Origin of the sequence: Synechococcus sp. ROS8604 (genome assembly GCF_014279655.1) — a bacterium.
Lineage (GTDB): Bacteria > Cyanobacteriota > Cyanobacteriia > PCC-6307 > Cyanobiaceae > Synechococcus_C.
Map to the genome: position 1 here is coordinate 1 of NZ_CP047946.1, position 55,074 is coordinate 55,074.

General features: G+C 57.0%; 59 protein-coding genes and 1 tRNA gene (1 of these 60 only partly in view). 33 read left to right on the forward strand and 27 right to left on the reverse strand.

The annotated features are described in order from the left end of the window. The first annotated feature begins 173 nt into the window (after nt 1-173). The 4 genes from dnaN to purF are packed head-to-tail and all read left to right on the forward strand — an operon-like array spanning nt 174 to nt 6,026. Complete coding sequence (gene dnaN, locus SynROS8604_RS00005) at nt 174-1,334, forward strand: DNA polymerase III subunit beta (RefSeq protein WP_186544653.1); 1,161 nt, start codon at nt 174-176, stop codon at nt 1,332-1,334. Between the two features lie 16 nt (nt 1,335-1,350). Further along, nucleotides 1,351-2,151: an RNA methyltransferase gene (locus tag SynROS8604_RS00010; RefSeq protein ID WP_186544654.1), complete on the forward strand. Its 801-nt coding sequence runs from the start codon at nt 1,351-1,353 to the stop codon at nt 2,149-2,151. Nucleotides 2,152-2,187: 36 nt separating this feature from the next. Further along, a complete protein-coding gene (gene purL / locus SynROS8604_RS00015) occupies nt 2,188-4,521 on the forward strand; it encodes a phosphoribosylformylglycinamidine synthase subunit PurL (protein ID WP_186544655.1) in 2,334 nt (777 codons plus the stop codon). Continuing rightward, entirely contained in the window at nt 4,521-6,026 is a 1,506-nt protein-coding gene (gene purF, locus SynROS8604_RS00020) for an amidophosphoribosyltransferase (RefSeq protein WP_186544656.1), read from the forward strand. The genes purL and purF overlap by 1 nt, the downstream gene beginning before the upstream one ends. A 12-nt stretch (nt 6,027-6,038) precedes the next feature. Here the strand turns inward: purF and SynROS8604_RS00025 are convergent, their stop codons facing one another. The 3 genes from SynROS8604_RS00025 to queG all read right to left on the reverse strand — a co-directional run bounded on the left by SynROS8604_RS00025 (nt 6,039) and on the right by queG (nt 10,447). Next, nucleotides 6,039-8,501, reverse strand: coding sequence for a DNA topoisomerase (ATP-hydrolyzing) subunit A (locus SynROS8604_RS00025; protein WP_186544657.1), 2,463 nt, complete (start codon nt 8,499-8,501; stop codon nt 6,039-6,041). A 69-nt stretch (nt 8,502-8,570) separates the two neighbouring features. Next, on the reverse strand, nt 8,571-9,470 hold the full coding sequence (locus SynROS8604_RS00030; RefSeq protein WP_186544658.1) for a tetratricopeptide repeat protein: 900 nt from the start codon (nt 9,468-9,470) through the stop codon (nt 8,571-8,573). Beyond that, nucleotides 9,470-10,447 (reverse strand): tRNA epoxyqueuosine(34) reductase QueG, encoded by a 978-nt coding sequence (gene queG / locus SynROS8604_RS00035; RefSeq protein ID WP_186544659.1) that lies wholly within the window; start codon nt 10,445-10,447, stop codon nt 9,470-9,472. The genes SynROS8604_RS00030 and queG overlap by 1 nt, the downstream gene beginning before the upstream one ends. A gap of 41 nt (nt 10,448-10,488) precedes the next feature. Between queG and SynROS8604_RS00040 the strand changes: the two genes are divergently transcribed. The 7 genes from SynROS8604_RS00040 to SynROS8604_RS00070 all read left to right on the forward strand — a co-directional run bounded on the left by SynROS8604_RS00040 (nt 10,489) and on the right by SynROS8604_RS00070 (nt 17,805). Continuing rightward, nucleotides 10,489-11,151: an HpsJ family protein gene (locus SynROS8604_RS00040; protein ID WP_186544660.1), complete on the forward strand. Its 663-nt coding sequence runs from the start codon at nt 10,489-10,491 to the stop codon at nt 11,149-11,151. Nucleotides 11,152-11,206: 55 nt separating this feature from the next. Beyond that, entirely contained in the window at nt 11,207-11,956 is a 750-nt protein-coding gene (locus tag SynROS8604_RS00045; RefSeq protein ID WP_038014953.1) for a DUF502 domain-containing protein, read from the forward strand. A gap of 21 nt (nt 11,957-11,977) precedes the next feature. Continuing rightward, complete coding sequence (gene nusB / locus SynROS8604_RS00050) at nt 11,978-12,610, forward strand: transcription antitermination factor NusB (protein ID WP_186545721.1); 633 nt, start codon at nt 11,978-11,980, stop codon at nt 12,608-12,610. Nucleotides 12,611-12,614: 4 nt separating this feature from the next. After that, on the forward strand, nt 12,615-14,300 hold the full coding sequence (gene ftsY, locus SynROS8604_RS00055) for a signal recognition particle-docking protein FtsY (RefSeq protein WP_186544661.1): 1,686 nt from the start codon (nt 12,615-12,617) through the stop codon (nt 14,298-14,300). Between the two features lie 67 nt (nt 14,301-14,367). Continuing rightward, a complete protein-coding gene (locus SynROS8604_RS00060; protein WP_186544662.1) occupies nt 14,368-15,777 on the forward strand; it encodes a PP2C family protein-serine/threonine phosphatase in 1,410 nt (469 codons plus the stop codon). 31 nt (nt 15,778-15,808) lie between these two features. Then, entirely contained in the window at nt 15,809-17,218 is a 1,410-nt protein-coding gene (argH, locus tag SynROS8604_RS00065) for an argininosuccinate lyase (RefSeq protein ID WP_186544663.1), read from the forward strand. A gap of 134 nt (nt 17,219-17,352) precedes the next feature. Next, nucleotides 17,353-17,805 (forward strand): RNA-binding protein, encoded by a 453-nt coding sequence (locus SynROS8604_RS00070; protein ID WP_186544664.1) that lies wholly within the window; start codon nt 17,353-17,355, stop codon nt 17,803-17,805. Nucleotides 17,806-17,823: 18 nt separating this feature from the next. On the opposite strand, the gene dusA is transcribed toward SynROS8604_RS00070, so the two are convergent. After that, nucleotides 17,824-18,828 (reverse strand): tRNA dihydrouridine(20/20a) synthase DusA, encoded by a 1,005-nt coding sequence (gene dusA / locus SynROS8604_RS00075; protein WP_186544665.1) that lies wholly within the window; start codon nt 18,826-18,828, stop codon nt 17,824-17,826. A 68-nt stretch (nt 18,829-18,896) separates the two neighbouring features. On the opposite strand from dusA, the gene msrB reads away from it, so the two are divergent. Then, nucleotides 18,897-19,409, forward strand: a complete 513-nt coding sequence (gene msrB / locus SynROS8604_RS00080; RefSeq protein WP_186544666.1) for a peptide-methionine (R)-S-oxide reductase MsrB — start codon at nt 18,897-18,899, stop codon at nt 19,407-19,409. 34 nt (nt 19,410-19,443) lie between these two features. Then, nucleotides 19,444-20,652 carry an NAD(P)/FAD-dependent oxidoreductase gene (locus SynROS8604_RS00085; protein ID WP_370586594.1) on the forward strand — a complete coding sequence of 403 codons (1,209 nt, stop codon included), beginning with the start codon at nt 19,444-19,446 and terminating at the stop codon, nt 20,650-20,652. Here SynROS8604_RS00085 and SynROS8604_RS00090 read toward each other — a convergent pair. The 3 genes from SynROS8604_RS00090 to SynROS8604_RS00100 form a co-directional block, all read right to left on the reverse strand. Continuing rightward, the gene (locus tag SynROS8604_RS00090; protein WP_186545722.1) at nt 20,627-21,901 is read right to left on the reverse strand and encodes a type II secretion system F family protein; all 1,275 of its coding nucleotides are present in this window, start codon (nt 21,899-21,901) and stop codon (nt 20,627-20,629) included. The genes SynROS8604_RS00085 and SynROS8604_RS00090 overlap by 26 nt on opposite strands. A 195-nt stretch (nt 21,902-22,096) precedes the next feature. Further along, nucleotides 22,097-23,170: a type IV pilus twitching motility protein PilT gene (locus tag SynROS8604_RS00095; protein WP_186544668.1), complete on the reverse strand. Its 1,074-nt coding sequence runs from the start codon at nt 23,168-23,170 to the stop codon at nt 22,097-22,099. 11 nt (nt 23,171-23,181) lie between these two features. Next, on the reverse strand, nt 23,182-24,954 hold the full coding sequence (locus SynROS8604_RS00100) for a GspE/PulE family protein (RefSeq protein ID WP_370586531.1): 1,773 nt from the start codon (nt 24,952-24,954) through the stop codon (nt 23,182-23,184). A gap of 79 nt (nt 24,955-25,033) precedes the next feature. Between SynROS8604_RS00100 and grpE the strand changes: the two genes are divergently transcribed. Genes grpE through rsgA form a run of 4 tightly spaced genes read left to right on the forward strand, consistent with a single transcriptional unit; the run spans nt 25,034 to nt 28,079 of the window. Beyond that, a complete protein-coding gene (gene grpE / locus SynROS8604_RS00105) occupies nt 25,034-25,759 on the forward strand; it encodes a nucleotide exchange factor GrpE (RefSeq protein ID WP_255445108.1) in 726 nt (241 codons plus the stop codon). 42 nt (nt 25,760-25,801) lie between these two features. Next, complete coding sequence (gene dnaJ, locus SynROS8604_RS00110) at nt 25,802-26,932, forward strand: molecular chaperone DnaJ (RefSeq protein ID WP_186544671.1); 1,131 nt, start codon at nt 25,802-25,804, stop codon at nt 26,930-26,932. A 3-nt stretch (nt 26,933-26,935) separates the two neighbouring features. Continuing rightward, entirely contained in the window at nt 26,936-27,178 is a 243-nt protein-coding gene (locus tag SynROS8604_RS00115) for a sulfurtransferase TusA family protein (RefSeq protein WP_186544672.1), read from the forward strand. Then, nucleotides 27,165-28,079 carry a ribosome small subunit-dependent GTPase A gene (rsgA, locus tag SynROS8604_RS00120; RefSeq protein WP_370586532.1) on the forward strand — a complete coding sequence of 305 codons (915 nt, stop codon included), beginning with the start codon at nt 27,165-27,167 and terminating at the stop codon, nt 28,077-28,079. The genes SynROS8604_RS00115 and rsgA overlap by 14 nt, the downstream gene beginning before the upstream one ends. Here the strand turns inward: rsgA and SynROS8604_RS00125 are convergent. From SynROS8604_RS00125 to murC, 3 genes are read right to left on the reverse strand one after another with little or no spacing between them, the layout of a single operon-like run. Continuing rightward, complete coding sequence (locus tag SynROS8604_RS00125; protein ID WP_006854981.1) at nt 28,054-28,395, reverse strand: YbaB/EbfC family nucleoid-associated protein; 342 nt, start codon at nt 28,393-28,395, stop codon at nt 28,054-28,056. The genes rsgA and SynROS8604_RS00125 overlap by 26 nt on opposite strands. 24 nt (nt 28,396-28,419) lie before the next feature. Beyond that, nucleotides 28,420-29,358, reverse strand: coding sequence for a UDP-N-acetylmuramate dehydrogenase (gene murB, locus SynROS8604_RS00130; RefSeq protein ID WP_186544673.1), 939 nt, complete (start codon nt 29,356-29,358; stop codon nt 28,420-28,422). Further along, nucleotides 29,334-30,785 carry a UDP-N-acetylmuramate--L-alanine ligase gene (gene murC, locus SynROS8604_RS00135; protein ID WP_186544674.1) on the reverse strand — a complete coding sequence of 484 codons (1,452 nt, stop codon included), beginning with the start codon at nt 30,783-30,785 and terminating at the stop codon, nt 29,334-29,336. The genes murB and murC overlap by 25 nt, the downstream gene beginning before the upstream one ends. A gap of 167 nt (nt 30,786-30,952) precedes the next feature. Here murC and gap point away from each other — a divergent pair, with 167 nt between their 5' ends. Then, a complete protein-coding gene (gap, locus tag SynROS8604_RS00140; protein WP_006854984.1) occupies nt 30,953-31,978 on the forward strand; it encodes a type I glyceraldehyde-3-phosphate dehydrogenase in 1,026 nt (341 codons plus the stop codon). A gap of 65 nt (nt 31,979-32,043) precedes the next feature. Here the strand turns inward: gap and thiL are convergent, their stop codons facing one another. Together thiL and SynROS8604_RS00150 are read right to left on the reverse strand one after the other, a co-directional pair. Further along, the gene (thiL, locus tag SynROS8604_RS00145; protein WP_186544675.1) at nt 32,044-33,024 is read right to left on the reverse strand and encodes a thiamine-phosphate kinase; all 981 of its coding nucleotides are present in this window, start codon (nt 33,022-33,024) and stop codon (nt 32,044-32,046) included. Nucleotides 33,025-33,031: 7 nt separating this feature from the next. Further along, the gene (locus SynROS8604_RS00150) at nt 33,032-34,105 is read right to left on the reverse strand and encodes a peptidylprolyl isomerase (RefSeq protein ID WP_186544676.1); all 1,074 of its coding nucleotides are present in this window, start codon (nt 34,103-34,105) and stop codon (nt 33,032-33,034) included. A 65-nt stretch (nt 34,106-34,170) separates the two neighbouring features. On the opposite strand from SynROS8604_RS00150, the gene efp reads away from it, so the two are divergent. Both efp and accB read left to right on the forward strand, forming a co-directional pair. Then, on the forward strand, nt 34,171-34,734 hold the full coding sequence (efp, locus tag SynROS8604_RS00155; protein WP_006854987.1) for an elongation factor P: 564 nt from the start codon (nt 34,171-34,173) through the stop codon (nt 34,732-34,734). A 2-nt stretch (nt 34,735-34,736) separates the two neighbouring features. Then, nucleotides 34,737-35,216: an acetyl-CoA carboxylase biotin carboxyl carrier protein gene (gene accB, locus SynROS8604_RS00160; protein ID WP_115071138.1), complete on the forward strand. Its 480-nt coding sequence runs from the start codon at nt 34,737-34,739 to the stop codon at nt 35,214-35,216. Here accB and pdxA read toward each other — a convergent pair. Continuing rightward, complete coding sequence (pdxA, locus tag SynROS8604_RS00165; protein ID WP_186544677.1) at nt 35,203-36,231, reverse strand: 4-hydroxythreonine-4-phosphate dehydrogenase PdxA; 1,029 nt, start codon at nt 36,229-36,231, stop codon at nt 35,203-35,205. The genes accB and pdxA overlap by 14 nt on opposite strands. Between pdxA and SynROS8604_RS00170 the strand changes: the two genes are divergently transcribed. Beyond that, the gene (locus tag SynROS8604_RS00170) at nt 36,230-36,424 is read left to right on the forward strand and encodes a hypothetical protein (RefSeq protein WP_038014960.1); all 195 of its coding nucleotides are present in this window, start codon (nt 36,230-36,232) and stop codon (nt 36,422-36,424) included. The two genes, pdxA and SynROS8604_RS00170, sit on opposite strands and share 2 nt — an antisense overlap. Here SynROS8604_RS00170 and SynROS8604_RS00175 read toward each other — a convergent pair. Continuing rightward, on the reverse strand, nt 36,387-37,316 hold the full coding sequence (locus tag SynROS8604_RS00175) for an SDR family oxidoreductase (protein ID WP_186544678.1): 930 nt from the start codon (nt 37,314-37,316) through the stop codon (nt 36,387-36,389). The two genes, SynROS8604_RS00170 and SynROS8604_RS00175, sit on opposite strands and share 38 nt — an antisense overlap. 72 nt (nt 37,317-37,388) lie before the next feature. On the opposite strand from SynROS8604_RS00175, the gene SynROS8604_RS00180 reads away from it, so the two are divergent. Then, complete coding sequence (locus SynROS8604_RS00180; RefSeq protein WP_186544679.1) at nt 37,389-37,580, forward strand: serine protease inhibitor; 192 nt, start codon at nt 37,389-37,391, stop codon at nt 37,578-37,580. Here the strand turns inward: SynROS8604_RS00180 and SynROS8604_RS00185 are convergent, their stop codons facing one another. After that, nucleotides 37,581-38,012 (reverse strand): HNH endonuclease, encoded by a 432-nt coding sequence (locus tag SynROS8604_RS00185; RefSeq protein WP_186544680.1) that lies wholly within the window; start codon nt 38,010-38,012, stop codon nt 37,581-37,583. Between the two features lie 281 nt (nt 38,013-38,293). Between SynROS8604_RS00185 and SynROS8604_RS00190 the strand changes: the two genes are divergently transcribed. Continuing rightward, the gene (locus SynROS8604_RS00190; protein ID WP_186545724.1) at nt 38,294-39,802 is read left to right on the forward strand and encodes a DEAD/DEAH box helicase; all 1,509 of its coding nucleotides are present in this window, start codon (nt 38,294-38,296) and stop codon (nt 39,800-39,802) included. On the opposite strand, the gene SynROS8604_RS00195 is transcribed toward SynROS8604_RS00190, so the two are convergent. From SynROS8604_RS00195 to SynROS8604_RS00205, 3 genes are all read right to left on the reverse strand, one after another. Next, nucleotides 39,757-40,143, reverse strand: a complete 387-nt coding sequence (locus tag SynROS8604_RS00195) for a hypothetical protein (protein ID WP_186545725.1) — start codon at nt 40,141-40,143, stop codon at nt 39,757-39,759. The two genes, SynROS8604_RS00190 and SynROS8604_RS00195, sit on opposite strands and share 46 nt — an antisense overlap. An 11-nt stretch (nt 40,144-40,154) precedes the next feature. Beyond that, entirely contained in the window at nt 40,155-40,598 is a 444-nt protein-coding gene (locus tag SynROS8604_RS00200; protein WP_186544681.1) for a DUF6554 family protein, read from the reverse strand. A 62-nt stretch (nt 40,599-40,660) separates the two neighbouring features. After that, nucleotides 40,661-41,176, reverse strand: coding sequence for an AbrB family transcriptional regulator (locus tag SynROS8604_RS00205; RefSeq protein ID WP_006854995.1), 516 nt, complete (start codon nt 41,174-41,176; stop codon nt 40,661-40,663). An 84-nt stretch (nt 41,177-41,260) separates the two neighbouring features. Here SynROS8604_RS00205 and SynROS8604_RS00210 point away from each other — a divergent pair, with 84 nt between their 5' ends. The 3 genes from SynROS8604_RS00210 (at nt 41,261) to SynROS8604_RS00220 (ending at nt 42,074) form a co-directional block, all read left to right on the forward strand. Continuing rightward, on the forward strand, nt 41,261-41,551 hold the full coding sequence (locus SynROS8604_RS00210) for a chemotaxis protein (RefSeq protein WP_186544682.1): 291 nt from the start codon (nt 41,261-41,263) through the stop codon (nt 41,549-41,551). Nucleotides 41,552-41,589: 38 nt separating this feature from the next. Further along, nucleotides 41,590-41,793 carry a hypothetical protein gene (locus tag SynROS8604_RS00215; RefSeq protein ID WP_186544683.1) on the forward strand — a complete coding sequence of 68 codons (204 nt, stop codon included), beginning with the start codon at nt 41,590-41,592 and terminating at the stop codon, nt 41,791-41,793. Between the two features lie 86 nt (nt 41,794-41,879). Then, nucleotides 41,880-42,074, forward strand: a complete 195-nt coding sequence (locus SynROS8604_RS00220) for a hypothetical protein (protein ID WP_186544684.1) — start codon at nt 41,880-41,882, stop codon at nt 42,072-42,074. A 3-nt stretch (nt 42,075-42,077) separates the two neighbouring features. Here SynROS8604_RS00220 and SynROS8604_RS00225 read toward each other — a convergent pair. Both SynROS8604_RS00225 and SynROS8604_RS00230 read right to left on the reverse strand, forming a co-directional pair. Continuing rightward, nucleotides 42,078-42,149 (reverse strand) — tRNA-Gly (locus SynROS8604_RS00225). A gap of 51 nt (nt 42,150-42,200) precedes the next feature. Then, nucleotides 42,201-43,355: an alanine--glyoxylate aminotransferase family protein gene (locus SynROS8604_RS00230; protein WP_186544685.1), complete on the reverse strand. Its 1,155-nt coding sequence runs from the start codon at nt 43,353-43,355 to the stop codon at nt 42,201-42,203. A gap of 54 nt (nt 43,356-43,409) precedes the next feature. On the opposite strand from SynROS8604_RS00230, the gene cbiD reads away from it, so the two are divergent. The 5 genes from cbiD to mrdA all read left to right on the forward strand — a co-directional run bounded on the left by cbiD (nt 43,410) and on the right by mrdA (nt 49,132). Then, nucleotides 43,410-44,600, forward strand: coding sequence for a cobalt-precorrin-5B (C(1))-methyltransferase CbiD (gene cbiD / locus SynROS8604_RS00235; protein ID WP_186545726.1), 1,191 nt, complete (start codon nt 43,410-43,412; stop codon nt 44,598-44,600). A gap of 48 nt (nt 44,601-44,648) precedes the next feature. Next, complete coding sequence (guaA, locus tag SynROS8604_RS00240) at nt 44,649-46,235, forward strand: glutamine-hydrolyzing GMP synthase (protein ID WP_186544686.1); 1,587 nt, start codon at nt 44,649-44,651, stop codon at nt 46,233-46,235. 64 nt (nt 46,236-46,299) lie between these two features. Beyond that, nucleotides 46,300-46,911 carry a hypothetical protein gene (locus tag SynROS8604_RS00245; protein ID WP_186544687.1) on the forward strand — a complete coding sequence of 204 codons (612 nt, stop codon included), beginning with the start codon at nt 46,300-46,302 and terminating at the stop codon, nt 46,909-46,911. Nucleotides 46,912-46,925: 14 nt separating this feature from the next. Next, nucleotides 46,926-47,321, forward strand: a complete 396-nt coding sequence (locus tag SynROS8604_RS00250; RefSeq protein WP_186544688.1) for a hypothetical protein — start codon at nt 46,926-46,928, stop codon at nt 47,319-47,321. A gap of 5 nt (nt 47,322-47,326) precedes the next feature. Continuing rightward, complete coding sequence (mrdA, locus tag SynROS8604_RS00255) at nt 47,327-49,132, forward strand: penicillin-binding protein 2 (protein ID WP_186544689.1); 1,806 nt, start codon at nt 47,327-47,329, stop codon at nt 49,130-49,132. 1 nt (nt 49,133) lies between these two features. On the opposite strand, the gene SynROS8604_RS00260 is transcribed toward mrdA, so the two are convergent. The 4 genes from SynROS8604_RS00260 to SynROS8604_RS00275 all read right to left on the reverse strand — a co-directional run bounded on the left by SynROS8604_RS00260 (nt 49,134) and on the right by SynROS8604_RS00275 (nt 52,685). Further along, the gene (locus tag SynROS8604_RS00260; protein ID WP_186544690.1) at nt 49,134-50,279 is read right to left on the reverse strand and encodes a glycosyltransferase family 1 protein; all 1,146 of its coding nucleotides are present in this window, start codon (nt 50,277-50,279) and stop codon (nt 49,134-49,136) included. A gap of 13 nt (nt 50,280-50,292) precedes the next feature. After that, a complete protein-coding gene (locus tag SynROS8604_RS00265; RefSeq protein ID WP_006855006.1) occupies nt 50,293-51,489 on the reverse strand; it encodes an NAD-dependent epimerase/dehydratase family protein in 1,197 nt (398 codons plus the stop codon). Nucleotides 51,490-51,547: 58 nt separating this feature from the next. Beyond that, nucleotides 51,548-51,715: a photosystem II assembly protein Psb34 gene (gene psb34 / locus SynROS8604_RS00270; RefSeq protein ID WP_006855007.1), complete on the reverse strand. Its 168-nt coding sequence runs from the start codon at nt 51,713-51,715 to the stop codon at nt 51,548-51,550. A 157-nt stretch (nt 51,716-51,872) separates the two neighbouring features. Then, nucleotides 51,873-52,685, reverse strand: a complete 813-nt coding sequence (locus SynROS8604_RS00275) for a thiazole synthase (RefSeq protein WP_186544691.1) — start codon at nt 52,683-52,685, stop codon at nt 51,873-51,875. A 93-nt stretch (nt 52,686-52,778) separates the two neighbouring features. Between SynROS8604_RS00275 and SynROS8604_RS00280 the strand changes: the two genes are divergently transcribed. Next, nucleotides 52,779-53,300 (forward strand): hypothetical protein, encoded by a 522-nt coding sequence (locus tag SynROS8604_RS00280; protein ID WP_186544692.1) that lies wholly within the window; start codon nt 52,779-52,781, stop codon nt 53,298-53,300. Here the strand turns inward: SynROS8604_RS00280 and SynROS8604_RS00285 are convergent. The 3 genes from SynROS8604_RS00285 to rpmI all read right to left on the reverse strand — a co-directional run bounded on the left by SynROS8604_RS00285 (nt 53,268) and on the right by rpmI (nt 54,497). Then, nucleotides 53,268-53,843, reverse strand: coding sequence for a hypothetical protein (locus tag SynROS8604_RS00285; RefSeq protein ID WP_186544693.1), 576 nt, complete (start codon nt 53,841-53,843; stop codon nt 53,268-53,270). The two genes, SynROS8604_RS00280 and SynROS8604_RS00285, sit on opposite strands and share 33 nt — an antisense overlap. Nucleotides 53,844-53,879: 36 nt before the next feature. Further along, on the reverse strand, nt 53,880-54,227 hold the full coding sequence (gene rplT / locus SynROS8604_RS00290; RefSeq protein WP_006855011.1) for a 50S ribosomal protein L20: 348 nt from the start codon (nt 54,225-54,227) through the stop codon (nt 53,880-53,882). 72 nt (nt 54,228-54,299) lie between these two features. Beyond that, nucleotides 54,300-54,497 (reverse strand): 50S ribosomal protein L35, encoded by a 198-nt coding sequence (gene rpmI, locus SynROS8604_RS00295; protein ID WP_006855012.1) that lies wholly within the window; start codon nt 54,495-54,497, stop codon nt 54,300-54,302. Nucleotides 54,498-54,596: 99 nt separating this feature from the next. Between rpmI and SynROS8604_RS00300 the strand changes: the two genes are divergently transcribed. Next, on the forward strand, nt 54,597-55,074 hold the 5' end (the start) of the coding sequence (locus SynROS8604_RS00300; protein ID WP_255445109.1) for a SpoIID/LytB domain-containing protein. It continues 1,112 nt past the right edge of the window; only the first 478 of its 1,590 coding nucleotides appear in the window; its start codon is at nt 54,597-54,599; its stop codon lies off the right edge, out of view.

Genomic DNA, 55,074 nt, shown 5'->3' on the forward strand with positions numbered 1-55,074 from the left:
GGACTTATTTCCCTTGTTTCCACAAGACCTACTACGGCTGTTTTAGTAGTTCTTTTAAGAGAATAAAAACAGTCCTAAAGCCGGGGAACACGAAAAAACGTGAAAGCATTGCGCTTCTCCCCACCGTGTGAAATCGTGAGGTGAGATTTGTTCACGCCGTTGACTCGGACCTCATGAAACTGGTCTGTTCCCAGGCAGAACTCAACGCAGCCCTTCAGTTGGTCAGTCGAGCTGTCGCCTCGCGTCCAACCCATCCGGTGTTGGCCAATGTTTTGCTCACCGCTGATGCCGGCACCGATCGGCTCAGCCTCACTGGATTCGATCTGAATTTGGGAATTCAGACGTCAGTCCCCGCTTCTGTCGAAAGCAGTGGTGCCGTGACGTTGCCCGCCCGCTTGCTAGGCGAAATTGTTTCCAAGTTATCCAGCGATTCGCCGGTGTCGTTGTCCTGTGATGCCGGCGCTGAACAGGTGGAGCTCACCAGCTCGAGCGGCAGCTATCAGATGCGAGGAATGCCTGCGGATGATTTTCCCGAGCTTCCTCTTGTGGAGAACGGCACCGCCTTACGGGTGGATCCCTCATCTCTGCTGAAAGCCTTGCGTGCAACCTTGTTTGCCAGTAGCGCTGATGAAGCGAAACAGCTCCTCACTGGAGTTCATCTGCGCTTCAATCAAAAGCGTTTGGAGGCCGCATCCACCGACGGTCATCGGCTTGCGATGTTGACGGTTGAGGATGCCTTGCAGGCTGAAATCAGTGTCGACGAGTCTGAGCCTGATGAATTAGCCGTCACGCTTCCGGCACGTTCCCTGCGTGAGGTGGAGCGATTAATGGCGAGCTGGAAAGGAAACGATCCGGTCAGCCTGTTTTGTGAGCGAGGCCAGGTTGTGGTGCTCGCGGCCGATCAGATGGTGACGAGTCGCACCTTGGAAGGGACTTATCCCAATTACCGCCAGCTGATTCCCGATAGTTTTAGCCGCACGATTGATCTGGATCGGCGGGCTTTTATCTCCGCTTTGGAACGCATTGCTGTCTTGGCCGACCAACACAACAATGTGGTCAGGATCGCTACGGAGCCAGCCACGGGACTGGTTCAGATCAGTGCGGATGCCCAGGACGTGGGCAGTGGTTCTGAGTCTTTAGCGGCAGAGATCAACGGTGATGCCGTCCAAATTGCCTTCAACGTGCGCTATGTGCTGGATGGTCTCAAGGCCATGGATTGTGATCGGGTCCGATTGTCTTGCAACGCCCCCACGACGCCCGCGATCCTGACCCCCGCTAATGATGATCATCCAGGCCTCACCTATCTGGTGATGCCTGTTCAGATTCGTTCCTGACACCGTTCACGACGCCTTGACTGTTCCGGACCAGCTCCTCTTGAGCGATCTGTTGCACCATCGGGTGCGCTGTGATCAGGGCCTTGACCATGGACCAGGGGTCATGGCTTGGATGCACCCACCAGTGCACCGTCTGCTCGGTTGGGTGAGTCGCCCATCTGCGTTGCGTACCAGCCGAGACGTTTGGCGTCTTGATCAATGTCGGGGATTCGACGATCAGCAGGTGTTTGTGAAAGGGGCTCCTGCCGAAGCCGATCAGATCACCTTGGATCGCTTGCCAACCCTGCTGGATGCCGATCTTCTCAACGTGGATGGAGAGAGGATAGGGATCATCGCTGATTTGGCCTTTTTGCCTGCGAGCGGGCAGATCAGTCATTACCTCGTGGCACGCAGTGACCCTCGGCTGCCTGGAACTAGTCGCTGGCGCTTGTTGCCGGATCGAATCGTTGACCAACAACCCGGCTTGGTCTCCACGGCGATCCATGAACTTGATGATTTACCTCTGGCTCGGGCCAGTGTTCGTCAGGATTTTCTTCAGCGCTCAAGACACTGGAGAGAACAGCTGCAGCAGTTTGGAGATCGCGCTGGTGAGCGTTTAGAGGGTTGGTTAGAAGAACCCCCATGGGACGAGCCTCTTGGGGCCTCTGTCCTGGAGTCTTCCTATCCGACGGAAGCATCGCCTTCCGTGGACCCAATCGATGACTGGGATGATGCTGATTGGCCCGATGATCCTCCGGTTGAGCGTGGCCGTTCCGTTCGAAATGATTCGAGGGCTCGAAATGATTGGCCCGATCATGAGGAAGATCCTTGGGTCTGACCGTCGGCAACACTGGGTACAGATGACTCATCGGTTGTGACCCAGTCCTCTCATGCGGTTGCGGCATTTGATCTTGGGGCAGCTCTGCGCCAGGAAGGGCTCACCGAAACGGATTACAGCGAAATTCAGCGGCGTCTTGGACGGGATCCCAACCGTGCTGAGTTGGGCATGTTTGGTGTGATGTGGTCGGAGCATTGCTGTTACCGCAATTCCAGACCCCTGTTGAGTGGCTTCCCCACAGAAGGACCACGCATCCTTGTCGGTCCTGGAGAAAACGCCGGCGTGGTGGACCTGGGTGAAGGTCATCGTTTGGCGTTCAAGGTGGAAAGCCACAACCACCCATCCGCTGTGGAGCCTTTTCAAGGTGCGGCCACTGGCGTTGGCGGCATCTTGCGTGACATTTTTACGATGGGCGCCAGGCCGATCGCGTTGCTGAACGCCTTGCGCTTTGGCCCGCTGGAGGAACCCGCCACCCGTGGATTGGTGGAAGGGGTTGTGGCTGGCATTGCTCACTATGGCAACTGCGTTGGCGTGCCAACCGTGGGTGGAGAGGTGGCATTCGATCCGTCGTATCAGGGCAATCCCTTGGTGAACGCCATGGCCCTGGGCCTGATGGAAACGGATGACATCGTTCGCTCGGGAGCCGCGGGGGTTGGCAATCCCGTGGTGTACGTGGGCAGCACCACGGGCCGGGATGGCATGGGAGGCGCCAGTTTTGCGAGCGCTGAGCTAAGTGCCGATTCACTGGATGATCGCCCGGCTGTGCAGGTGGGAGATCCCTTTCTGGAGAAGGGCTTGATTGAGGCTTGTCTTGAAGCCTTTCAAAGCGGGGATGTGGTTGCTGCTCAGGATATGGGTGCTGCGGGGCTCACCTGTAGTTGTTCGGAGATGGCGGCGAAGGGGGATGTGGGTGTCGAGTTGGATCTCGATCGGGTGCCCGCAAGAGAACACGGCATGACCGCCTATGAATTCCTGCTTTCGGAATCTCAAGAGCGCATGTTGTTCGTGGTGCGTTCGGGTCGGGAGGAGCAGCTGATGCAACGTTTCCGCCGTTGGGGACTCCAGGCAGCGGTGGTTGGTCGCGTTTTGGAGGAGCCGGTGGTGAGGGTGCTGCAGCACGGTGCCGTGGCGGCAGAAGTTCCGGCCCGGGCCTTGGCGGAAGACACCCCGATCAACAAGCACAAGCTGCTGTCCGAGCCCCCAGAGGACATCCAGACGCACTGGACCTGGCGTGAATCAGATCTTCCAAGTCCTGCCATCGATCGCGATTGGAATGCCGATCTGTTGCGTTTGCTCGATGACCCCACGATTGCCAGCAAGCGCTGGATCTATCGCCAATATGACCAGCAGGTGTTGGCCAATACGGTGATTCGAGCCGGTGGTGCGGATGCTGCTGTGGTGCGACTGCGTCCTCAACAGGGTGAGGCGTCACTGCAAACGTCTCAGTGTGGCGTTGCGGCCACGCTGGATTGTCCCAATCGCTGGGTGGCCCTTGATCCAGAGCGAGGAGCGATTGCAGCGGTCGCAGAGGCTGCTCGCAATCTCAGTTGTGTGGGAGCCCAGCCGATCGCGGTGACCGACAACCTGAACTTCCCATCTCCAGAAACCCCCAGGGGGTATTGGCAGTTGGCGATGGCATGCCGCGGCCTATCCCATGCCTGTCGCACCTTGGGCACCCCTATCACCGGCGGCAACGTTTCTCTCTACAACGAAACCAGGGCCGATGACGGCAGTCTTCAGCCCATTCATCCCACGCCTGTGGTGGGCATGGTGGGACTGGTGGAAGATCTCGACTGCTCCGGAGGTTTGGCTTGGCGCCAACCTGGCGATCTGGTGGTGCTGCTTGGTGTCTCCACCGATGAGGAGGGAAATGAAGGCCTTGGTTTGGCGGGCAGCAGCTATCAGGGAGTTGTTCATGGGTTGCTGACAGGCCGTCCACCAAGCGTGGATCTGGAGTTGGAGGGGCAGGTTCAGGCCTTAGTGCGTCAGGCGTTTGCTCAGGGCGTGTTGGCCTCAGCCCATGACAGCAGCGATGGTGGGTTAGCCGTAGCGCTTGCGGAAAGTGCCCTGGCCTCGGGACTTGGCGTTGATCTCAACCTGCCACGGGGGTCTGCTCGGCTGGATCGTGTTTTGTTTGCTGAGGGTGGAGCACGCATCGTCGTGTCGGTGCGCGCCGAACAGCGTCCGGCTTGGCAAGCCTTAGTGGCTTCTCAAGAGCATCAACATGTTCCTGTGACCAAGATCGGAACCGTTGCCGACCATGGTTGTTTCCGCTTGTCGGTCGGACAACATCCAGTGATTGACCTGGCTGTTGAGTCGCTCCGAGAGCAATACGAACAAGCCATTCCCCGTCGCCTTGGTGCGGTTTGATGCAGAATCTGAACACCCATCCGAAGTCGAGGCGGCCGGTGCATCAGCTCGAGATAGAGCGTCCCGATCGCATGGAAGAAGCCTGCGGTGTTTTCGCTGTTCAGGCCCTCGATCAACCAGTCGCCAACCTGGTGTATTTCGGTCTTTACGCCCTGCAGCATCGCGGCCAGGAATCTGCTGGCATTGCTGTTTTCAACGAAGGCAAGGTCAGGCTCCACAAGGACATGGGCCTGGTGAGCCAGGTGTTTGATCAGGAGGTGCTCGAGCGCATGCCTGGTGGTTTAGCCGTTGGCCATAACCGTTATTCCACCACTGGGAGCAGCAAGGTTTGCAATGCCCAGCCCGTAGTCCTGATGACCCGTCTCGGCCCCTTCGCGCTGGCCCATAACGGCAATCTTGTGAATGCAGCAGAGCTGCGAGCTCGGGTGGATGACGGTGAGGTGGAGTTCACCTCCACCACGGATTCGGAGTTGATCGCTTACGCGGTTCAGCAAGCTGTGGATGGGGGCTTGGATTGGACAGAGGGGATTAAGGCGGCCGCATCCCAGTGCCAGGGGGCTTTCAGCTTGGTGATTGGAACGTCAGATTCCCTGTACGGCCTGCGGGATGGTTATGGGATTCGACCGCTGGTGTATGGCTATCTCGGTGATCCAGATCTTGGACACTGGGTTCTCAGTAGTGAAACCTGTGGGCTCGACATCATTGGCTCTCCGTTCGTTGCCGATGTGGAACCTGGCGAATTAGTGGTGTTCCGTTGTGGGGACCCCACTCCAGAACGGCATCGCTGGATTCAACCCACCACCCGCATGTGTGTGTTTGAAATGATCTATTTCGCGCGCCCTGATAGTCGTTTCTTTGGTGAATCGCTTTACAGCTATCGACAGCGCATCGGCCAGATTCTGGCCCGTGAATCTGCGGTCGAGGCGGATCTCGTGATTGGGGTTCCTGATTCCGGAATTCCAGCTGCGATCGGGTATTCCCAGACCAGTGGTATTCCCTATGCCGATGGACTGATCAAAAACCGCTATGTCGGCAGAACCTTCATCCAGCCCACTCAGGCGATGCGTGAGGCCGGGATTCGCGTGAAGCTCAATCCACTCCCAGATGTTTTAACTGGCAAAAGGGTTTTGGTGATTGATGACTCGATTGTTCGTGGCACCACCAGTAAAAAATTGGTTCAGGCGCTCCGTGATGCAGGCGCCACTGAGGTGCACATGCGGATTAGTTCCCCACCCGTGACCCATCCCTGTTTTTACGGCATCGATACCGATACGCAGGATCAGTTGATCGCCGCTCGACTCACGCTCAAAGAGATCGAAGAGCATCTCAAGGTTGATTCGCTCGCTTATCTCAGCAAGGAGGGGATGGTGGAAGCTGCCCATGCTCAGTCGGAACATTTCTGTACGGCTTGCTTCGACGGGGATTACCCGGTTCCGATGGACGCCTCGATCAAGGCGAGCAAATTGATGCTGGAACCAGCAGGGGTGGCGGCAACCAATCTCTAATCACTGTTCTAGTCAGCTGATTAGGGGTACCAATCGCAGGATGGATTCGTTGTCTTTCAGCGTGAGCTGATCTTGCTCGTGCACCTTCAGGCGTCCGTGGCGACCGTTGGATGTCACCACACCAATCAGGGAATCGGCGAGGCAAGCTGCTGCAATGCGCTCGCCCCCGTTGTTGGACTCGCAATTCAGTTCCCAGCCAATTTCACCGAGATCGCCCCGTTTGCAGGGGCGGATGGTCGTGAGGTCCAACCAGTGGAGACGCCCTGTTTGACTCGCCAGAAGGATGGTTGTTGGTCGTTCAGCATGCCCCGCGATTGCGGTGACCAGCTGTTCGCCAGGGAGCAAACGCATGGTGATCGGTCCTTGGGCCAACTTGCCCATCAACGGCAGATTGGCTTCCCCTGCTTGCAGACGAAGAATCCTGCCGATATCGCTGATGACGGCGACATCAGCGCCGTCTTGACAGATCAAGGCCGCTTTCAGGCTCACCCCTTCTTTCAGTTTTAAAACGGTCGCGGCTCGACCCGACAATTCCTGGATGTCCTTGAGCGGAAGCCGTTTGAACCGGCCATCACTGGTTAATAACCCAAGCGATTTCGTCTCATTGGCACTGAGATCCTCTGGATTGGGTAAGGGCAGTAGGGACACCACCACATCACCTTCAAGGGCTGTAGGGAGGAATCGCTCAAGGGTTCCTTGTTGCTGTCCTGCAAATTCCCAGCGCACAAGCGCTACACGACCGCTCACCGTCACAGCCAAAAGTCGTGGCGGAGGCTGGATGGGCAGGCTGATGAGAGCTGGAGAGGGTTCATCCCCCATCGGAGCTGGATCGTTGAGATGCAGGCGTCCCAGCAGCTGTGGACTGATGATTTTCACTTGACCGTCGTCTTGAATCAGCAACCTGGATTCGCTCGGAAGGGCATCCAGGGCTTGGCGCCTCTGTAGTTCGGCATTGGGCCGTTGACTGGCGGCCCGCTCGGCAAGCAGATGGTCACCACCCTCCACCAGCCGGGTGCGCCTTGGCGTTGCAAAGCGTTTTTTGAGCTGGCGCAGTTCCTGGATCAGAGCATCCAGCAATTGGTCACGATTTTCCAGCAGCAGGGTGAGTCGCTGTCTTTCTTGGCGCAGATCATCCGCTTCCTTGCGCAGGCTTTCCTGTTCCAAGCCTGTGAGCCTGCGCAAGGGCATGGCCAGCACGGCATCAGCCTGCCGTTCGCTCAGATCGAAATGCACCATCAAGCTGGCCCGAGCTTTGGCCGCATCTCTGGCTTCTTGGATCATCGCAATCACTTCTTGCAGTGAGGCGAGGGCCGTGGTCAGGCCCTCCACCACTTCCAGCCGATCTTCCGTTTTACGGAGCGCATGGGTGGTACGCCGAATGATCGTGAGCTCTCGGTAATCCAGGAAGGTTTGGAGAAGCTGCCGGAGCGTCAGTTGCTGCGGTCGGCCATCGACGAGGGCGAGCAGGATCGCGCCAAAGTTGCTTTGCAGTGACGTGCGCCTTTGCAAGTCAGTCAGCACGGTTTCTGGATCGGCATCACGGCGGAGTTCCACCACCACGCGCATCCCTTCCCGGTCGCTTTCATCACGGATATCGGCAATGCCACCAATCTTTCCGTCGTTGACGTGTTCAGCTAGTTTTTCGATCCAGCCGGCCTTGCTGAGTTGATAAGGGAGCTCGGTCACGACCACAGCGTTCCGCCGATGCTTTCCTTTGCCGGGATGCACTTCCTCGATATGGGCCACGCCGCGCATGGGAATGCTGCCCCGGCCTCTTAAGTAGGTTTCGCGGACGCCGCTTCCAAGAAGCACTTCTCCGCCTGTGGGGAAATCGGGCCCAGGGATCAGCTTAAAGACATCGTCTTCGCTTAGATCGGGGTTTTTAACGAGGGCAATGAGACCGTCCACCACCTCGCCGAGGTTGTGGGGGGGAATGCTGGTGGCCATGCCAACAGCGATGCCCGAGCAGCCATTGAGCAGTAAAAACGGAAGCTGGGCAGGGAGAACTGTGGGCTCCTGTTGGGATCCATCAAAATTGGAGGCAAAATCGACGGTGTCGTCGCCGATTTCATCCAATAACCCTTCGTGGGAGATCCGCGCTAGCCGGGTTTCTGTATAGCGCATGGCTGCTGGTGGATCGTCATCCACCGAGCCAAAGTTTCCGTGACCATCAAGCAATGGATGACGGCTGGAAAAGGTTTGGACCAAGCGCACAAGGGCGTCATAAACGGCTTGATCCCCATGCGGGTGGTACTTACCAAGCACGTCCCCGACGACACGGGCACATTTGCGATAGGGACGATCGGGGGTGAGCCCCAATTCATGCATCGCAAACAGAATTCTGCGTTGGACGGGTTTCAGTCCATCACGCACATCCGGGAGGGCTCTGCCCACGATCACGCTCATCGCGTATTCGAGGTATGAGCGCTGCATCTCGTGATACAGGGCGATCGATTGAACGCGCTCCTCGGCCATCCTGCAGGGAAATAAGAGGGCAGTCGAGTCTCAGCCTACAGATCTACTTCTGCTTGACCAGGGTTTTGGTTAGTTGGCGCTTTTGGGATCTGCATTCGCCTCGGCCCGTTCGACGGCGTTTTGAAGGCTGGGATTGTTGAAAAGTTCAGCCGTGGCTCGGCGTAATTTCAGGCCCCATAGTTGTTTTTTTTGGTGGCCTGGTAAAACGTAATTCGGAGATTCGGCAAGAGCTCTTTGAGCGAGCTTCAAGGATTCCTCATCTCCAGGCCTCACTTTGTTTAATGCGGCAGCCAAGGCCAACATGGGCTCTGGGTTGGCATTGATCTTTAAAACGGAACGCCAGCGTCGAATCGCTTCCTTGGTGTTTCCCATTTCAAACAACACCAGACTTTGGTTGTTTAAGGCTTCCCAGAAACTGGGTTTAATCGACGTGGCGCGCTCAAAAGCCTTCAGGGCCCGCTTTTGATCGGATTGCATCACCCTGGCGTTGCCAAGATCGAAGTAGGCCGTTGCGTTTTTTGGATCCAGACTGAGACCGCGATCCAACAGGGGGATCGCGTCGTCCGGACGGTTGTCTCGCAGCGCTAAGGATGCTTCTGCGAACCAAAGTCCCGCGTTGGTTGGGTTGAGTGATTTCGCCCGTGCCAGGGATCCAGCTGCGTCGTCGAGTTGTTCGCTCCGCAGTTGCGCTTCTGCCAGAACAGACCAAAGCCGTTCGTCGTTGGGCTGTAAACGCACCGCTAAGGCGGCTAAGCGGGCGGCTTCTTTGGGTTGTCCCAGCCTTAGCAACTGCGCTGCAGTGCGACCGATGCCGATCCCAGCCCCTTCTAACTCTTGGGTGCTGGGCGTGAACACATAGGGGATGAGGGCTTTCGCGGGTTCAGCGCTGCACAGACCGATCGTGCTCATCAGGGCGGCTAACACCCACGCTTTGTTGAACGATTGGCTTGAACGCCGATGGGATCCCATCACCGAATCTCAGATGAAGACACAGTAGGTGGATCTAATGACTTTGCTGAGGCGGCATTGCGGCGCCACATCCAAGGTTTGATGCGCCTAAGTGCGGACCCGCGCAGCTTCTGGTCCCAGGTCGCAGGATCCCACTGCTTCACCTGGGCAGCGCTCAGATCCAACACCCAGGGACGCGGCTGCACCTCGGGATCCTGATTCGTTGGGAGCTCCGTTTGGTTAAACGGACAGACGTCCTGGCAAATATCACAGCCAGCCACCCATGGACCCATCCCAGCCTTAATCAAGTCGGGAAGCTGTTCGTCTCGGTTTTCGATTGTGTGATATGCGATGCAGCGCCGTGAATCGACCACGAACGGTTCCCGGATGGCGTCGGTGGGGCACGCGTCCATGCACGCTCTGCAACGGCCGCAGCGAGGCTCTGCCGGTTGATCCGCCACTAAATCTTCGGTGCTGAGGAGGTGGCCGATCACCATCCAAGACCCCCGTTGTGGATGAATCACGTTGCTGTGTTTGCCAATCCATCCCAAACCAGCCTCTTCTGCCCAGGCCTTATCCAAGAGGGGTTCGGCATCCACGCAAACCCGCCAGCGCGATTCGGGTCTTTGTGATTCAAGCCAGCGACCAATGCGGCGCAGCCTTTGGTTGACGACGCGGTGATAGTCGCGGCCCCATGCATAGCGAGCGATGGCAAGGCTGTTTGGTTGGCGTGATTCGGAGACGTAGTAATTCAGCCCAACGGCCAGCAAGCTCCGAGCTCCATCCAGAAGTGTTCTGGCGTCGAGCCTGCGCGGAGCAGCCATCCAGCCCATTTCCGCTTGAAAACCAGCGTCAAGCCAGCGCTGTAATGCTGCTGTCCGCATCTGCAGCCTTGAACTTCCCGGTAAACATGCGATCCCAACAGGATCGAATCCTTCCAGGCGGGCACGCTCCTTGAGAGCCGCACTGAGTTGGGATTGTCCAGTGGAGGACGTCACGGAAGCGGGCCGTAAAATTAATCAACTTTCATCATCGCGACGTGTCCGCATCCCCATCGGGTTCTCAATCCTTACGACTGTCGTTTGTTCTGAGGTGGTTGGGCATCACTCTGGTTGCGCTGCTGGCATTGCAGATGGCCGTGCTGCTGAGTGCAGCTGATTGGGCTGATGGAGTTTTTAAGCAACTGCTCATTGAGCGCTTAGTCAATCAAGCTCCCATGGGGCTGATCGGCCTCTTGCTTATGCTTTTGGGATCGCGCCTTGACCAACCGGAGACAGCAAGACCTCCCATTCGTTGGTTCGTTTGTGTGATTTCAGGGCTGTTGGCGATTTTGATGATCGTGGTTGTTCCCGTTTCGATCTCAGGCAATCAGAACCTCTCGGGTGAATCGAATCAAACGCTTGAGCAGCAAAAGGGTCAGTTGGAGATGGCTCGTCAGCAATCGGCGAATCCTGAGAACGTAAAAATGCTGGGTAACCAGCTCACTCAGGCAGGACAGTTGCCTGCTGATGCCAGTGAGGAAGACAGGGTCAAAGCTGCTCAGGCTTTCATCGATAAGCAGCTGGCGCAGATGGAACAGCAGATCAAGCAGGGGGAACGTCAGCGCAACCTTGCTGTGAATCAGCGTCGTTTCGGCGGCACTTTGAGCGCGGTGATTCTTGCCGTTGCCTTTGTGCTCTTGGCTCTAGGGGCCGTGATCTGAGCGATCTGCTGGTTAGGTTGGTGAGATCACGTCAGCCTTCGGCCACAGGCGTTCCTTGGTGCAGTCCAATACAAGACCTGACCTGCCGCTTAGCGCCAGGCTTCAGCAAGATCTGAAAAACGATTTAATCGCTGGGTTGTTGGTGGTCATTCCACTGGCAACCACGATTTGGTTGGCCACCACGGTCAGTCGTTTTGTTCTGGCTTTTCTTACCTCGATTCCCAAACAGTTCAACCCGTTCATCACCCTTAATCCTCTTCTCCAGGATTTGATCAACCTGGCGCTGGGATTGACGGTGCCACTCTTCGCGATTCTGCTGATCGGTTTGATGGCGAGGAACATCGTCGGTCGCTGGTTGCTGGAGTTTGGCGAGGAAACCCTGCAACGCATTCCTCTTGCTGGCTCGGTTTACAAAACCTTGAAACAGCTGCTCGCCACGTTTTTGAGAGATAACTCTCAGCGTTTTCGGCGTGTGGTCTTAGTGGAATATCCCCGCGAGGGCCTTTACAGCGTGGGTTTTGTGACCGGCGTGGTGGGACCTTCCCTCCAAGCTGAGCTCAAGGAACCCCTTCTCAGTGTGTTCATCCCCACAGCACCAAACCCCACAACGGGCTGGTACACCTTGGTTCCCGAAACATCTGTCAAAGATCTGGACATTTCCGTGGAAGATGCGTTCCGAACGATCATTTCCGCTGGCATTGTGAATCCTGATGAGCGTGAAGCTCCTGTGAATCGAAGTTTCTCCAGCCTGATTTCTCAGCTGAGGGGTTCTGTCTCACCGTCGTCGTCCACCACTGGAGCCTGAACTCGACTCGGCCGTATGTCCATGCAGTCCCAATCCCTGTCCCGTGAACTAGCGCTGCTGGTGCTCGGTCAATGCCCTGAGCGGGTGGATCATCCCCCTGATCTCTCCCTGGACACCTTGCTCCAAAAGGCCCTCGATAGCTTGATGCAGCACTGGACTGAAGTCCTGGATTGTTGTGCTGGAGATCTGGAAAAAGCTCAGCAACACTTGCTCGAAAGTGAACTAAAAGATGGCCCCTCCTCCGATCAGAGTTCGGTTCGTGCGTCGTTGCAGTTGTCCCTTACGGGGGCCGAACAAGTTCTGAATGGTCTTTCAGCCAGTCTTGAGTTGCCCCGTTTGTTGGCCCTATCCAATCAAGACCAGGTGCGTCGCGAGGCCATGCAACGCGTGACGTTTGTGCTGAAAAAACGCAAAGCGATTGATCAGTTGCTGGATGGTGTGATGGAGGGCTGGCGCCTCACCCGGCTACCGCGCATTGATCGCGATATTTTGCGCTTGGCTGTGATTGATCTTTCAGAACTCAATACTCCCGCGGCTGTGGCTTGCAACGAAGCTGTTGAATTAGCCCATCGCTTCAGTGACGAGCAAGGCCGAAAGATGATCAATGGTGTGCTGCGTCGTCTGCAGAACGCCCCCTCACTGGTGTTGTCTTGAAATCATGGTCTACGACTGGTTTAATCGCGGATCCGTTCCTCCTGAAACCCCAGTGGACCCTCCAGTGGATCCAGAGGTTCACCCCGATCAGTCTTCTGAGTCGCAACCAGCAGACGTGCAGTTGGCTGAACCCCAATCGTCTGAGCCGGAAGACGATTCTCTTGAATGGGCCCGCCAGGCCTATGCCCGTTTAAAAGCTCAGAAAGCTGAGGCTGCTGAGGCCGCCAAGACAGCCCAGATCGATTCGACGTCGGAACAGAACGTGGTGGTTCCTCCTGTGATGGAGCCTCCAGCGGTGATGCCAACAGCTGTTGTCGCTCCTCCAGAAGTTGCTTCTCCAGAAGCCTCTCCTTCTCCTGCCAGCGAAACTTCTTCGGTTGAGCTCCCGGAGCCTCCTGCTGAGACGGTCGAGCCGGCACAACAGGCCCCGGTGGTGGAGTCTGCTGTTGTTCCCGCGCCGACTCCGACCGCACCTACGTCTCCTGCCCCAACTGCTACGCCACCTGCCCCAACTGCTACGCCACCTGCCCCGGCGTTGTCTTTCCTTGAACAGGCAGCTGCCCAGCGGGATCAGCGTCAGCAAGAGCTCGAGCAACCTGCTGAGCCAGACCCTGTTCCGGTTGTTCCAGTCGCAGCCCAAGCGGCGCCGACGATTGATCAGGATGAACCCAGCCTTGGAGACTTTGACGATGCCTTCACCTGGTCGGCTGAAGTTTTAGCGGCCCAAGGGCGTAGTGCGGAACAGGTCACCCTCGAGGAGATCGACTGGTTAGGGCGACTTCGCCAAGGCCTGGAGAAGACCCGCCAAGGCTTTGTTACCGGTCTGCTGGAAAACCTGGGCGACGATCCGTTGACCCCAGAGGTGCTCGACGACCTTGAATCGCTTTTGTTGAGGGCTGATGCGGGGGTTCAGGCCACGGATCAGGTGCTGGATGCCCTACGGCAGCGGATGAACGAACAGGTCGTTGATCCCAGCGAAGGCATTCGCTTTCTGAAGGAACAGCTCCGCGACCTGCTTGATGAGCCGATGAAGGCGAGTGCTGTTGACCTCCTCGCTCCTCAACGGGATCGCCTGAATGTTTGGCTTTTGGTTGGAGTGAATGGCGTTGGTAAAACCACCACCCTCGGCAAGCTCGCCAATCTTGCTGTTCGCAGTGGGTATTCCGCCTTAATCGCAGCGGCCGATACCTTTCGTGCCGCAGCTGTTCAGCAAGTTCAGGTTTGGGGGGATCGCAGTGATGTGCCAGTTGTGGCCAATCCTTCAGCGAATGCGGATCCTGCAGCGGTGGTGTTTGATGCGATCGGTGCCGCCCGTTCCAAGGGCACTGATTTGGTTCTGGTGGACACGGCCGGTCGCCTGCAGACCAAGCACAACTTGATGGAGGAGCTGGAAAAGATCCGTCGTGTGGTGGATCGTCTTGCTCCCGAAGCCCATGTGGAATCGTTGTTGGTGCTCGATGCCAGTCAGGGCCAGAACGGCTTGAAGCAGGCGATGGCCTTTGCCCGTGCTGCTGGGCTCACAGGGGTGGTGATTACCAAGCTCGATGGCACAGCCAGAGGCGGTGTGGCGCTGGCTGTTGCTTCAGAAGCAAAGCTGCCGATTCGCTTTATTGGCGCTGGTGAGGGGATTCGCGATCTTCGTCCTTTCAATAGTTTTGAATTTGTGGAGGCCCTATTGGCATCGCGTTGATGCGTTTCGCATTGCGGCCTGATCAAGCTGAACTTGCTACGTTGCGCCTTCTGCTGGGTGCTGGGCCGTGAGCAGCACACCTTCATGGCGACATCCGGCAACGCCTCAACGTGGAATCAACCAATCGTTGACGGCCACAGCCTCGCTACGACAGCTGTTAGAGAGCATGTCGCGGGAGCAGCGTTCCAATCAGGAGCTGCTGGTGTCGCTTGGGTTTGCGTTGCGCAGCTTCAGCAACCTCAACCGTTTTTTGGAGTTGGTGCCGGTGGTCGCTGCCCGGCTTGTCGGGGTTCAGGGTTCCCTGCTGGTTCCGTTTCAGGCGGACGGACGTCTTTGGCGTGAACAGCTGCAGATGCTTCCTGGTCCACGCAGGGAGGGCTTGTTGCGGGCGCTTGCTTCTCATGAGCCTGGCAACGTCGTTGGTTTTGGATCCGACGAAGGTCTCGTGCGGGCGATGGATCGTTTGGTCCAGCGACAGCTTGGTAGTGCCGGACTTTTTGCGACTTCGTTGATCGCTCGTGGTCGGCCGAGGGGACGACTTTACGTTTTCAACCCGTCGAGTCCTCTTGCTTGGAGTGACGTCTATCGCCGCCATGTGCAATTGGTGGCCGATCTCACAGGGGTCGCGATTGAAAATGATTTGATGCTTCAGGAGGCCCGTCGGCATGAACGGGTTGATCGTCAGCTCAGCATCGGAGCGGATATTCAGGCTCAGCTGTTGCCCGATCACTGCCCTGTGATCGAAGGCGTGGATCTTGCGGCGCGTTGCCGGCCGGCTTTTCAAGTTGGCGGTGATTACTACGATTTCATTCCAACCCGGCCAGAACTGATCGGACGCCGTAGGGAGCGTGGCCGTTGGGCTTTCGTGATGGGGGATGTGATGGGTAAGGGGGTGCCAGCGGGATTATTGATGACCATGCTCCGCGGCATGCTCAGGGCAGAGGTTTTGAGTGGTCTGCCGCCCGATCGCATCCTTTATGACCTCAACCAATTAGCGCTGGAAGACCTGTCTCAGTCCCATCGCTTCGTCACGCTCTTTTATTCCGATTTCGATCCACGCACGAGGCGACTTCGTTACGCCAACGCCGCCCACAACCCACCGTTGATTTGGCGTGCCCAGTCTCGGAAATTGATGCGATTGGATGCTCCCGGGCTCCTGATTGGCCTTCAGCCTGAGGCGGAATATGGCTGTGAATCGCTCGTGCTTGAGCCTGGTGACGTTCTTCTTTATTACACGGACGGCGTCACTGAAGCCCCTGGGATCACAGGTGATCGCTTTGATGAGGCGCGCTTGATGCGCTCACTTGAGCAAGCCTGTCGATCGGGAACTGGATCCCAAGGGATTCTTGATCACTTGTTCAGTCGGCTCGATCGGTTTGTGGGACCCACCCGTCAGTTGGATGACGATGCCTCGATGGTGGTGCTCAAGGTCAAAGAGGAGATCATGCTGCCGTCTGTCCCCCGGTCTTTGGCCTGACAAGCTGAGGACAAGCGCAGAGGAGAGTGACATGGCAGGGGGGGTGACGGGTGGAGACTCCGCAACCTGGAGTGACCGGTTTGAGCAGGGCTTGCATCCGGCGATTGAACGTTTTAATGCGTCGATTGGCTTTGATATCACCCTTCTCCAGGAAGATCTGGATGGGTCGATCGCCCATGCCCGCATGCTTGCTCAGTGCGGTGTGATCCAGGAAGAGGAGGCCAATCAACTTGTGGCTGGTCTTGAACAAGTCCGCCAGGAAGCGGCATCAGGACAGTTTCAGCCAGGGCTCGCCGATGAAGATGTGCACTTCGCTGTTGAGCGACGTCTGATTGCTTTGCTTGGTCCGGTTGGCAAGAAATTGCACACCGGTCGGAGTCGTAACGACCAGGTGGGGACCGATTTGCGGCTTTGGCTCAGGCGTCGTTTGGATGAGCTTGAACAGCATTTGCTTGGCTTTCAGCGTGCCTTGCTTGACCAGGCGAACCTTCACAGCAACACCCTGATTCCTGGCTACACGCATCTGCAGCGTGCCCAGCCTCTGTGCCTCGCTCACCATCTTCTTGCTTACGTGGAGATGGTGGAGAGGGATCGGCAGCGGATGGCGGACTTGCGCAAACGGCTGAATCTCTCCCCTTTGGGTGCCGCAGCTTTGGCGGGCACTCCGGTACCGATCGATCGCAGGAGCACCGCGTCGGCCCTTGGCTTCGATGGCATCTATGCCAACAGCTTGGATGCGGTGAGTGATCGTGATTTCACGGTGGAATTTTCGGCCGCGGCCTCCCTGGTGATGGTGCATCTCAGTCGTCTTGCTGAGGAGGTGATTTTTTGGGCGTCAGAGGAATGTGGCTTTGTACGGCTCACCGATCGCTGTGCAACGGGCAGCAGCTTGATGCCGCAGAAAAAAAACCCTGATGTTCCTGAATTGGTGCGTGGCAAATGCGGGCGGGTGTTCGGCCACTTACAAGGCCTGCTCACGATGATTAAGGGCTTGCCACTGGCCTACAACAAAGATTTTCAGGAGGACAAAGAGGCGCTTTTTGATGTGGTGGCGACCACATCGCAATGCCTTGAGGCGATGACGATTTTGCTTCAGGAAGGCTTGAGTTTCAGGACCGAACGCCTTGAGGCGGCTGTTGCTGCGGACTATTCCAATGCCACGGATGTGGCCGACTATCTCGTGGCGAAGCAGGTTCCTTTTCGAGAGGCCTATCAATTGGTTGGTGCTGTCGTGAAACATTGCCTTCAGGAAGGCGTGCTGCTTCGCGAACTGACGCTGGAGCGTTGGCAGCAGTTTCACCCTGCGATCGAGGCTGATTTGTTTGAGGCGTTAACACCTCGCAATGTGGTGGCAGCGCGAACCAGCGAAGGGGGAACAGGTTTCGACCGCGTCAACGAACAGCTGGCGATTTGGAACCAACGCTTTGGGCTTGCGAATTAGGTTGTTTGATTGGTGATCATTCGGCTGAGATCGGACTACGCTGAAGGAGCCAGAGATTCAATGATCTTCTTTAGGTCCATGAATTTTGGCCCTTTGATCCCATTGGCCCCTCTTAACTTCGGTCCATCAGATAAGTGAGCATTTTTGTCGGCAATCTTCCGTTCCGCGCTGAGCAGGAAGACATCATTGAATTGTTTTCCACCTATGGAGAGGTCACGAATTGTGCCCTCCCCCTAGAGCGCGACACCGGTCGCAAACGCGGCTTTGCATTTGTCGAAATGAGCGACGAAGCGGCCGAAGCATCTGCCATCGAGGCGCTTCAAGGTGCTGAATTGATGGGTCGTCCCCTGCGCATCAACAAAGCAGAGCCTCGTGGCAGTGCCCCCCGTCGCGATTTTGGTGGTGGCGGTGGCAACTACGGCGGTGGTGGCGGTGGTGAGCGTCGCTCTGGTGCGAGTGGCTGGGAAGATCGCAGCTATGGCAGTGGAGCTCCTCCAGCTGGCGGCAGTGCCTACGACGATGGCCGTACCCGTCGTCGCCGTGGCGGAGCTAACGACAACAGTGGATATGGCGGCGCCGAAGGCTGACTTCGCTGTCATGGCTGCTTAGAGCCCGGCATCGAGCAGCTCCTGAGCTGCAGCCTCAATGATTTCAACTCCAGCACCAGCTTTTTGCGCTTTGCTGCTGAGGTTGTTCCGCCAATTCCTGGCTCCTGGGACTGCTTCCACAACCTGGACGAGATGCCGGCATAGATCCCACAGTCTTCCTCCTCGCTGAAGATGACGTTCGGCATGGGGAATCAGCCCAAGCACGACATCGGAGGCCAACACTTGGCGTGGCACCGCGCCGTAGATCAAGCTGTCGATATCGCGCCAGCGCAGTGGGTGGGCATAAGCAGCCCGTCCGACCATCGCCCCATCGCAGTGCTTTAAGGCCTTGAGGCAATCCTCAGGGGTATCGAGGCCACCATTCAATTCAATGGTGAGATCGGGTCTGGATTCCTTTAAAGCAATCACGCGATCATGCTGAAGAGCAGGAATCGTGCGGTTTTGCTTGGGATCTAATCCTTCCAGCCATGCCTTGCGGGCATGTACGGAAAAGCGTAAGGCTCCGGCTTCAGCCACTTGGTCAACAAACTGTCTGAGCAGGTCATCACTGTCGAGATCATCAATACCAACGCGATGTTTCACGGTGACTGGAAGCGATGATGCCGCCACCATGGCCTCCACACAACGCGCCACGGTTTGCGGCTCTGCCATCAAACAAGCTCCAAAATTCCCGGCTTGCACCCTTGGACTCGGGCAGCCCACATTGAGGTTGATCTCGTCGTACCCCCAATCAGCTGCCATCCGGGCGGCGTCGGCCAGTACTACAGGATCATCGCCTCCCACCTGCAGCGCTAGGGGATGTTCCTCGGGGTCAAAGTCGAGCAGCCGTTCACGGCGCTTGCTGTGGTGGAGAGCTTGGGCTACCACCATTTCGCTGTACAGCAGGCTTTGTTTGCTGATTTGGCGCATCAGCATGCGGAAATGCCGATCCGTGCAATCCAGCATGGGCGCCACACTGAAGCGCCAGGCGGGTTCCCGATCAGGTTTTTGGAGGGAATCCATGCCTCCATGCTGCCTCGCTTTCCGCACCAGGCGCTCTAGAACAAGGAGAGTCTTTAAAAGACGTGCCGATGGGTACTTCGATGCAAAGTTGGTTGTTAAGCCGTCGGTCGATGCTTCTCGCTTCGATTGCTGGGCTGATTGGTGTCATGAAAGTGCCAGAACAGGTTTTGGCGGCTTCTAAGGCTGGTGAATCCGCCTGGGATCTCAGCGATGGCGAATGGAAGAAGCGTCTCTCGCCTGAGGCGTATCAGGTGTTGCGTCAGGAAGGCACCGAACGCCCCTTCACCAGTCCTTTTAATAACGAAAAACGAGAAGGCATGTACCACTGCGCCGGTTGCGACCTGCCCTTGTTTGCTTCCACCGCCAAGTTTGATAGCGGTACCGGTTGGCCCAGTTTTTGGGAGCCGCTTCCGGGCGGTGTGGATACAAAAGTAGATTTCAAATTAATTCTTCCTCGCACTGAATATCACTGCAGCCGCTGCGGTGGGCATCAGGGCCATGTTTTTAATGACGGTCCCCGACCGACGGGTAAGCGCTACTGCAACAACGGAGTCGCCCTGCGTTTCCAACCCACAGCATGACCTAATCGTGATCGGTGGTGGGCCTGCCGGCTTTATGGCAGCGATCACCGCCGCCGAACGAGGAGTTCGAGATGTTCTGATCTTGGAGGCCACCCCTGAAGTGCTCACCAAAGTGCGCATCAGCGGTGGTGGTCGTTGCAACGTGACGCACGCTTGCTGGGATCCCATGGAGCTCGTGGGTCACTACCCCCGGGGAAGCAGGCCATTGAGGGGTCCCTTCAGTAAGTTTGCGTGCGGAGATTCGATTGCTTGGTTCGACGAGCACGGACTCACGCTTGTGGAAGAGTCCGATGGACGGATGTTTCCTGAGCAGAATTGCTCCGAGGCGGTGGTGGAGTGCCTGAGGCGGGCTGCCTTAGCTGCAGGAGTGAAGATCAAGTGCGGATCTGCTGTGCGGCAACTCAGCTGCTCGGAGGGTGGTGGATTTCAAATCTCCGATCAACGCTCTGCCCTTCATCAGGCCAAGCGGGTGTTGCTGGCCAGTGGTGGCCATCCCAGTGGCCGGCGTCTTGCCCAGGATTTAGGTCACACGATTGTGCCGCCGGTGCCGTCGCTGTTCAGCCTGAGATTGCAGGCTCCTGCTTTGACGGCATGCAGCGGCATTGCCCTCGATGACGTGAGCTTGGATTTAAGGGTTGGTGATCAGCGCTTCCGTCAGACGGGCCGGGTGCTGTTGACCCATCGGGGTGTAAGTGGGCCTGCCGTATTGCGGCTCACCGCGTTTGCAGCAAGGGCCCTCCATGCCAGTTGTTACCAGGGTGAATTGCGGGTGGATTGGAGCGGCGGATTGGGTCGCGAGCTTGTTCAGAACAAGCTGCAGCAGGCGCGCCTTGAGCAGGCGCGTCGCACGGTGGTGGTTGCCAAGCCGTTTGAGCATCTGCCGCGGCGTCTTTGGCTTGCTTTTTTGATGCAGGCGGGTGTGGATGTGGAACGGCGTTGGGCGGATCTTCCAGCGAAGGCGGAACGACTGTTGGTGGAAACGCTTTGCGCGCAGCGATTATCGATTCAGGGCCGCGGCCCGTTTGGGGAAGAATTTGTGACCGCGGGTGGCGTTGATCTGGGCGAGGTGAACTTAGCGACCATGGAAAGTCGGCGTTGTGCTGGGTTGTATTTAGCGGGTGAATTACTGGATGTGGATGGGGTCACTGGAGGCTTTAATTTTCAGGCCTGTTGGAGCGGCGGCTGGTTGGCCGGTGAGGCAATCGCTACTTCTTTTCTTACTGAATCTGATCAAACACCGTAAACATCGGTAAGTACATCGCCAGCAGGATTGACCCCACGATTCCTCCAACAACGACAATCATTGCTGGCTCCAACATCGATGTGAGTGCCTTCACGGTTGCTGACACTTCGTCTTCATAAAAGTCGGCCACTTTGCTCAGCATTCGGTCCATTTCACCCGTTTCCTCACCAATGGAGAGCATGCTCAGCGCCATGTCTGGCAAGACCTTTTGGCGGGTCAAAGCTGTGCTCAGCAACACACCTTCTTGCACCAGGGTGCGTGAATCAAGGATGGCGTCAGAGACGATCGAGTTGCCAGCGGTTTCACTAGAGATCTCCATTGACATCAGGATTGGAACACCAGCACGGGTCAGTGAGCTGAAGATTCTGCAAAACTGAGCGGTGGCTGTTTTCATGATGAGATCACCAAATAACGGTAGCTTGAGCATTAGTTTGTCGAGCACTCTGCGGCCTTTATGGGTGTTGTAATAACGGGCGATCATCCATACGCCCAGCATAAGAACGCCAGCAAACACGAGGGAGGCGGAGGAGCGAAGCAAGGCGCTTAAATCCACCATCAATTGCGTAAATAATGGTAATTCGGCTCCTAAGTCTTCAAAAATTCCGGCAAAGGTGGGAATCAAGAAGATCGTCATTCCTAAAAACACCAAAATGGCGATCACCAACACCGCAACGGGGTAACCCAACGCCCCTTTGATTTGGTTTTGGAGTCTGGCATTGTCTTCCAACAGCTTGGCGAGGCGTTTGAGAGATTCATCCAGAACACCACCGGCTTCCCCCGCCTCCACCATGGCAATGGTGAGCTGATCAAACACCTTGGGCCATCGCCGCATCGCTGCTGCCATCGCCGTGCCCTGATTCACCTCAAGTCCCACGCTGGTGAGAGCTTTTTTAAACATTGGAAGCTTTTGCTGCGTGGCCATGAGATCGAGGCTGCGCACAATCGGCACCCCTGCATCCACGAGTGCTGCCAGCTTGCTGGCCCAAATGGCCTTTTCTTTGACCCCGGGTGGTTTCTGGAACGCTTCGCCTAGATTCATCGACAGCCAACCGGCTGACGAGCTCCCTCCTGCGGTTTTGGACTCGCCCTTGGCTTTGTCTTTTCCTCTGTCTGCCTCTTGGCGCAGCTCTTCCGCTTTAATGCCTCGCCGCCGTAGCTGACGACGGGCCGAAACAGCATCGTTTGCTTTGACCGTGACCGTGCGTGGTTGGCCTGTGCCCGAGGTGTATGTAGCGGTGAAAGAAACCATGCAACGAGCGATGGTTTCATCAGGCTTTGTTTTCCCTTTGTCTGTTTCTTGGCGTAGCGCTTCCGCTTTAATGCCTCGCCGCCGTAGCTGACGACGGGCCGAAACAGCATCGTTTGCTTTGACCGTGACCGTGCGTGGTTGGCCTGTAGCTGAGGTGTAAATAGCAGTGAAAGAACCCATGCGATGAACGCCGATTTAATTGTTCATCAGGCGATCTAGTTCAGCGGGTTTGCTTGCTTTGCTGCGCCCTTCATCAAGGCTGATCTCGCCCTTGTGAACTAAATCGGCAAGGGCTCTCTCAAGGGTTTGCATGCCGCGTTCGCCGCCAGTTTGTATTTGGGAATACAGCTGAGCTGTTTTGCCTTCACGGATCAAATTGGCGATGGCTGGAGTGTTGATCATGATTTCTTGAGCCATCACGCGACCGAACTGCCCAGGGGCAGGATTTTGGCGTTTGCAGAGTGTCTGAGAGAACACAGCAGTCAGGCTTCCTGAGAGCTGCACGCGGATTTGAGTTTGCTGGCCAGGTGGAAACACATCCACCATCCGATCCACGGTCTGCGCCGCGGAACTGGTGTGCAGGGTCCCAAACACCAAATGCCCGGTTTCAGCAGCGCTGATCGCTAGTTGAATCGTTTCGAGATCGCGCATTTCACCCACCAAGATCACGTCTGGGTCTTCGCGCAGTGCAGCGCGCAGAGCATTGGCAAAACTGCGCGTGTCCTCGTTGAGTTGGCGTTGATGCACCAAGCTCAGATCACTGTTGTACACAAATTCGATCGGATCTTCGATGGTGAGGATGTGCTCAGCCCTCGTGTGATTGATGTGATCGAGAAGCGCTGCGAGGGTGGTGGTTTTGCCGGAGCCAGTCGGACCCGTGACCAGGACAAGACCACGGGGACGTTTGCTGGTTTCCACCACGACGGGAGGCAGATTCAGCAATTCAACGCCGGGGATTTTGCTTCCAAGAGCACGCAAGCAGGCGGCGTAGCTGCCTTTCTGCCGGTAAACATTCACGCGAAAACGGGCGACCCCTTTCAATCCATACGCGCAATCCAGCTCCCACGTTTGTTCCAGCGTTTTGCGTTGGCTGTTATTGAGCATGGAGAAGATCAGGCGGTTGCAGCCTTCTTCACTGAGTGCTTCCTCCTGCATCGGTCGCAGTTCGCCGCTGAATCGGCCATAGGGCGGTTGACCGCTGGCGATGTGGAGGTCGCTTCCACCTCCATTCACCAGTTGTTCCATCAGGTCTTCGATCATTGGTTCCATGCTCGGAGCTCTTACTGACGCGGTGTCAGGCAATACAGGCATTCCAGCCAACCTTCTTGCAGTCCGCCACCACATCCCCGGCAAGTGATAGTGCTAAGGGCCCTGGCTCGTTGTTCCGATTCCAGCCCTGCATCTGTCAACACCATCCGGTCCACCTCTTCCAGGGTGGTGTGACCTTCGCGGACGAGATCAAGGCTGTAGCCGAGCAAGGTTTTCATACCTGCTTCGAGTGCCAACTGGCGGACGAGATCAGTGGTAGCGCCTTTGGCGACGGATGCCGCCAGCGCTTCATTCATGCGAAGCACTTCGTACACACCGATACGGCCCTTGTAACCCGTGCCCTGGCATCGAGGGCATGCCGATTGTTGTCTTTCGTGGTGTTTGGCTTTGAAAAAGGTGACATCGCCTTCATGGCTCGTTAGCAGGCCAAAGCGTCCCAGCTTTTGGGAATCGGGGTGATAAGGGATACGGCAATCGCTGCAGACGCGCCTGAGTAAGCGTTGGGAGACGATGCCAAGCAAGGATGCGCTCACCATGAATGGTTCAACGCCCATTTCGTCGAGGCGGGCGATGGCGCTCGGGGCATCGTTGCAGTGCAGGGTGGTTAAGACCAGATGTCCTGTCAGAGCTGCTTCGATGGCAGTTTTTGCTGTTTCTTGATCACGGGTCTCACCCACTAACAGCACATCTGGGTCCTGGCGCATGAAGGCGCGAAGAGCAGTGCTGAAGTCAAAGCCTTTCTCACGATTCACCTGACATTGGGTAATACCAGGCAATGTGTATTCAATGGGATCTTCTACGGTGGAGATATTGATCCCAGGTTCGTTGCGTTCCGCTAACAAGGAATAGAGAGTTGTGGATTTACCAGATCCTGTTGGACCGGTCACAAGAATCATCCCGAATGGTTTGGAGCCAAGGGTTCGCACAAGCTCGAGTGTGGTGGGATTGGAAATGAGTTTATCCAGCCCTAATTGAGTGGATTGGCTATCGAGTAAGCGCAGGCAAATCTTTTCCCCGTAGCGGCTGGGAAGACTGTTGACTCGGAAGTCAACGGTTCGTTCTTTGTAGTTTCTACGGATACGTCCATCCTGTGCTTGCCTCCGTTCAGCGATATCAAGATCGGCCATGATCTTGAAACGAGAGGTAATGGCTGGAATTAATTTAGTGGGTAGTGGTTGCGTTAAGTTTGTCAGGACTCCATCCTTCCTGAATCTTATTTGTAATCCTGAATATTGTGGTTCTACATGGATATCACTGGCATTCATGTCTAATGCCTTTGCTAAGATACGATCAACTAAAGTGATAATCGGCGACTGATCAGTACTTGATGGGTCGACGTCAAGTGATGAGGCTGAATTACTTTGAATTTCTGCTTCATCTGGATCGGCATTCAAAATTCCTTCAACATCAAATCCATCGAGAAAGGATTTAGCTGTTTCGCTAACTGATGCTTGATTGATCTTCGAATTTGAGTCCACTGATTGTGGATCAAGAATCCGCTTTAGATCCGCTGCATTGGCAAGGACGAGCTTGGAGATATAGCCATGGCTTCTTAAAATCTGCTTGAGTTGTTCACGATTCTCTCGGTTGCTGCTGCTTGCGATGGCCACCATGAGGGTGTCGACGCTGAGATGAATGGGGAGCGCTTGAAGTTGTTTCCAGGTTTCCAGGTCCAAAACCTTCCCTGATTGCAGAAGTGCTTCTCCAGCGGCGAGCTCTGCTTCTGAAATCAGCTTTGCCGGCAGAGCAGGCGGCAGGGGCATTCGGTTGAAGTCGGCGCTCATGCTGATTCGGCTTTCCGCGCTTGTGGTGGGTCCGTGTGACCCTTCAACATGTCTAGACGTGATTTCGCATCTGGTCAGCATGAGCGGCGACGCTTCCATCCCGGCTAACGAATCGGCATCGGATGTTCCCGAAGCCCAGCAGGACCCCACTCCCTCTGTCGAGGAAACCCCCGGCGCTGCTTCTCCCGACGCTGTTTCAGAGGGAGCTCCCTCTGAGCAGACCAATGAAGCGCGGCTTGAGCAACTGGAGCGCGAGCACAGCACCCTCCGCCAAGAACACGAAACCCTGAATGCTCAGTACGTGCGCATCGCGGCCGACTTTGACAATTTCCGCAAGCGTCAGAGCCGGGATCAGGACGATCTGAAGCTGCAGATCACCTGCAGCACCTTGAGTGAAATTCTGCCTGTGGTTGATAACTTCGAACGCGCTCGTCAGCAACTTGATCCCCAAGGAGAAGAAGCGCAATCGCTGCACCGCAGCTATCAGGGTCTCTACAAGCAACTCGTTGACGTTCTCAAGCAATTGGGTGTGGCCCCGATGCGGGTGGTTGGTCAAGAGTTCGACCCCAGCCTTCATGAAGCGGTGCTGCGCGAACCCAGTGACGAACATCCAGAAGACGTAGTGGTTGAAGAATTGCAGCGTGGTTATCACCTCAGCGGCAAGGTCTTGCGACACGCTCTGGTCAAGGTGTCGATGGGACCTGGACCTCAGCAGTCAGATCCAGCTGCCCTTGGAACTGAGGGCGGTGATAGTGCACCAGCCCAAGGAGATGACGGCACCTCGACGGCCGAGGCGAGCGAATGATTCAAAACTTATGCCTAGTGTGCGCAGCGGAATGACGAGCTGATGGCCGATTACTACGACCTCCTTGGCGTTAGCAGGGATGCAGATGCCGACACCCTGAAGCGCGCTTACAGGCGGATGGCTCGCCAATATCACCCCGATATCAATAAGGACGCTGGAGCGGAAGATCGCTTCAAGGAGATTGGTCGCGCCTACGAGGTGCTGAGTGATCCCCAAACCCGCGGGAGATATGACCAGTTCGGTGAGGCCGGGCTCGGTGGTGGCGGTGGCATGCCCGACATGGGCGATATGGGTGGTTTTGCGGATATCTTCGAAACCTTCTTTAGTGGGTTTGGTGGTGCTGCAGGTGGCGCCGGTCGTCAGCGCAGGCGTGGGCCTCAACAGGGGGACGACCTCCGCTACGACCTGACGATTGATTTTGCTCAGGCTGTCTTTGGCCAAGAGAGGGAGATTCGCATCCCCCACCTCGAGACCTGCACCACCTGTGGTGGCAGCGGTGCCAAAGCGGGCAGTGGTCCCACCACCTGTACCACCTGTGGCGGAGTTGGGCAGGTGCGTCGCGCCACGCGGACGCCATTTGGGAATTTTGAGCAGGTGGCTGAATGCCCCAGTTGTAATGGCACGGGACAGGTGATTGCTGATCCCTGCAGTTCCTGTGGTGGTCAAGGGGTCACGCAAGTCCGTAAGAAATTGCGCATCAACATTCCCGCTGGTGTCGATACAGGCACCCGATTGCGGGTGTCTGGTGAGGGCAATGCCGGCCTGCGTGGTGGTCCGTCAGGCGATTTGTATGTGTTCCTCACGGTTAAATCCCATCCGAGCTTGAGGCGCGACGGGCTCACCGTCCTTTCGGAAGTGAAGGTGAGTTACCTGCAGGCGATCCTTGGCGACACCATTGAGGTGGAAACTGTGGATGGACCTGAATCGCTGGAGATTCCAGCCGGTACCCAGCCCAATTCCGTGTTAACCCTTGAAAACAAGGGCATTCCCAAGCTGGGCAATCCGGTGGCCCGTGGTCACCAGCGCATCTCTGTCACGGTGACCTTGCCGACCCGTCTCAACGATGAGGAACGCGGTCTTCTTGAAGATCTGGCTGGACACCATTCAGCCCGTGGTGAGCAGCACCACCACCATAAAAGCGGTCTGTTTGCCCGACTCTTCGGGCAACGCTGACGGATGCGTGACGCCCCCTCCGATCATTATCTGGATCTAAGGGGCACCCCCTGTCCAATCAATTTCATTCGTTGTCGTTTGGCCTTGGAGGCCATGGGCCCCGGGCAGCATTTTCAGGTTGATCTCGATCGGGGTGAGCCTGAGGAGATGGTGATACCGGGGCTCACTCGGGATGGTCATCAGGTGGAGGTGATCGACCAAGCCAAGGATTGGGTGCGTCTTCAGGTGGTGTGTGGTGGTGGTTGATCAGCCGGCTCAGTCCGGCATGGTTGTGGCGCTCCAGGCCAACTACTTGGAGGTGGAGCTAGATCAGGTTTCCGAGTTGATTCCCTCACGACTGCTTTGCACGCGGCGCACGCGTTTGAGTCATCGCGGCGAGGCTGTTTTTGTCGGAGATCGGGTCAGGGTAGAAGCCATTGATGTGAGCCATGCCCGTGCGGTGGTCGCTGATGTGGAACCTCGCTTCAGTTTTCTGACACGCCCGCCTGTCGCCAATGCCACCACGGTGGTCGTGGCATTGGCCGTGGACCAACCAGCGTTTGATCCCGATCAGGCCAGTCGTTTTTTGTTGACAGCAGAGCGAACGTCACTTGTTGTGCAGCTGGTTCTCACGAAAACAGATCTCTTAGAGCCGGAGGCATTAGAGACCCTGCGCATGCGCCTGTATGCCTGGGGGTATCCCCCTTTATTGGTGTCGACGAGCAACGGCCTTGGGCTCTCCAAGTTGAAAGAACGTCTTGCTGGATCGCCTCTTTCTGTGCTTTGTGGGCCCTCAGGCGTTGGCAAGAGCTCCTTGCTGAATGCCCTGATCCCTGAGCTCGAACTGCGGATCGGCGCCGTTTCCGGACGGTTACAGCGGGGACGTCACACCACGCGGCATGTGGAGTTGCATCGCTTGGGCGCTGATGCACGCGTTGCTGATACTCCCGGTTTCAACCGGCCAGAGTTGCCAGATGACCCCAGAAATCTTGAGGTGCTGTTTCCGGAATTACGCGCGCAACTCGAGCATCATCCTTGCCGTTTTCGGGATTGTTTGCATCGTGAAGAACCTGGATGCGGAGTCACGCGCGATTGGGAGAGATACCCGATCTACAGGCGAGCCGTAGAGGAACTTCTAGGTCTTAGCCGCCCATCCCGGGGAGGTTGAGATTGAGTCCGCCAGTGAGTTCTTCCATGCGTTCTTTCATCGTGCCGGTGGAGCGTTCATAGGCGGATTGCAAAGCCGCGAGTGTGGCGGCTTCTGTGGCTTCCTGTCCTTCGCTCAGCAGGGTTGGATCCAGCCGCACCCTCAAGGGTTGTTGATTGCCAGATAACCAGATACTGGCTCGACCGTCTTCACTGTTGCCCTCGATCTCCATGGCATCGAGTTCTTCTTGCAGTTTCTGCGCGTCTTGCTGGATTTGTTGAGCCTTTCGGAAGGCCTCGGTGAGCTGTCCGAAATTGGGAAGTCCAAACCCTGCCATGACGCCAATGAAGTGATGCGAAGGCTAATCGGTCGTTTGAAAGCCCAGGCGTTTCACTTCAGGATGCAAGGTGATTCCGTGTATTCGCTCCACTTCGTTCTGCACGAAGTCGATCAAGGTGCGGATGTCATCGGCCGTGGCATCACCAACGTTGACGATGAAATTGGCATGCACCGGTGAGACCTCGGCGCCTCCGATGCGTTTCCCCTTGAGCCCTAAGCCTTCGATGAGCTGACCAGCTTTTTCGGGCTCTGGGTTGCGGAACACACTTCCGCAGCTTGGCCATTGGTACGGCTGGGTGGTGGTGCGATGACTGAGGTTGCCACTGGTCTTTCTCATCAACTCCTTGGCGTCGTGGCCTGGCTCTAATTGGAACTGCGCCGCAATCACTAAGTGTTCGCTGCCTTGAAGAAGGCTGTGTCGGTAGTCGTAGGCGAGCTCGGCGTTGCTGAGCATCGTGGTGGTCTTCACCGCGTCCGTTAGCGATCGATCGATCACCTCCACGTAGGTCAGCGAGTCGGCTGTGGAGCCGCCCTGAGCTCCTGCGTTCATGGCCGCGGCCCCTCCCACGGTTCCAGGGATACCAACGGCCCATTCCAGCCCATGCAAGCCGAGTCTGGCCGCGCGCCTGGCAAGCGTGGGAAGCGGTTCACCCGCCAAAGCCTTCACCTGCCCTGATTCGGCATCCAGTTGGCTGCCTTGCAGGCGGCGTAAGCACAAAGTGAGACCTGGAAGACCAGCGTCAGCAATCAGCAGGTTTGATCCGGCTCCAATCACTCGGGTGGTGAGCCCTTCCGTTTGGGCCCACTGGAGAAGCGCGAGACATTGTTCAGCATCGTTGGGCTCGGCCAACCATTGCGCTGGACCTCCCACCCGCCAAGTGGTGTAGTTCGCGAGGGACACCTGCTGTTGGAGAACCCCAGACTCGAGAAGGGCATTCAGGCTGCGATCGCCGGTGAACATGACGCCTCTCCTCCAATTCCTTTCTGGGACAGACGGTCCCAGAGACTGTTCACATCACCAGCGCCCATCGCCAAAATCAAGTCTTCAGGCTGACTGTGCTGCATCACCAGTCCTGTGAGCTCTTCCATCGTGTTGGCCACAAAGACGGGTTGATGGGGATCCATCAGCCGAATGGAGCGTGCCAGAAGCTCACTATTGATGCCCTCGATCGGTTGTTCACCGGCGCCATAAATCGGCGCAAGAACGAGGGCGTCAGCGGACAAGAGTGCCTGGGCAAACGCGTTGAGAAATTCTTGAGTCCGGCTGTAGCGGTGCGGTTGGAAAACAGCGAGAAGGCGTTGGGGTGTGCGAGGTAGTGGGCTTCGGCCGCTTTGCACCATCAGTTGGGCCATGGTCAGAGTGGCCTGAACTTCGCTGGGGTGATGGGCATAGTCATCCACCACTTGTCGGTTTTGCCACTCCCCACGGAAATCAAAGCGGCGACCTGGTGAACGCAGTTCTGTCACAGCCGACAGAAGGGGCTCCAAGGGAACACCTTCCATGCGGCAGGCCGCTAAGGCCGCCACCACGTTGCTCAGGTTGTGCAGACCAGGCAGGGGAAGGGTGATTCGACCCATCCGTTGCCCTTGCTCGTAGTAGTCGGCGATGGTGCGATCCCCATCAAGTTGCACAGGCAAAGCGGCGTAATCGGCTGTTTCGCAGTGGTGAACAGACCAACAGGCATCGGCTTGAAAGTGTTCTTGAAGAATCGGATCGTCTTGATTGATCAGCAGGCGTTTGCAGCTTCGGCCAAAAGTTTTCATCGTCTCGATCAGGTCGTCGAGATTGCGGTAATGGTCCGTATGGTCCAGTTCGAGATTGGTGATCATCCCGAGGCTGGCCTTGAACTTCACCAGGGATCCATCCGATTCGTCTGCCTCAGCCACCAGCAGACGACCGTTTCCGCTGTGACCGTTGCTGCCATAACAGGGAACAACACCACCAATGACGGCGGTGGGATCTTCGCCAACGGTGGCAAGAAGCGTGGTCACCACGGTACTTGTGGTGGTTTTTCCATGGCTACCGGCCACAGCGATTGCAGGTTGTTGTTCGATCAACCAGGCCAGAAGGTCGGAGCGATGCCAAATCGTTAAATCCAAACGTCGCGCTTCGATCAGTTCTGGATTGGTGCTGGGAATGGCCGTACTGACCACCACCAAGGGCGCATTAATGCCTCGCGCGCTGAGGTGGGTGAAATTGTTGGAAACCTGGCTTTCGAAAAGGGCGAGTGCTTTCGTCTCAAGCGCCTGCATGGCAGGTGTGAGTTTGCGATCGGATCCGCTCACGGAATGGCCTCGTTCCGCAAGAATCAGGGCCAAGGCCGACATACCGATGCCGCCCATCCCAATGAAGTGAATGTGCTTCTGGGATTGGATCGAATCGGCCAAGGGGAGTCAACGTGAAGACAAACGATAATCCAGGTTTTCCTTGTGGCCAACTGCCCGAAGCTCATTCGCTTGAATTTTTCGGCCAGATCAATAGGTGGTTTTTCCAAATAAATTCTGTATGATCTGCGGCCAAAACCCCTACGCGGTAAGACCGCTTTATTTCTGCCATGACCTTGCGCGTTGCCATCAATGGATTCGGCCGAATTGGTCGCAATGTGCTGCGAGGTTGGATCAGTCGCGGTGCTGACACTGGTCTGGAAATTGTGGGCATGAACTCCACGTCTGATCCCAAGACCAGCGCCCACCTGCTCACCTACGACTCGATTTTGGGTCGTCTGGATCCATCAGTGGACATCAAAACTACTGATGACTCCATGTTCATCAATGGTAAGGAAATCAAATTCTTCGCCGATCGCAACCCCCTCAATTGCCCCTGGAAGGAATGGGGTGTGGATCTGGTGATCGAATCCACCGGTGTGTTCAACACCGATGAGAAGGCCAGCATGCACATCCAGGCTGGTGCCAAGAAGGTGATTCTCACCGCTCCTGGTAAGGGTGCTGGGGTCGGCACATTCGTGGTTGGAGTCAACGACGATCAGTACCGCCACGAAGATTGGGACATCCTCAGCAACGCCAGTTGCACCACCAACTGCCTGGCGCCCATCGTCAAAGTTCTGGATCAGAACTTCGGCATGGAATGGGGTTTGATGACCACCATTCACAGCTACACCGGTGACCAGAGAATCCTGGACAACAGCCACCGCGACTTGCGTCGTGCCCGTGCAGCTGCCCTCAACATGGTGCCAACCACAACCGGCGCAGCCAAGGCTGTCGCCCTGGTTTACCCCGAGGTGAAGGGCAAGCTCACCGGCTTCGCCATGCGCGTTCCCACTCCCAACGTGTCCGCTGTTGATCTCACCTTCGGAACCTCCAAAGGCCCATCGGTTGAAGATGTCAAAGCAGTGATGAAGAGTGCCTCGGAAAATGGCATGAAGGGAATCATCAAGTACAGCGACTTGCCCCTCGTTTCCACCGATTACGCCGGCACGAACGAATCAACCATCTTTGATGCCGATCTCACCTACGCCATGGGTGACAAAGCTGTGAAAATTCTTGCTTGGTACGACAACGAGTGGGGCTACAGCCAGCGCGTCGTCGACTTGGCTGAGGTTGTTGCCAAAGGTTGGAAGTAACCCTCAGCTTCAGGATCGCCTTCATCTCCAGCCCTCCCTTTGGGGAGGGTTTTTTATGCGCTGGATCAGCCGTAATGGGAGAACCCTGATGGCTGGAGCAGCGCACCATCGTCGGCCCAGAGGATCTTGCCTTTGTCGGCCGTGATGGCTCCGAAGCAATGACTTCCAGGCTGATGCTGTGTCCAGGATTCAGCCCACGCAGGAGGCAGGCTGAGCACGAGTTCGAAATCTTCCCCTCCACTGAGGCACCAGCGATCCCATGGGCCGTCACAGGGCCAGGCAGCGGCGCGTGGGAGAGTCTCTCTGCGCAGAACAGCGCCGCAGTCACTGCTTCGACAGAGACCGGTCACGGCAGCAAGCAGGCCATCGCTGCTATCGGTCCCACCGGCTCGCCAGGGAAGATGGTCGGGTTTGCAGGCCATCAGGGTCTGAAGGGCATCAAACCTTGGCCATGGGCGCTGGTGGCATCGAATCGCTTGCTCTTTCAGTGTGAGTGGAAGGGAGCGTGCGCTGGGGAGCGGTGTGTCTTGCAGGAGTGCCAGGCCAAGTCGGCTCAGTCCATGGGGGCCGCTGCTCATCAGCAGATCACCCGGTTGGGCCTGTGCTCGATGCAGTCGCAACGGTCCGACCCGTGCAAAGGCACTGATGGAGAGCAGTCGTTGGTTTCCGGTGCTGCAGTCACCTCCCAGCAGAGTTCCACCAAAGTGCTCGAGTGCTTCTGAGATGCCTTGATACACCTGTTCGACCCACCACCAGGATGTGGTTCCTGGGGCTACCAAGCCCACCGTGATCCCCTCCACCTGCTCGGAGCCGCTGGCCGCTAGATCAGACAGGTTGGCGACAACGGCACGCCAACCCACATCGGCGGGGGCGGTGGTGGCATCGCTGAAATGAACACCTTCCACCATGACGTCGGTGTTCACGAGCAGAGCCCTGGAATCAGGTGGAAGCAAGGCTGTGTCGTCGTTGAGCTGGCCGGGGGGAGCAAAGCGGGCCAGACGGTCCAGCAGCTCCGCTTCTCCGAGTTCAGCCAGCGTGATGCTCACGGCAGCGTCAGGCGTGATCTTGCAGTCGATCGGCGCCTTCGATCACTTGGATGCGTTTAATTCCATCGTCAACGCCCAGCTCTTCGAGAACGTCAAAGCCATCCACCACGTAGCCAAAGGCGGCATTGCGCCCGTCCACGAGGTTGAGGCCAGCAGGCGTGAGTTCTGCTTCGTAAAGGAACAGGAAGAATTGCGACGACCCATCATCAAGGGCTTGGTCGGAATGGGCCCAGCCCAGAGTCCCGAGGGTGGAAAAAGGAAGCACGGCTGCTGCTTTGAACAGACCAACGTCCTCGAAGGTTTCGTTGTAGAGGGTGTCGGTTTCGTCTGGAACGCGAATCTCTAGGGGAACGTGGCGTTCCTCTTTGGTTTTTGGGTCGACGTAGCCGATGTCTGGACCTTCCGGGTCTCCGGTCTGAAGGATGTAGAAATCTTCAGCGCGGTTGAAAGGGAGACCGTCATAAAAGCCCTTCAGGCTGAGATCGATAAAAGCGCCTGCTGTGAGAGGGGCGTTGTAGCCGTCCACAACGGCGGTGAGGTTTCCCTGGGTTGTTTCGATCACCACGGTTGCCCGACCAGCAAGCCTTGGCAGGGCATCGAATTCGGAGGGGATGTCAGGCAGACGATCGTCGATCAGCAGGGCTTCGAGATCACCGACTCGGCTCAGAGTGTCACGACGGATCTGGATGAATCCATCTCTGTCGTTGGCATCTGTTTCGTCTTGAAGCTTGACCAGGTCAGCGCGCACCTCATTGAGGAGCAACTCAGCCTGACTGCGTTGCTCTGCAGGAACGGCTTCAAGAATGCTGTTGCCTCTGGTGGCCACCAGTTTCTGGGTGCGGCTCACCGTGCGTCCCAAAGCACTCCAGCGCTTTGCACGTAAATCGTTACTCGTGGATTCCAGCCGATGTTGAAGCTCGCGGAGATCCTCTTGATTCATCGGCAACGAATCGCGCAGGATCGCCGCAGGATCCTGTACGGCATTGCCTTGAGGGAGGTCTGCCCATACCGGTTTGGCAAGCCAGAGGCCAAAGGCGGCTAGCCAGGCAAGAAGCAGAGCGGTCAGACGGCGGTGAGCCAAGGAGAACCCCAGGTGCTATCAGGACTTTGGCACAGCCGTATGATCCACTGAACCGTTCAGCGGGAATGATCTCCAGCAACGACTTTCGCACCGGCACCACGATCGAGCTGGATGGAGCTGTCTGGCGCGTTGTCGAGTTTCTGCACGTCAAGCCAGGCAAGGGATCTGCGTTTGTACGGACCAAGCTCAAGGCTGTCCAAAGCGGCAGTGTGGTGGAGAAAACTTTTCGGGCTGGAGAGATGCTTCCCCAGGCTGTGCTCGAGAAGTCGAAGCTTCAACACACCTACATGGAGGGCGAAGATTTCGTCTTCATGGACATGTCCTCCTATGAAGAGACGCGCCTAACCGCCAAACAGATCGGAGAGAGTCGTAAATATCTCAAGGAGGGTATGGAGGTGAATGTCGTCACCTGGAATGACAAGCCCTTAGAGGTTGAATTGCCGAATTCGGTTGTGTTGGAGATCGCTCAGACCGACCCCGGTGTGAAGGGAGACACGGCAACCGGCGGGACGAAACCTGCCATCCTGGAAACCGGTGCTCAGGTGATGGTTCCCCTGTTTTTATCGATCGGCGAAAAAATTAAGGTTGATACTCGCAACGACACCTATCTGGGACGGGAGAACGGTTAATCATGCAGCTCGACCACGATCAGCTTCACACCCTGCTTGCCGCTCTCGTTGAGAGCGACATTCAGGAATTCCGCCTCGAGGGAGACGACTTCCGTTTGGAAGTGCGTCGCAACCTTCCTGTCACAACGGTGGCTGCACCCTTGGCGCCAGTGGCGTCTGCACCGGTTGCGCCTCCTCAGGACAGTCCTGCTGTTGAGTTACCCGCAGGAACCCCTCCGCCGGCGGCTGGATCTCGCTCAGACCTCTTGGAGGTGACAGCGCCCATGGTTGGCACCTTCTACCGAGCTCCGGCGCCAGGAGAACCTTCTTTCGTCGAGATCGGAACCCGCATCGGTGTAGGTCAAACGATCTGCATCCTTGAGGCCATGAAGCTGATGAACGAGCTCGAATCTGAGCTGGCTGGTGAGGTGGTGGAAATCCTTGTTGAGAACGGCACCCCTGTGGAATTTGGTCAGGTGTTGATGCGCGTTAAACCCGGCTGAGGTCCCAGGCGGCCCGAATCGCTGCCATCATGCTCGTCGATCTCGCCACTCCTTGTCCTGCGATGTCGAAGCCGGTCCCATGATCTGGCGAGGTGCGCAAGAACGACAGTCCCAGAGTGGTGTTGACGGCCTCATCGAAGGCCATCAGCTTCATGGGGATCAAGCCTTGGTCGTGATACATCGCAAGGATCCCATCGGGTGATTCAGGTTGGCCTCCCCGCTGCCAGGCCATGGCTGCGCTCAGCCAGCAGGTGTCAGGAGGCAGCGGTCCGCTCAGATGGATGTGGGGATGGTTCTGCTGCCACTGGTGGAGTGCTGGGATCAGCCAGGTTGTTTCTTCGCTGCCAAGGCGGCCCTGTTCTCCAGCGTGGGGATTGAGGCCAGCGACGAGCAGGCGTGGGTTGGGATTGAACCTCAGGCAGAACGCGCTCAGCACGTCCAGCTTGCGGAGTACGAGCTCGGGAGTGAGTGCAGCGGGAACCTGTTGCAGGGGAATATGCGTTGTGGCGAGAAGCGTGTTCAGCCGCCAGCCATGGCTGGGTGAGACGGCTGTGAACAGCATCGAAGCTTGAGGCGCGCCGTCGAGTTCTGCCAGGCGTTCTGTTTGGCCCGGATAGTCATGTCCTGCGGCATGCCAGGCATGTTTTGCAATGGGTGCTGTGACCAGAGCACTTCTCTGCTCCTGTTTCACACGCGAGACGGCATGGCTCAGCCAGCGAAAACTGGCTGCCCCGCTTTCAGGGCTCGCTGCCCCAGGCGTGACCTCGTCATGGATCGGAAGGTCGTCCATGTCGAGATCGCTGGGATCGATCAGTCGGGAGCACTGTTGGGTTTTCAGCCTGGCGTACGTTTGCTCCAAACTTTTTCGGCAGCCCACAATGAGGGGGTTCAGTTCCTCGGGCAGTCGCGGGTCGGCGAGGGCTTTCAAGGTCACCTCCATGCCGATTCCAGCAGGATCACCGAGAGCAATCACCAGGCGGTCGGTAGCGTCAGGGGAGGGTTGAGAGAAGGACATGCTGCGCTGGTTGCTCCTGGGGTTATTGCTTTATGGGTTGGGAACGGCGTTGCGGAAGGGTTGGATTGAAGTGCAATGGCAGCGGTTGTTTGAGGATGCGGGACTCACGGAAACCGATTCAGACAAGCCGATTCCGTTGCACGAATTGCCGATGCTTAAGGCTCCACCTCGGGTTCAGGATTCATCGCGTTGAAGCCTTCCGCATCGAAACAATCCTTGAGCCCGCATGAAAAATCGGGATGCAAAAAGGTGTACCCCAGCTCGTCTCGCAAGAGCGCATTGCTCACTTTGCGGTTGTCTGCCCAGAACGAGAGTGCCATGGGGCTCATGCTGGCTTGGGCTTCTTTGAAGGGGATCGCTGCTGGGAGGGTGCATCCCAACAGTTCAGCGGCAAACCGTTGAAGCTCGAGCCTGGAGGCGGGTCTGTCGTCGCTGATGTTCACCACCGTTGGTCGCTGTCCTGCTGCGGCGCGATGCATGAGATGCCAGCAGGCTCCTGCTAAGTCATCCACATGGATTCGGCAGAACATCTGCCCTGGTTGATCCACAGGGGTCAGGTTGCCTGAGCGGATGGCAGCTAGGGGGGAGCGGCCAGGCCCATAGATCCCTGGTAGGCGCAGGATCTGGACCGGCAGGCCGCTGTTGCGCCAAAGCTGCTCACACTCCAACCGTTTTTGGCTGCGGCGTTGAGTGGGTTGGGGCTCGTGGGTTTCATCCACCCAGTTGCCATGGCTATTCCCATAGACGCCTGTGGTGGAGAAATAGCCCACCCATTGCAGGGGCAGCTGCTGCAGCTGCTCTCCCAGGCACGACAGCACGGGATCTGTTCCCTCTTTGCTGGGTGGGATGGTGCTGATCAGATGGGTGACGGAGGCGAGCGCGTCGTGGCTTGGCACGATTCCGTTGGCGCTGTCGAAGGCCAGATCATCGCTGCCGGATTCTGGGCGGCGGCGCGTGCAGATCACCCTTGATCCAAGCGCTTTGGACAACTGGGCGAGATGGCCCCCGCTGAATCCAGCGCCGAGGATGCACAACGTGGCATCCGGCGGGAGTGGAACACAACGGTTGACAAGAGCGTTCAGCATTAGTACAAACGTATTAATTGCAGTTTCGTCGTGGCTGATTCTTCCTTTTCACTGGTCCCTTCACGGGATTCCATGCTGCCTCAGGGTCGGCTGTCGCGTCGTGATCTTGCCCAGGCCCAAGACACTCCAAGGCTTCGCACGGCTTCAGCGCTTTTGGCGGCGGCTCTTGTAACTGGCGCCTTCTTTCTGGCTCCAGATCGGCCGGAGCAAAGCGCCTCGATCTGTGAGCACTATCACTCGGAGGCGGCCTGTCGGGTGTGGTGATCAGGCTGTACGAAGCCCCCAGTTCTGTTCGTCATCCCCATGGGGGTGGGAGCCTTTTGGCCGTTCGGAACGCGGTTGTTGGTCGTGTTCAGGCTGAGCCCATTGCAGCAATTTCATGGCGAGGCTCAGATCGCTATCAATCCAGGCACGAATCGCCATGGCGCGACGCGGATCATAAAAGCGTTGACGCCGGTACCAGTCAAAAACATCAGCGTCAGATTTCTGTCCGTTGCACGACAGACAAGCTGGAACACAGTTTTCAGTCACGCTCATCCCCCCACGGCTCAGGGGGAACACATGGTCGATCGACTCAGAAGGTTTGCCGCAATAAATGCAGCGGTTGCTGGTGTGGAGATGGATCGATTGACGCCAGCGTCGATTGCGCAGCTTGGGACAGAGATCCTCTAGGAAAACCGCATCCCGGCTGTGCATCCCGATACCTCAGCTACTGCGAGTCTGACGTGAGGGCAGGGTTCGTCAACGTGTCGAACGCTGCATTTTCAAGGTCATGCAGTTTTTGATTGATCGATCGATCAGTGAATAGACCAGTGAGGCTTGTGTGGGCTAGGGCACTTCAGAGCTGTTGAGAGGATTAGCGTCTGGATCCTTGAATCTGAATCACGGCTTCATCACCATCAGCTTGCACGCTGGGATTGACTCCGTCTGGATTGGTGCAGGCTCGTTACCCCTTCGATGCGGTAACCCATGCGGAGATGCGCAGAATTCGTCCCCGGGGCGTATGGCGTGGTTCTCGGCTGGGTTGGGAATTTCCGCTTGCGGCAGCTGAGGCTCTGCTGCAACGGTTTGAACGGCGCTTCCGGGTGGATGAGGAGCTGATGCGTTGGTTGCATTGGCATCGTCATCCGCTCCCCCCTCTGCCGCCTCATCGAGAGCTGATTGCGCACGCTGATCTGGATCAACGCTTGCGTGACGGCCGCTTACCCATGCCTCATCAGCGCTCTGGTGCTCGCTGGTTGTTAGCGCGGCGCGGGGCGGTGCTGGCCGATGAGATGGGTCTCGGTAAAACCCTCACCGTGTTGCTGGCGGCGAGAGCTTTGCTGCGCGCCTTGCCGCTGCGGTTGTTGGTTGTGGCCCCTGTGGGGTTGCATTCGCATTGGCGCCGTGAGGCCGCGGCCCTTGAGCTCATGCCAGAGCTTTGTAGTTGGGCGCGACTTCCGTCTGAGCTCCCGGAGGCGGGCACCTTGCTGCTCGTCGATGAGGCCCATTACGCCCAAACTCTGCGGGCGCAACGCACCCAGGGTTTTTTGCGTCTTGCCCGGCATCCCCGCCTGCGAGCCATTTGGATGCTCACGGGCACACCCATGAAGAACGGCCGGCCTGATCAGCTGTATCCCTTGCTCGCTGCGATGGACCATCCCATTGCTCGGGATCAGCACTTCTATGAGGAATTGTTTTGTCAGGGGCATTTCCGCGAGCAAGGCGGAAGGCAGCGTTGGCAAACCGCAGGCGCCAGTCGATTGGACGAGCTGCGACGTTTGACCCGACCGCTGGTTTTGCATCGTCGCAAGCAGCAGGTTTTGGACCTCCCCCCCAAACAGAGGATGTTTGAAGGGATCGACCTCGACGCTGAGGAGCTGAAGGGTTTTGATTACCGCCTGCGGCTGGTCATCGATGACTATCGCCAGCGGGTGGCGGAGGGATTGGTTCGGTCTGATGCCGAATCCTTGGCGGTCCTGACAGCTTTGCGGCAAATTGCAGCCGAATTCAAGTTGCCGGCTGCGCAACAGTTGATTCAGCGTTTGCGGCAGCAGCACAAGCCGATCGTCTTGTTCAGCAGCTTTGTGGATCCGTTGCTGCTGCTCCACGAACGCCTGGGAGGCGTTTTGCTGACAGGCCGGCAGAAACCTGAGCAGCGGCAGTTGGCTGTCGACCGCTTTCAAGCTGGGGAGACCGACTTACTCCTGGCCACCTTTGCTGCCGGTGGGCTTGGGTTTACGCTCCACCGCGCTCAGCATGTGGTGCTCCTGGAACGACCTTGGACGCCTGGAGACATCGACCAGGCGGAAGATCGTTGCCATCGCATTGGTAAAGAAGGAGGCCTGATCAGCCATTGGCTTCAGCTTGGCCTTGCCGATCAGCTTGTGGATGGTTTGGTGGCTAGCAAAGCGGAACGGATTGAACTGCTGCTGGGTCCGCGTCGCGTCACGCTCGATCGTCAGCCGTTGCCCACGATGCTGTCCCGTTGTTTGCAGGACTTATGACGCACATTCAGTTCATGCACCACCATCGGATCCGTGGATCGCTTGCTTTGGCGCAGTAGCGCCATGGCTTGGGTCACATCTGCGCAGGCTTGGTCTGTCTTGCCCATCAAGGTGAGCAACAGCGAGCGATCGGCGAGCGCTGCTGGTTTGTCTCCATGCGCTTCCACAATCTCGTTGCAGCGTTGGAGTGCTTTGTTGAGCTTGTTCAGATCAAGATCTGACATGCAATCGGCAATGGACGTCTCAGCTGAAACGCTGGAGGGCTTCGGTTCGGATCGGCTGCGGCAGCCCAAACCTGTGAGAAGCAAACCGCCAATCATCAGGATGGGAATGAATCGCATGGAAGGGAAAGTCAATAGCTGTAGCGGTCGTCCTCGCTCCAGTCGGAGGAGGTGGTTGTGTTGGACGAGCTTGATGGAATTGAAGTATTGATCTTGCTGTTGTCGATGGTGCTTTCCAGGCCATTCGAACCTTGGGATGAACCAAAGAGATCGCCGATATATTTGCCGCAATCTGGGTAGGTACCCGGTTGTTTCACCACAGCTTCTGTAATCATCACTGCAGCATGTTCGGGTGATGTTTTGAACATGCCGCTTTTTTGGCGTTTGATAAGGGCATAAGCCGCTTCCCAGCTCACTTTGTGACCATTTCCATTGCTGCGCATGAAGCAGTAAATCTGAGCTCCTTTCGCGGCTGAATCCACGGAGCTGGAGGCGCTGGGTGGAGCGATGAAAGTCAGTCCTGCCAGTCCAGCCAGGGGGAGTAAGAGGGCAAGGCGCTGGCGCAGACGAACCATGGCTGAACCGATGAAGCAATCAGGCCAAAGTATCGATTGAAAGCGTTCTGTCTAGGTCTCCGTCAGGAATCACCAAGCCCAAGCGGAGTGAGCAGTTTCACCACAACAGGGATGACCAGCAAGACCGTGATTAAGCGAACGGCATGCAGTGCCGCAACGGCTGCTCCAACGCCGTAGTCAGCCCCCACCAGGCTCATGCCGCTGATTCCTCCAGGCGCTGCACCCAGCAGGGTGACAAGAGGATCAACGCCTAGCAGCCTGCTGCTCCACAGTCCCACCACAATGCCGGTGAGCACGAGGGTGAGGGTGATCAAGACAGCAGGCTTCCACAACTGCTGCAGTTGATCGAGTGAGGCTTTGGTCAGGCCTGTCCCGATCACGGTGCCAATGGCAATCTCCAGGCAGGTCTTGGTTCCTGCTGGCCATTGGGCGACCTCGAGACGCCCACTCATGCTTACCATGGCTGCTCCGATCAGTGCGCCTGCCAGTGGAGCAGCTGGAATTCCGGTGCGAGTGGCCAGCAACCCCATGCTCGTTCCGGCCAAGAGGTAGAGGAGCACCGTTGTGAGTGGGGGCATGAACACCACGCTGCAGATTGATCCTTAGTCTGGTTCGCACGGTTGTGATGTGCTGTTATCGGGGCACAACTGTTTGTTGGGGCGATGACCCAGTCCGTTTCCTTCCGCATTACGCGTACCGCTGAGGAAGTGGCTCAGACTCTGAATGCTTTATCGCAACGGCTGATCAAGCTTGAGGATCGTCTTGAGAACTTGGAGTTGCAGCTAGAACGCCAGTCCTCTGAGGCCAACGCCATGCCCAAAGAGGAGTTGGAACGTCTTAATGGGGTGGATCGGTTGCTAACCGACTGCCGAGATCTCTTGTTGCGTTCTGAACCTCAATGGGTGGATCACCCCAACCCTGTTATGTGCTCGGAGCATGACTTGGCTGCCTAATGCCTTTCGTGGGTGGCACAATTTAAATAAAGCCACATATGGCTCATCCATCTCTCAATTCTGCAGCGACTTGCAAAGTCCTGCAGCGCAACCATCAAAGTTTTTTTGAAGGTGGTCACCAGCTTGAAAAGTTGGAATTCGCTCTTGCTGTTGCAATCACACGTGGTGATGCCAACAGAAGTGAGTTGCTTCGAGGTCAGATTGCTGAACTTGGAGGCAACATCGAAGAGCCTGGTACTTGAGTTGAGGTTGATGTTGGATTCATTTGTTAGACTATTTCATTAAAATGAAGTTAGTGTTGACTTCGGCCCTCGATAGAACTCCAACGATGGTGCAATCTGCTCCCAATCAAAAACAGGAGCATCTTGCTAAAGCTGATGTGTTATTTCAGCAAGCACAATCAGCAGCTAAAGCCGGTGATGTTTCGTCTTCAGGGTCCCTAATTTTGAAAGCATTAGAACAGGAGCGCCGTGCTGGCACCGTCGGTCCTCAAGTGATGCAGTTGATTAAACCAAGATCTTGACCAAGCGGGTGACCGGATTCGAACCGGCGACGTCCAGCTTGGGAAGCTGACATTCTACCGCTGAATTACACCCGCATAAGCGTGATTCTATCTCACGCCCGTAGCTGTAGCTCATGAATGATTCCTCTAATTATTGCTTAAAACGGCAGATGCGGAATTAAGTCCAGCACCCATCTGGCCCTTATGCAAGCCGAGGGAATGCAACACGGCTTCAATGGCAGCGACGGCCGTCAAGACATCTCGATCGCAGACAAATCCGAGATGGCCAATGCGGAAAACTTTTCCTTTGAGGTGGTCTTGACCGCCAGCTAACAGGATGTCGAAGCGATCTTTGATGGTTTTACGCAGCAATTCCGCATCCATTCCTTCAGGGGCGACTGCCGTAATGGCCGGACTTCCATGGCCTTCGGCTGCAAACAGAGCCAAGCCGATCGCTTTCATGGCCGCTTGTGCTGCATCGCGGTGACGCGCATGGCGGGCAAAAATTGCTTCAAGACCTTCTGCTTGCATCATCTGCAGGGCAGCATCAAGAGCGAAGTACAAATTCACGGCCGGCGTGAATGGATTGCTGTTTTTAGCGGCCGTTTTTCGATAGGGACCCAAATCCAAATAGAACTTGGGCAGATCCGAGCGCTCGTAGGCCGTCCAAGCCCGCTCACTCATGGCGACGAAGCTGAGCCCTGGAGGCATCATGTAGCCCTTTTGGGATCCAGACGCGACCACATCGAGCTTCCAGTCATCCATGGGCACGTTGGTTGCGCCGAGGCTGGTGACGCAGTCAGCGATGGTCAGCGCTGTGCCATGGGCTTGGACATGGCGGCTGATCGTTTCAAGATCGTTGATTACCCCTGTGGAGGTTTCTGAATGGGTCAGGATCACCGCGCGGATTGTTTTGTCGCTGTCGGCTTCCAACGCGGTCCGGAAGTTGTCTGGGTCGAGGGGTTGTCCCCAGTCCGCCTTGATGACGTCCACCTCAAGGCCGTAGGCACGCGCCACCTTCACCCAGCGCTCGCCGAACTTGCCGTTGTCGCCACAGATCACCCGATCTCCGCGGCTGAGTGTGTTGATGATTCCAGCTTCCATCGCCGCTGTGCCGCTACCAGTAATCACCAGCACGTCGTTGTTGGTCTGATGCAGCCAACGCAGTTGAGCCGTTGTTCGTTCGACCACCGCTTGAAACTCACCGCTGCGGTGCCCGATGGGATGGCGTCCCATCGCTTTCAGAACCGTTTCTGGCACCGGGGTGGGTCCGGGGATCATCAGGGTGAGCTTGTCCTGCACGTCCGGAAGAGCGCCAATCGTTCATTCTAAAAAACGATCCGCTTGCAATTCGGTATCACGCAATCCCTCACAGATCTCCCCTCAGGGCTGACTCTCCCCGTCTGGGTTGCCGCTGCAGCTCGCGCGGCGACGCAGGTGTTGTGTGGGCAGACGTTTGAAAATCCACAATCGCTGCAGATTCCAGGTCGCGATCAGGCTCTTGGCGTGCCCGTGCAATCGGCAGCACCCTTGCAAGAGGGTGAGCAAGCGTTGGCGATCAGCCGCTGCGACCCAGGTCCAGGTCTTGATCTCACGCGAGATTTAGAAATTTGGGTTCAGGCGCGTTGGGGTCAATCGCAAACAGGTTGCTTAGAGACAGATTGGTTAGAGATCGTGCCTGGGGAGGGGATTGGCCGAAAGGGGCGTGAAGGTGATCTTTGCGCTTCTGACTTTGCCCGCCGTTTGTTGGAGGCAAATCTGCGAGACCTGGTGTCTCCTGGTCAATGTCTGCAGTTGGAAGTTGTGTTTCCGCGTGGCCGCGAGTTGGCCCAGCGCACCAGTAATGCAGCGTTTGGCGTGGTGGATGGTTTGGCTTTGATTGGCACGCAAGCGGAGGTGCAGTCGAGTGCCTCGCCCGATCAGCTGCGCGCCAGCCTTGATGCTCTTCAGTTGATCGCGGGAGCTTCCGATTTCCGCGGATCGCTCACTTTGGTGATTGGGGAAAATGGGCTTGATCTCGCCCATCAGCTGGGTCTTGCCGATCAACAGCCTTTGCTGAAGACAGGGAACTGGATTGGGCCATTGCTTGTGGCGAGTGCGGAAGCGGGGGTGAGCAACCTGCTGTTGCTCGGATACCACGGAAAGTTGGTCAAATTGGCTGGTGGGATTTTTCACACCCACCACCATTTGGCGGATGGTCGTTTAGAGGTTCTTGCGGCAATTGCCCTGCAGCAGGGGCTCGGTGTGGATCTGATCAAAGAGCTGCTGGGTTGTGCGTCGATGGAATCGGCGCTTCAACAGCTGGAGAAGCGCGATTGCGCCGAGGCGGATCGGGTTTGGCAAGCGATTGCACAGGCGGTTGAAGTGAGAAGCGAGGCCTACCTAAAGCGTTATGGCGCCTGGCCTATGCGGGTCGGTGCGGCGCTCTTTGATCGCCAACGCCAGTTGCGTTGGACTGGCTTGACAGGGCACTCCCTTCTGGCGCGTTGCGGACTGGGCATTCATCTGCAAGGGGGAGAGGCCGGTTTTGATCCTTCTCTACGCTGAGGGAACTGAAGGTTTGGAAGGCCGTTCTTTTGACGGTCCTAGAGCGGTATGTCATCAGTCCAGAGCGAAGGTCAGCGCAAACCGGCCATCGTCATTCTTGATTTCGGTTCTCAGTACTCGGAACTGATTGCACGCCGCGTTCGTGAGACGGAGGTCTTCTCCGTGGTGTTGGGCTACAGCACCAGCGCTGAAGAATTACGGGCATTGTCTCCTCGTGGAATCATCCTCAGCGGAGGCCCAAGTTCGGTTTATGCCGATGAAGCTCCCCTCTGTGATCCAGCGATTTGGGATCTGGGCATCCCGGTGCTGGGGGTCTGCTATGGCATGCAGTTGATGGTTCAGCAGCTCGGTGGTCAGGTGGTGGCGGCCACGGGTAAGGCCGAATACGGCAAGGCTCCGCTCGTGGTGAATGACCCAACGGAACTTCTCACGAATGTGGAGAGTGGCTCCACGATGTGGATGAGTCACGGTGATTCCGTAGAGGCCTTGCCCGACGGCTTTGTGCGTTTAGCGCAAACAGCGAATACGCCTGAAGCCGCGATTGCGAACCACAGTCGACGTTTATACGGCGTTCAATTTCACCCTGAAGTGGTTCATTCCACCGGTGGAATGGTGATGATTCGCAATTTTGTATATCACATCTGCGGCTGCGACACGGATTGGACCACGGAGGCTTTCATCGATGAAGCGGTTGCCAATGTGCGTGAACAGGTCGGCAAAAAGCGCGTGCTGCTTGCCTTGTCAGGCGGTGTGGATTCTTCAACCCTTGCTTTTTTATTGAAGAAAGCGATTGGAGATCAACTCACCTGCATGTTCATCGATCAAGGCTTTATGCGCAAAGGCGAGCCTGAGTTCTTGATGGAGTTCTTTGATCGCAAATTCAATATTCATGTGGAGTACATCAATGCTCGCGATCGGTTTATCAAGAAGCTTGATGGCATCACAGACCCAGAGGAGAAGCGCAAAATCATCGGCACGGAATTCATCCGTGTGTTTGAAGAGGAGAGCAAGCGCCTTGGCCCCTTCGATTACCTCGCCCAGGGCACGCTGTATCCGGATGTGATTGAGAGTGCTGGCACCAACGTGGATCCCAAAACCGGCGAGCGTGTGGCGGTGAAGATCAAGAGCCATCACAACGTGGGAGGGCTTCCGAAGGATTTGCGCTTCAAGTTGGTGGAGCCCCTACGCAAACTCTTCAAAGATGAAGTTCGCAAGGTGGGTCGCACACTCGGTTTGCCCGAGGAGATCGTCAGTCGTCATCCTTTCCCTGGTCCTGGACTGGCGATTCGCATCTTGGGCGAAGTGACAGAGGAAAAGCTTGATTGTTTGCGTGATGCCGATCTGATTGTGCGCGAGGAGGTGAATGCGGCGGGGCTGTATCACGAGATTTGGCAAGCATTTGCGGTGCTTCTTCCCGTGCGCTCCGTAGGTGTGATGGGCGATAAGCGCACCTATGCCTGGCCAATCGTGCTGCGCTGTGTGTCGAGTGAGGACGGCATGACCGCTGATTGGTCGAGGCTTCCCTATGACCTGATGGAAACGATTTCCAATCGGATCGTGAATGAGGTGAAAGGAGTGAATCGTGTGGTGATGGACATCACCAGCAAGCCGCCAGGAACAATTGAGTGGGAATGAGGCTGTTTAAGGGGCTGGTGAAGGGGCCTCAGCGTCGATACCCTTAGCGCCCGGCATCAATCCCTTGACCGCTGCTCAAGAGCAGGACCTCCAGCTTCAGCGCCGTCTTCAGCAAGACAGCATCCTGTTGGCAGGGAAAACGATCTACATCAATCCGTTCTTGTATTGGCGTCGCTTCGACAGCAATACGGATCGTTGGTTGCGCGAACCGGGCCAGCTCCCGGAAGAGCAGATTGCTGTGAATCGCAGTCGCTTCTATCCAGAGCTCGACTGGACCTTGCTGAACGATTCCGATCGGGAGATCAAGGACGGAGCCGTGGAGATGTTCCTCAAAAGCTTGGAACTGATTGGGACGTTTCACCCCGAGCTGAGCTCTGGTCATCTGCTGGAGGTGGAGCGCAAGATGGCGATCACCAAAAAGACGTCGTTCGAGCGTTGGGTCGAGAAGTCGTATCGCAGACGCGCCAAGCAGGAAACCTGGGAGCGTCGTCGTTTCGTTCGTGACCGTTTTTGGCGCTCGTGGGGGGAATGGCTCGCCTTAGAGGCCACTCATCATGCCTTGGCTCCTGCGGTGGCGTTGTTGGTGATCACAGGCGTGGGTGGCTGGTGGCTTGGGTCATCTAATTCAAGTTGTCCGACACTTTTGCCTCCTCCGGAGCAGACTGGAGTGCGCTGAGTTCGGGTCTGCTCGTGGCTGATAACCAACCGTTTGACTCCCTGAGACTGGCATTGATGCAGGACGTGCTGCCTGTGGGGCTTGCTTTGGTTGAGCGGGCTCGCGCTGGAGGTCCCGCCAAGGTGGTGGAATCGTTCACTTCAGGGGCGCCAGATCCGTTGCGCGAGTTGCGCGATGAAGGTGAAACGGCCGCGAAGGGTGTGCGGGAACGACTGGATCAAGTGAGTCCTGGGCTCGGTAATCCAGTGATGCCTGTGCAAGTGGCTGTGGAGGAGCCTTCAGCTGAGGTGATTGACGTCATCGAAGAAGGCCGTTCACCAGAACAGGAAGAACAGCAGTTGCATGAGGTTTTGGCAAGGATTACGCAGCGGCTGCAGGCCTTGGAAGCTCAGTTCGAGCAAGAGAGCTAAGGGGCATGACGCGCTCTGCTTCTCCCCCAAGGGACGCTCAGCGTCAAAGTGGATTGCGCCAGCAGCCCCTGGTCTTGTTCGGAGTGGTGCTGTTGTTTTGCAGCGCGATGGTTGCTCGCCTGGTCTGGCTCCAGGTGTTGGAGGGTCCCCGTTACAGGCAGTTGGCGGATGAAAATCGCATTCGCTTGGTACCTAGATCGCCAACGCGCGGCCGTCTTCTTGATCGCAAAGGGCGTGTTTTGGCCTCCAGCAAGCTCACCTATTCGCTGTATGTGGAGCCGCGCTTGGTGGATGATGCGGCCTGGCCGGCGTTGCGCGACCGGCTTGCCAGTCTTCTCGATCTCAACCCGTCAACCCTGGATCGTCGGCGCCAGTCAGGCCCAGACCGCAATGGTTACCGCATCAATTTGGCCAGTGAACTCAGCCCTGAGCAGGTGCTGCGTTTCCGGGAGCAGTCCCTCGGCCTGAAGGGAGCTCAAGTGGACGTGGACATTCTTCGCGCCTATCCCTACGGATCGCTGGCAGCCCATACCCTCGGCTACACACAGCCGATCACCGAGGAGGAGTACACCGCCCTGGCTGATCGGGGCTACAAAATTCGCGATCGTATTGGTCGCATCGGCGTCGAGGCGGCCTACGAGTCCCATTTACGGGGCGAATGGGGTGGTCAAATGCTTGAAGTGAATGCCATGGGTGAGGTGCAAAGGCACCTGGGCGATCGTCCCTCCGTGGCGGGCAAAGATCTCACTCTCACGCTCGATCTTGATCTTCAGAAGGTGGCTGAACAGGTTTTGGCTGATAAGCCTGGCGGCGCAATCGTGGCCATGGACCCTCGCAACGGAGCGATTTTGGCGCTTGCGAGCAAACCGAATTTTGACCCCAATTTTTTCTCGAAACTGGTCACCACGCAGAAGGAGTACGACGCGCTGTTTTCCAATCCCAAAAAGCCGCTGTTAAGCCGTGCCATGAATGCCTATGACCCTGGCAGCACGTGGAAGCCCGTGACGGCAATGGCAGGAATGGCGTCAGGCAAATTTCCGCCTGAGGTCAAGTTGAACACCACCGCTTGCATCACCTACGGCGGTCACTGTTTCCCTGATCACAATGGCGCTGGCTTTGGCCGGATTGGCTACGCCGATGCCCTGCGCTTCTCCAGCAACACGTTCTTCTATCAAGTGGGCGTGGGGTCGGGTTCGCTTGCTCTCAAGAAGGCGGCCACCCAGCTTGGCTTCGGGCGCAAGACGGGGATTGAGATCGGTTGGGAGGAAAATGTGGGTCTCGTTGGAGATGAAGCCTGGGCGAAGGAGGGCCGCGGCTGGGCGGAGCCTGGGTCCACGCCTTGGATTCCAGAGGACATGGCCTCTGCGTCGATTGGCCAGTCCGTGGTGCAGATCACCCCTCTTCAACTGGCACGGGCTTACTGCGTGTTTGCCAATGGTGGCTGGCTCGTCACCCCCCATCTGGCCGATCAAGGCTTGGATTGGACGGCCCCATCGCGGCGTACCAAGGTGCCGATCAAGCCAGCAACCCTGGCCAAGATCCGTCAAGGTTTGCGCAAGGTGGTGGAGGACGGCACCGGCTACGGCCTGAACGGAGAGGGCATTCCTCCTGCGGCAGGTAAGACCGGTACGGCGGAGGACAGCACGGGCGGTCCAGATCATGCCTGGTTTGCCAGTTATGCCCCTTACCCGAACGGCGAGATTGTGGTGGTGGCCTTTGCGCAGAACACCCCTGGGGGAGGTTCCGTGCATGCGCTGCCGATGGCCAAAAAAGTGATTGAGGTTTGGAACCGCAACCGCACACAAAATTGATTTATGCCGCTGAGCTGATGTCTGAGGAGAGCACTTGGCGGTAATAGCCGCGTAATTGTTCTGTGGCTCCTGCCCAGCCCCAGCGCTCAGCTTCCGAGCGGGCGGCATTGCGGAGGGTTTGACGTTCGAGATCATTGCCGAGCAGCTTGCGGGTGGCTTCGATCAAGCTCCCCGCCCCTGCATCGGCCCCGTCCGGTTCATAAAGACAGCCGTTCACGCCGTCGCTGATGATGTCTGGAATGCCGCCGCGATTGGCTCCCACCACCGGGCAGCCAGCGGCCATCGCTTCGAGCAACACAAGGCCAAGGGTTTCGGTGCTGGAGGGAAAGAGGAAGGCATCACCGCTGGCATAGGCCCCCGCAAGTTCTTCTCCGGCCAGATAGCCCACAAAGGTGGTGGCCGTTCCTTCGAAATGCTTCTCCAACTGTTGCCGGTGGGGTCCGTCGCCGACGAGTGCCAGTCGGGTATCGGGCAACGCTTCGAGCACGGGGCGGATCCGTTCGATCTGTTTTTCTGCCGAGAGCCGCCCGACATACAGCAGCAGTGAGCCGCGGTCGTCGTATGCACCGAGCAAGCGTTGACGGAGTTCTGGGCTACGCAGTTCGGGCCGGAACAGCTCCGTATCCACGCCTCGCTGCCAGAGGGCAGTGTGTTGGATGCCCTTGTCGCTGAGCTCTTGCACCATCGCTGTGGAGGTGCAGAGATTGAGCACGGCTTGGTTATGCGCTGCTTTCAGCAGCTCCCAAAGCAACGGTTCGAGCATGCCCATGCCGTAGTGCTCAAGATATTTCGGCAGATGGGTGTGATAACTGGCGATGAGGGGGATGGATTTGCTCTTGGCGAGCCAGATGCCTCCTAAACCCAAAACCGCTGGATTGACCACGTGGATCAGGTCTGGCTGGAAGGCATCGATGGCTTCGGAGACCGCAGGCCGCGGCAAGGCCAGCTTCAGCTCTGGGTAGAGCGGCAAGGGCATGGCTGGAACGCCCACCACCTTGGCTCCCATGTAGCTGCTGGGTGCGCCTTCCGGACAAAACACCACCACCTCATCTCCGGCATCGACCAGATGCTTCACCGTTTTGGTGAGCCGGGTGACGATGCCGTCGACTTTGGGGAGGAAAGTTTCGGTAAAGAAGGCGATTCTCAAGGGTTCGTCCCGATCAGGAGGCGTTGCCAATGGCTTGGGCTTGGGTTTTGGTCCAGGCCGATGTGCAGAGGATGCGATTCCGGTCGCAGCGATCCGCATAGCGAGTGGCGATTTCCACCACCTCCTTCAAGAGGCCGTCATCCAAGGTGGTGGGTTTGAGCCCCAGTTCGATGAAACAGCGGTTGTCCACGATCAGATCGTTTTCAACGGCTTCGTTGCGTGGATTCGGGAGATTGTTGACCTGAGCGCCTGTTAAGGCAGCCACCTTCTTGGCCAATTCGCCCACTTGGTGGCTCTCGGTCATTTGATTGAAAATCTTGACCCGTTCGCCTTTTTCAGGCCGGTTTTCGAGTGCGAGCTGCACGCAACGCACCGAGTCACGGATGTGGATGAAGGCGCGGGTTTGACCGCCGGTGCCATGCACGGTGAGAGGATATCCGATCGCGGCTTGCATCAGGAAGCGGTTCAGCACCGTTCCGTAGTCACCGTCGTAATCAAAGCGGTTGGTGAGCCGCGGATCACGATCCGTGGCCTCCGTGTTGGTGCCCCAAACAATGCCTTGGTGAAGGTCGGTAATGCGGACCTTGTCGTTCTTGTTGTAGTAGAGGAACAGCAGCTGATCGAGCGTCTTGGTCATGTGATAAACGCTGCCAGGACTGGCTGGATGAAGAATTTCCTCCTCAAAACGGCTGCCATCAGGCTGGGGCACTTCCACCTTGAGGTAGCCCTCAGGAATGGTGGCGCCACGGTGGGAGCCATAGCCATACACCCCCATCGTGCCCAGGTGCACCACGTGGATGTCTTGGCCCGATTCCACGATCGCGGCCAGCAGGTTGTGGGTGCCGTTCACGTTGTTGTCAACGGTGTAGCGCTTGGTGGCGCTGCTCTTCATTGAGTAAGGAGCGGCGCGCTGCTCGGCGAAGTGCACCACCGAGTCGGGTTTCTCTTCGATGATGAGGTCGAGGAGCCGTTGGTACTCGTGGGCGATATCCATATGGATGAATCGCATGGGCTTGCCGCCAATGCTTTCCCAGACGTTGAGGCGTTCACCGATGCTCACGATCGGCGTTAACGATTCCACCTCAAGGTCGATGTCGATCTTGCGACGGCTGAGGTTGTCCACAATCACAACATCGTGATTTTGGTCCGCCAAATTCACCGCACAAGGCCAGCCGCAGAAGCCGTCACCACCTAAAACGAGAACTTTCACCCCAAACTCCTGCTGAAGCGAGCAAGCCGCTGATTTCTGGCAAGCTACTACAGGCTTTTTAGCTGACGGCTACGGACAGAGCCATGAGGGCGATCACAAGCACTGCGCCGGAGATGATCAGCAGCCGAGAGCCGTTGCTGAGAGAGGCTCCGTCGCTGATCACTTCCATTCGAGGTTCCTTCGCGAAGGCGTTGAGGCGACCGCCATCTTCTTGAGTGACCTGCATGGATTGAGCTGCAACTGAACGGGACCTTATGGAGTTGATGGTGGGTGCGCTTTGATTCGCCATGCTCCTTCATGGCCTGAGATGTGCTGTTACATCCAGGCGGTGTACGCGGCGCCGTACGAGGTGGCGAGCGAGGTGGTGAGTGCGTTGTGCGTGGCTAGCTGTTGATGCGTCCGCTGGTGGGGGAGCTTGGAGAGGCTTCGGCGCGGGTTGGTAACCGGCCCGCCAGCAAGGATTGGCGTCCTGCCTGCACGGCGGAGGCCATCGCTTCTGCCATCAGGGGAGGTTGTCCCGCGAGGGCGATGGCGCTGTTGATGAGAACGGCATCGGCGCCCATCTCCATCGCTTGGGCCGCATCACTTGGCACGCCGATTCCCGCATCAACCACCACCGGCACCTTGGCGTTCTCAATGATCAGGCGGATGTTGGCGGCATTGCGTAAGCCTTGACCTGATCCGATGGGGGATCCCAAGGGCATCACGGTGGCGCAGCCCACGTCCTCTAAGCGCTTGGCCAAGAGGGGGTCCGCATTGATGTAGGGCAGAACGGTGAAGTTCTCCTTCACCAGCATTTCTGCTGCTTCCAAGGTTCCAAAGGGGTCGGGAAGTAAGTGACGACTGTCTGGGATGACCTCCAATTTCACAAAGTTGTTGTTTTCCTGACCCGCCAGCTTGGCGAGCTCCCTGCCAAGCCGGGCCACTCGCACGGCTTCCTCGGCGTTGGTGCACCCCGCCGTATTGGGAAGCATCCAGATGCGTGACCAGTCAATGGCTTCCATGAGGCCTGAATGCCCCTCAGCGACCGCCTGAACGCGCCGAACGGCAACCGTGACCATCTCACAGCCAGAGCTCTCCAGGCTGAGCTGCATGGCCTCCAGGTTTGGGTATTTGCCTGTCCCGGTGATCAGTCTGCTGTTGAAGCTGCGCCCTCCGATATGGAGTGCTTCGTCGTGAGAGTGGGTCGGATCCATTGTGGTCAGTTGCGGTTTGGTTGGAGAACCGGATCGTGATGCGGTCAAGCAGGCCGCAACCGCCCTACCCTGCGCCAATCATCTATTGGTTGCATGCCCGTTCCACCAGTCATAGACATACCGGCTGAGATTCAGGCACCGTTTGAGTCTTCCCAATCGTTTAATAGTTCACAACTAGCCATACCTCTTGAATTTGAGGGATCTGTTGAGAGTTTTGATCCTGTCGCGCGTGCTGCTGATCTCGCTGCAACCCTGCCACGCCAATGGTGCGGAAATTACACCTCCTTTGAGTCGAATTCCACTGTGGATGTGGAATTAACCCTGACCAGCTTGAAGCCCATGGGGCAGATGGTGGATTTGCGTGGAGACATGCGCATCGGCGCGATCTCTACGCCTGTTCAGGGCAATCTCAATGCGAAATCTGATCAGCTTGACCTTCTGCCCTTGTCTCCTGAACTCACCAATGACCTCGAAATTGGTGGAAGGTTTTTAGGGTTGCAAGCCTTTTCTTTGGCTGGGTGGGATGCTCCAAGACTGACGAACCCTGGAGGACGTCTTGACCTGTCGCGTAGCTGTGCTGTTTCAGAATCCGCGCCCATCCGGGCTCTTTGGTGAAGCTTGATCGGAGTTCTTGCCTTTCGTCGTGGCGCGTTCTAAGCGGTTTAACCGCTTACGCGCTGTTTTGTTTTTAGGGTCAAGAACGAGTGCTCGGCGATAAAGATCACAGGCTTCTTCGTTTGCTAGGAGTCGCTCTTGGGCAAAGGCGAGATTATTGATGGCTACCGGATAATCCTCTTTGGCACGGAGAGCTGCCTTGTAGTGGCGTACGGCGGTCGTGAAATCCTTCTCCGCAGCTAACGCATAGCCCAGGGCATTTTCAATCAGAGCGCGCGCTTCATCGGGCTCATCATTGAGCCTTTTGACGGCCTGGCGCAAGGTCACAATCGCCTGCGGATACAGGCGCTTGCGCAATTGAACGGACGCCAGCTCATAGAGAGCGCCTGCGTCTTTGGAGGACGCAACCTTCTCTTGCTCCATCTTGAGCAAGCTTTGTTCGTCGCGGCGAACCCGTAAAAATTGGCGACCGCCGACAACAGCGACGATCGCCAGTAGGCCAATCAGGCCCAATAAATAGGTCTGAGGCAGCAAGGAATTCATGTCAGACCCAAGAAACGTCCCGTTGGGGACTGATCATTAACCCTGAGTGGCATTCACAACGTTGGCGAAACTCGCAGGATCGACAACAGCCATCTGGGCCAACATTTTGCGGTTGATCCGCACATCAGCTTTCTTGAGACCGCCAATCAAACGGCTGTAGCTCACGCCATTCATGCGTGCTGCTGCATTGATCCGTGCAATCCAGAGACGGCGGAAATCACGTTTGCGACGACGACGGTCGCGGTAGGCATTGCAAAGCGCCTTCATGACGCGTTGATTTGCCGTACGGAAGAGTGTTCCGTTGCTGCCGCGGAAACCACGGGCTAAACGGAGAATTTTATTGCGGCGTTTACGGGCAACATTGCCTCTCTTGACGCGAGCCATGAATCAGATTTGGAGAAGTTGAGGGAAGAATGTCCTGCGTGGATGACCACCTGGCAGGACTCAGGACTGAGCTCAGGCGTAGGGCATCATCAGCGTGACGCGTTCCTCGTCGGTGCGATCCACCACAGCCTTGGTCTTCAAATGACGCTTCTGTTTCGGCGATTTGTGATCGAGAAGGTGATTATGAAAGGCGCGGCGACGCATGAACTTGCCAGTGCCTGTTGCTTTGAACCGTTTGGCGGCTGCTTTGCGGGTCTTGAGCTTGGGCATGGGTCTGGCTGCACGCGGCATAAGCGACAACCATAGAACGTTGCCTTCCTGAAAGCCAATCAATTCAAGCCGCGTCATGCTGAATCAGTTGCAGCGGACGTGTCCTTGACTCCTCCCTTTGGCTGGCTGAAGCGCCGGGTCGTTGTTCCGTTGGCGTTGGTGAGTGCGATCGCTTGCAGCTGCCGCGCGCAAGAAGCGACGATCGAATCGGGCCCTGCTGCCGTTGTGACCCATCGATCGGTTCCTTTGCCGCCGAAGGCCCGTGAAGCGCCCTTATGGGTGGCCCTGGACGATCACCTCGGCCGCGGCACCACCACGCAACGGTCCGGGCCTTTGCTCACCTTGAAGAGTGCTGGCGAGCAGTCCCTGCGCTTGAGGGATGGATCTGGAACCGTGGTTGCCGAGGCGAGGTCGCTGCGTCTCAGCTGGCGACTGGCTCCTCTGGCTGTTCCTGTAGAGATTGCACGCCAGATTGTTGGCCCCTTCGCCAGTTTTGAATCAGCGGAACGGATTGCGAATCGCTGGCGTGATCAAGGTGTGGTCGCCCGTGTTGCCCATCCCGGCGACTGGGAGGTGT

Excerpts from the sequence above, each read along its gene's own strand:
- SynROS8604_RS00085 (WP_370586594.1), top strand. The coding sequence starts at position 19,444 with ATGGCAGCGATCACCGCCGCCGAACGAGGAGTTCGAGATGTTCTGATC.
- guaA (WP_186544686.1), top strand. The coding sequence starts at position 44,649 with ATGTCATCAGTCCAGAGCGAAGGTCAGCGCAAACCGGCCATCGTCATT.
- purF (WP_186544656.1), top strand. The coding sequence starts at position 4,521 with ATGCAGAATCTGAACACCCATCCGAAGTCGAGGCGGCCGGTGCATCAG.
- SynROS8604_RS00100 (WP_370586531.1), bottom strand. The coding sequence starts at position 24,954 with ATGAGCGCCGACTTCAACCGAATGCCCCTGCCGCCTGCTCTGCCGGCA.
- SynROS8604_RS00210 (WP_186544682.1), top strand. The coding sequence starts at position 41,261 with ATGACCCAGTCCGTTTCCTTCCGCATTACGCGTACCGCTGAGGAAGTG.
- gap (WP_006854984.1), top strand. The coding sequence starts at position 30,953 with ATGACCTTGCGCGTTGCCATCAATGGATTCGGCCGAATTGGTCGCAAT.
- SynROS8604_RS00175 (WP_186544678.1), bottom strand. The coding sequence starts at position 37,316 with ATGCTGAACGCTCTTGTCAACCGTTGTGTTCCACTCCCGCCGGATGCC.
- efp (WP_006854987.1), top strand. The coding sequence starts at position 34,171 with ATGATCTCCAGCAACGACTTTCGCACCGGCACCACGATCGAGCTGGAT.
- grpE (WP_255445108.1), top strand. The coding sequence starts at position 25,034 with ATGAGCGGCGACGCTTCCATCCCGGCTAACGAATCGGCATCGGATGTT.
- psb34 (WP_006855007.1), bottom strand. The coding sequence starts at position 51,715 with ATGCAGGTCACTCAAGAAGATGGCGGTCGCCTCAACGCCTTCGCGAAG.
- SynROS8604_RS00195 (WP_186545725.1), bottom strand. The coding sequence starts at position 40,143 with ATGCGATTCATTCCCATCCTGATGATTGGCGGTTTGCTTCTCACAGGT.
- dnaN (WP_186544653.1), top strand. The coding sequence starts at position 174 with ATGAAACTGGTCTGTTCCCAGGCAGAACTCAACGCAGCCCTTCAGTTG.
- ftsY (WP_186544661.1), top strand. The coding sequence starts at position 12,615 with ATGGTCTACGACTGGTTTAATCGCGGATCCGTTCCTCCTGAAACCCCA.
- dnaJ (WP_186544671.1), top strand. The coding sequence starts at position 25,802 with ATGGCCGATTACTACGACCTCCTTGGCGTTAGCAGGGATGCAGATGCC.
- SynROS8604_RS00125 (WP_006854981.1), bottom strand. The coding sequence starts at position 28,395 with ATGGCAGGGTTTGGACTTCCCAATTTCGGACAGCTCACCGAGGCCTTC.
- SynROS8604_RS00205 (WP_006854995.1), bottom strand. The coding sequence starts at position 41,176 with ATGCCCCCACTCACAACGGTGCTCCTCTACCTCTTGGCCGGAACGAGC.
- SynROS8604_RS00190 (WP_186545724.1), top strand. The coding sequence starts at position 38,294 with ATGCGCAGAATTCGTCCCCGGGGCGTATGGCGTGGTTCTCGGCTGGGT.
- SynROS8604_RS00025 (WP_186544657.1), bottom strand. The coding sequence starts at position 8,501 with ATGGCCGAGGAGCGCGTTCAATCGATCGCCCTGTATCACGAGATGCAG.
- nusB (WP_186545721.1), top strand. The coding sequence starts at position 11,978 with ATGCAGTCCCAATCCCTGTCCCGTGAACTAGCGCTGCTGGTGCTCGGT.
- SynROS8604_RS00280 (WP_186544692.1), top strand. The coding sequence starts at position 52,779 with ATGCCCGTTCCACCAGTCATAGACATACCGGCTGAGATTCAGGCACCG.
- SynROS8604_RS00200 (WP_186544681.1), bottom strand. The coding sequence starts at position 40,598 with ATGGTTCGTCTGCGCCAGCGCCTTGCCCTCTTACTCCCCCTGGCTGGA.
- murB (WP_186544673.1), bottom strand. The coding sequence starts at position 29,358 with ATGTTCACCGGCGATCGCAGCCTGAATGCCCTTCTCGAGTCTGGGGTT.
- SynROS8604_RS00285 (WP_186544693.1), bottom strand. The coding sequence starts at position 53,843 with ATGAATTCCTTGCTGCCTCAGACCTATTTATTGGGCCTGATTGGCCTA.
- mrdA (WP_186544689.1), top strand. The coding sequence starts at position 47,327 with ATGACGCGCTCTGCTTCTCCCCCAAGGGACGCTCAGCGTCAAAGTGGA.
- SynROS8604_RS00115 (WP_186544672.1), top strand. The coding sequence starts at position 26,936 with ATGCGTGACGCCCCCTCCGATCATTATCTGGATCTAAGGGGCACCCCC.
- SynROS8604_RS00185 (WP_186544680.1), bottom strand. The coding sequence starts at position 38,012 with ATGCACAGCCGGGATGCGGTTTTCCTAGAGGATCTCTGTCCCAAGCTG.
- msrB (WP_186544666.1), top strand. The coding sequence starts at position 18,897 with ATGGGTACTTCGATGCAAAGTTGGTTGTTAAGCCGTCGGTCGATGCTT.
- rplT (WP_006855011.1), bottom strand. The coding sequence starts at position 54,227 with ATGGCTCGCGTCAAGAGAGGCAATGTTGCCCGTAAACGCCGCAATAAA.
- argH (WP_186544663.1), top strand. The coding sequence starts at position 15,809 with ATGGCAGGGGGGGTGACGGGTGGAGACTCCGCAACCTGGAGTGACCGG.
- SynROS8604_RS00215 (WP_186544683.1), top strand. The coding sequence starts at position 41,590 with ATGGCTCATCCATCTCTCAATTCTGCAGCGACTTGCAAAGTCCTGCAG.
- SynROS8604_RS00180 (WP_186544679.1), top strand. The coding sequence starts at position 37,389 with ATGCTGCCTCAGGGTCGGCTGTCGCGTCGTGATCTTGCCCAGGCCCAA.
- rpmI (WP_006855012.1), bottom strand. The coding sequence starts at position 54,497 with ATGCCCAAGCTCAAGACCCGCAAAGCAGCCGCCAAACGGTTCAAAGCA.
- SynROS8604_RS00220 (WP_186544684.1), top strand. The coding sequence starts at position 41,880 with ATGGTGCAATCTGCTCCCAATCAAAAACAGGAGCATCTTGCTAAAGCT.
- SynROS8604_RS00095 (WP_186544668.1), bottom strand. The coding sequence starts at position 23,170 with ATGGAACCAATGATCGAAGACCTGATGGAACAACTGGTGAATGGAGGT.
- SynROS8604_RS00030 (WP_186544658.1), bottom strand. The coding sequence starts at position 9,470 with ATGGGATCCCATCGGCGTTCAAGCCAATCGTTCAACAAAGCGTGGGTG.
- SynROS8604_RS00090 (WP_186545722.1), bottom strand. The coding sequence starts at position 21,901 with ATGGTTTCTTTCACCGCTACATACACCTCGGGCACAGGCCAACCACGC.
- SynROS8604_RS00275 (WP_186544691.1), bottom strand. The coding sequence starts at position 52,685 with ATGGATCCGACCCACTCTCACGACGAAGCACTCCATATCGGAGGGCGC.
- pdxA (WP_186544677.1), bottom strand. The coding sequence starts at position 36,231 with ATGTCCTTCTCTCAACCCTCCCCTGACGCTACCGACCGCCTGGTGATT.
- accB (WP_115071138.1), top strand. The coding sequence starts at position 34,737 with ATGCAGCTCGACCACGATCAGCTTCACACCCTGCTTGCCGCTCTCGTT.
- dusA (WP_186544665.1), bottom strand. The coding sequence starts at position 18,828 with ATGGATTCCCTCCAAAAACCTGATCGGGAACCCGCCTGGCGCTTCAGT.
- SynROS8604_RS00170 (WP_038014960.1), top strand. The coding sequence starts at position 36,230 with ATGCTGCGCTGGTTGCTCCTGGGGTTATTGCTTTATGGGTTGGGAACG.